This window comes from Dyadobacter arcticus (assembly GCF_011762185.1).
Lineage (GTDB): Bacteria > Bacteroidota > Bacteroidia > Cytophagales > Spirosomataceae > Dyadobacter > Dyadobacter arcticus.
In genome coordinates, this window is record NZ_JAASQJ010000004.1 from 1 (window position 1) to 57,671 (window position 57,671).

A 57,671-nucleotide genomic window follows, 5' to 3' on the forward strand; every position below is an offset into this window, starting at 1 on the left:
AAATCAGGGATGCTTACAGTGTAACCCACCTGATTTCGAAAGTGTATAATAAGACTTGAATAGTACCTTCGCAGGTTGATGCATAACTAGCCTCAAATAACGTCCCATACGTGCTGCTTATACGACCTGCATTTAGGTCGGGAACAATCAACAAGGAAGGAGGGGGCTGTTTCCTAACTCTTCGTTCGAAACGTCCTGCATGTTTATCGCCACCAAGTCCCTTGAGAATTGCTCAGACAGTAGTGTAGAAATTCGAATTGTTCACCTTTGAAACGCTCGTAGGCATTATAATAACTAAAATTGCTTCCTAAACGAACGCTCAGAGCTGTGCGAAATCGATATCGGTTTCCTAAGATGGGAGCCCAGTATGAAACCGTAAAACTCATCGCCGCATACATTCCATCGTACCGGTGTCCCGGCGAGTTAGATTAAAGAGTAATACCTCGGCATTGTCTTTTGGCTAATCAATCAAAATGCGCAAAGTTCGTGTGCCTCCTGCTTGAAACCAATTACTTCGTATAGGGTTCCCGCCGGATGTCTGTAAAGATCAGGGCCAAGAGGCGGCAATACCGTGTAGGGAGCTGAAGTCATTGAAATTGGTGTTACAAGTTGCGGCTGGAAGCGCAGAACGTCATGCCCCCTGAGATGGCGTCTTTTTTCGATCAAAGTCCCATTATTTTGCAAGTCGTCTGCACCTCCCAGGAATAACGGATTTACGTGATGTACATGAAATCTCGCCGGGTCAAAATCAGGATCTCTAAATCGGCGCCATTCCAGTTGCATTCTTGCCTGCCTTGCTTCCTGATCGTCCCTATCCGCCGAAGTCCTGACGAAGTTTAGTGAACTTGGTGGCCCGAGTTGCACTGCCCAACAGATTGGATATGCGCGAAGATTTCTGCGCTGTCTGCCCATTCGCTCCAAAGCAGTCTCGACATCCGTTTCGACGGCAAGTCTTTCAACTCCGCGCAAAGATGGCATCGCGGCAATCCTTCTTCTGACTGCCCTGGAAAAAACCCGCCGACGCTCTATTTGACCAGGATCCATTTCTTCGGGAATGTGATACGGAAGGTAGACCGGTGAGAGACCGTACGGACCAAAAGGGGAATTCGACATTGACGGAAGGTAGGAATCCCGAATCGCCTCGATCTGCCTTTCCGATGTTGCCACACCAACCTGGTATTCGATCATATCCAGAATGTGGAAATAATGAGGAGTGAATACAGCACTCCACCCTTCGCCGATCATGCTCTGCTGACGGCCGGTTGTTAAAAAGCCAGGAGAAGATCCCCCTCTCGTCAAGGTGGCAACCGGCCTTTCTGCCTCAAAGACAGCCTGATCTCTATTTCCTCTGATCCGCGCCCTGGCAAACATAGCGTCAAGACTATCATCCATCGCATCTGGTACGTAAACAGGTGCTGAATAACTGGACGATGGGCTGGTCGCTGCGGTGCCCGTACTCGCTCTGTACCCACCGCCACCCTGGATTACCCTTAATGGCGGTCTTGCCGGGGCCGGTGGACGAATCACGGGTGCCGGCCGGTAAGCCAATGCAGCTTGTCGCTGCACATTATAAAATTTCCCTTCACCTTGCTGCAACGTATGTGTCAACTCGTGAGCCAGTAAATGTTTCCCTGCATTACTTTCGGGATTATATTTTCCCCGGTTAAAAAAAACATCATTTCCAACGGTAAACGCCTGGGCATTTAGTTCCTGGGAAAGTTGTATTGCAGTAGAGTCTGTATGAATTTTGACACTTGAGAAATCGCTCCCAAACCTGCTTTCCATAAAACTTCTGGTACGCTCGTTCATCGGGCTGCCACCGCCGCGGACAGACGCGATCTGACCGGACACAAAACTGCTGGCGTCCCCCGCCCCTTGTGCCCCGGTTGTCTGGATAATAGGCGTGATGTTGAAAGGTTTCCTTTGCAAATGCTCCTCTTCATGGGCACAAGTTGCACATTTCCGTTGGATACGTGCATCGCTGCCACCTGACGTGGGATCATGCGTCGCCGACATACTCATTACATGGTCCGCAACACGATCGGCCTGCTGCTCAAAATGGTCATTAGAATCACCTATGGTCAGCTTGGGTTGGATAAGAAAACTCCGACTGGTATCTGCGGAATGCAGTGCAGCAGGCCCGGCTCCCTGTGACCTTGCTGATATTGTAATTTTTTCTGACATACCCGTTTTTTATCTTACAGCTCTTCTGACTTCTACAATATTTCCCGTTGCAAAATCCATTATCGTTGTGATGTTCACGAGCCGGCCGCTTGGATATCTGTACGTGGTTGTCACTTCCCTCAGCGTCGAGCCTCGAACGGGGGTCATAGGCGTTTCACTTACCAATGTGGCCCCCAATAATCGTTCCTGAGCTGCATAACCGGCCCGGTGTGCTACTGGAAATGCCTCACCGAATATTTGTCGACGATACTGCTCTGTCAGCTCATGAATCAATTGCACAGCTGAATTGTCGCCCATCTGGCTGTGACTTGACGTATTTCCAAACATGTCAACATCATCCAGGTCGACCCGAGCCAAATCGTAATTTCCCACAATCACATGCTGGTCACCTGCCCGCCTGGAAGTACGACCTCTCATAAAATCAACTGTGACCGTTCTTCTGTCCGAAATAATAGTCCTAAGAGTGCTTAACAACTCTGTCGCGTCCCGGGTTGGAGGACCCTGTATGTCTGTGGCGGCAATGGAGATCTCACCGGTTGCGGATGCAGCGATCCTGAATTGGACCCCAAGAATTTGATTGACTATGCTCACAAAATCACCACTACTTCCGGTGGCAATCAATTTTCTCTTGATTTTTCCTCCCCCCTGCTGTACTGTGTGCGTCAGCTCATGCGCCAGCAAATGTTTCCCTGAATCGGAATCCGGATTGTATTTTCCCTGATTGAAGAATACGTCATTTCCAACGGTGAAAGCCTGGGCGTTCAGGTTTTGGGAGAGTTGTATGGCGTTGGAATCGGTGTGGATCCTGACGCCCGAGAAATTGTTTCCGAACCTGCTTTCCATAAAGCTCCGCGTGCCTTCGTTCATCGGGCTGCCGCCGCCCCTTGCAGAGTCGATCTGGCCGGACACCGCGTCGCTGGCAAACCCGCCGCCGTCGGCCACGCTTTTCTGGATGATCGGCGTAATATCTAACGGTTTTCTCTGTACCTGTTCTTCTTCGTTGGCACAAGCCGCGCATTTTCTCTGAACAACGACGTCCGCACCCGCAGACGTGTGGGTATGCGTTGCCGACATGCTTATTACCCGGTCTGCAACCTGGTCCGCCTGCTGCTCGAAATGGTCGTTTGGGCTGCCCATGGTCAGTTTGGGCTGGATGATGAAGGCCCGGCTGACCTCTCCGGAATGTAATGCAGCTGGCTCAGCTCCGTTTGGTTTTGCTGCGGTGGTTTTTTCTGACATATCATTTGATGTTTCAGTTATCCCTGTATTTCATGGCTTTTGCTACAATGTTCTGCCTTCTTTCAAATATTCTTTCCGGATCCCCTTCATTAAATCATCCGAAGAAATGACCGTCGATTCTCTTTGCAGCGCCATCAGCGAGGCAAATTGCACGACGTTGAGAATGGAACCTCCGGCAAGTTCGTACTGCCGGGATATCTGGTCAAGGCTGATCGATTCGTCCAGGGTGACCGATGGGCTGAACGTGCTTTTCCAGAGTTTTAGCCGTTCCCCCGGCTCCGGTTTCGGGAAATGGATGATTGACTGTATCCTTCTTGTAAATGCTTCGTCGATGTTGTGACGCATATTGGTCGCCAGAATGGCCAGGCTTGGGTAATCTTCCAGCCTTTGCAACAGGTATGCGATCTCCTGGTTGGCATATTTGTCGTGCGAATCGCTGATGTTTGTCCTTTTTCCAAACAGCGCGTCGGCTTCATCGAAAAACAGTATCCAGTTTTTGTTCTCTGCCCTTTTAAACACTTTTTCCAGGTTTTTTTCGGTTTCTCCGATGTATTTGGAAATGACCATCGAAAGGTCGATCCGATAAACATCCAGGTTAAACGTTTTGCCGAGCAGCGTCGCTGTTAAGGTCTTGCCGGTTCCCGGCGGGCCGTAGAACAATGCCTTATAGCCTGGTTTCAGCTTGTTTTCCATACCCCAGTCATACAGCAGCGTCCTACCGTGCTGCAGCCATATTCTTATCTCGTTCAACTGAACCGAGGTGATCTCGTCGAGTACCAGATCATTCCAGGTCATTTTTGTCATGAGCCGCTTAGCAGGAAATTCCATGCTGAACTGCGGCGTACGGTGCTTCCCGGTCGTGAAGAGGTCGATAAATTCTTCGGTCATAACCAACCCGCTGCTGTTGGAAGGCTCGTTGCCGGACTGGCTGTTGACATACAGAATGTTATGGGCAAAAAAGAAATGCGTCGGCTCGAACGTCTGCATCATCCTGATCCGCTTGTCCAGATCGTTGCCTACGGTAATAAACAATGCCGTTTCAATCGTCGGGAGAAAGCCGCCATGTTGATTTCCCTTAATGCCTCCAAACTCGGTGAAGCCCCTTTTCAGGTTATGATTGGTCATAAAAAAGGCATCCAGTAATTGCGGCTGAATGTGCGGCAGGAGGGTCAGGACCATAATGAGCCTTTCTTCCGGCGTCATTTTATAATGCTGAACAAACTCTGCGTAAATGGACTTGTTTTCGGAAAGGTCCGGCGGGGTTGCAGATACTTTTGAGACTTCGGCCTTATTCTGGCTGGGTACCTGGTTGCCGCTGAATATCCTTTCAAGAAATCCCCTCTCTTTTTCCCGCTCGCCCTCCGCAGGTACCGGTTTCTGGATGTAGTTGGAAAGCCTGATATTGACGACCTTCGCAAACCATTCCACTTCGTCCCGCAAGCATTGGGCGTTTGCGAGCACAATGTCCGTTGCCGCAGTTTGCCCGTTTGTATTTTCTACCATTCTGTTTCGATCGGTTTTGATATCCATGAAAAATTGATGAAGGCAAACCCCCAGCTGATCTTGCCCAAAAGCACGTCAAAGGCCTTTCTCTCCACGCGCAGTTTCCACTGGCTGCCTTCGTCGTACAGAATCCCGTTGCGGATGAGGAACGTGGTCCTGAAACCTTCCACCGAGGTGTTGCTCAACGGCTTCCAATGAGCCTGTACCGATCGGATCAGATCGTCGGCTTCGGCCAGGTCCGCGTCCGTCAGAACGGTATCGCGCGGCACAGGCTCTTGCAGCGAGATTCCGCATAGCAGCTTTCCGAAAGTGAGTTCGTGCTCCGCGGCACCTGTTTCGCCGGTAGCGATATAATGCAGCAAATGGACTGCCTGGTACCTGGCCTCGCGATTTTGAAATGCATTGTTTGCAAGTAATCCTGTATTGGTAAAAAACTGCGGCAGAAATGGCGCCAGCAGGATCAGCCCCGCAAATGGGGTCAGCAGCTTCTGATATGCTTCTTCGTTATTTTTTTGTTCCAATGCATTTTCTGGCCAGTCTTTTTCAGGAGAGTTTTCAAATACATTTTCGTCCGCAAGCTTCATTTTTTCGATCACCTCCAATCCCAGGATTTCCTCATATTTTCTGAGCATCTTTGGCAACTGCACGGTCGTCATTTCCGCCAAAACAATGCCTGAATGACTAGCCTTTTCCATTAGCATGATGAGTAGCAAACTGGTACGCTGATTTTCCGTCCATTGTTCGTGGGAAAATTGCTTTTCCAGTTCCCTCACCGTCTTTTTTGTTTCCTCCAAATGAATATCCGAAAGGAAAAGAGATACCAAAGCATTAGTAAGAAGCTGTTGATCCACCTGTAAAAGCAGTCTTCTCAGCGACAACCTGCTAGACGAAAGTTCGGCCAGGTAATGCCGGAGCTCTCTGGGATTGTTTTTAAAGATACGTTCGAAAACCAGGTTAATGTCTTCTGCATCATGCGCCGCCCACCACGGATACTGCCCAGTTTGCAGGAAATACCGGAGCAATGTGATGTCCGAAATCCCGGGATTTAACCCATCGTGGTTTGAATCAGGCCTGAATGCCTGTTTCTGCATTTGCTCGTCGAGTTTCCGGGTCAGCTTTTCGCGGAACTGCGCTTCGAAATCACCGATAAACAGCTTGCCGAGGTCGATTTCAAGGTGGTCGATCCATATTTGCTGTGGGCCGTCTCCCAGCAGGTTGCAGGCTCGTTCGATCTCCGGCAAGATCCATTCCTGCCAGTAGCTGCTCAGCTGGTGCCGGACATGAAAGCTCTGTTCCTGGTTTTCCACTTCCAGGTCAAGCCTAAGCTGGTTCACGATATGTTGACGGCCTTTTTCCAATGCCTGATTTAAGGTTATTATTTCACTGCCGGCGGCGTTTTGTCGCCGGATGTTCCGCAATCGTCATCGCAATGCCCACATTCAGTAATCGTATTCAGTACCGCGACCAGCTCGTTCACAGGCTTGTATTCCGGGAATGGATTGGTCGTGAATTCTTCCAACCAGGCGATGTATTTGGTCTCAAATCGCTGCATCTGACTGATACCTACCCATTTGATCCGCGCTTCAATGTGCGCCGGAACTTCAGTCTGAATGGTTTTTTCGACAAAGTACCGGTAGTCGCTGTTTCGGAACCTTTTTGCCCAGCAAGGCAGCAGGATCGTCACCCGGAACGAGTAGGGGTCTTCATTGTGGTCGCAGGCATTCTCCTCACAATACAGGTCGAGCTGGTAGGAAAAGTACTTCACCAGTGCGTCACGCTCCTTTTCCGCCTCCGCGAGTGTTTCGTAAAAACGCGTCTGCGCCAGTAATTCGCCCTCTTCATTCAAGATCTCGTAACTGAACTTGCTGTTCTCGCGGCCGCTGGGATCCGGCTTGTTCGACTCGGTGTGGGTAACCAGCCTGTAATAGTCAGGCTCCGAACCGTACTCCCGAAGATCGCCCAGTCGTTCGTTCAGACGTTCATAGCGTCGGAAAGTCAGCAGCGATATGGTTTCCTTCCCGGTTTTATCAAAAAACACCTTTTGAAAAAGAATGCTTATGTCGATATCCAGATTGGCTTTTTCACCTTTTTTGACAATTTCCAATACCCAGGGTTCATCATTGTAGCATTTCTCTGCGGGTATGCGGCTTACCTTCACCCGGTATACAGGCACGTCCACCTCGTCTTCCACGCCTTTGTTGAGATCGCAGAAATCCAGACAGATTTTCAGCAGTTCCACCCGTTCTGCGGGGACGTCGTCGTTCGTTTTTGGATCCGTGAAATCAGCATAAGGCAGCACAGTATCGAGTTTTGGCCGGAGTAAAATGTGCTCGACGAGGTGCATTCCCTCATTATCATTGATTTTGCTGACGATTTCGATGATCTCGTCGATCAACTCGTTACGACTGTTCCTAGTCGGAAATTCAGATCCGGAAGCAATTTCATATCCTCCCTTGTCGATGAGGTCAAATGAAAATACGCCGATCTGTTCTTTTTGTTTGCTGCGCTGAATGCCTTTGATCCGGTCGTGGAGCAGGTAGTTTTTCCGCGACTCGGCCTGTTCGAGGATCAGGTTCATAAATTCGTCCACGCAGCATTCGCCGTCCTTTACCTCGTTGGATGTGAGTAATGTGGTGCCCTTGTCGTTTTGAAGATAAAGGACCACAATGCCTTCGCCCTTGGGCGTCAGTTTGGGTACCATTTCACCTTTTGCATTTTTGACCTTCACCACTTCCTTGAAAAGGTTGCCTGGTGCGAGGATATGCCGGTTGGTATTTTTAAACCCAAGTAACCTCCCGATCCGGCGCTCTGCGCCGGAAATGTTATCGGAATCCCAGATATGCTCGGCATCCAGGTAGTTGAATCCTTTGCCCCGCTGGCTGCTTACACGCTGGTAGTCCTGCAGAAAGCGGATTTTGTCCCCGGTGATTTTTTCTTCTGTCTCATTTTTCCAGACATAGCGCGTAAGTTCTTCATATTCTGAAAAGTCTTCATCAAAGCGGGCCAGCAAATGGTTCAGGAACTTGTTTCTTCTTTTGTAAAACAATCCCTCCGGTTCGATCAGATGTTTCACGATTTTCGAAAATTCGCTGAACACGTGTTCGTCCGTCTCGCCGGGTACCGGGTCATAATCCAGGATCAGGTCGCGGAAATTGTTGATCTCTTCCAGTGAATGCGAATAGTAAGTCTGTTCCACTGTTTCGTCAAATGAAAACAGGTCGTTCAGATGGTTCAGCTGGCTGTGGTAACCTGACAGGATCTGTTCAAAAAACTGCAGATAGCCTTTGAGCTGATACGTCTGGATTGTGCGCTTGTCTTTCGGGTTTTTAGGTAAAACCTCCTGTTCGCCGGTTCCATAAACCATTGGCAGCGAATACTGTACGGGATAGTAATCCTCGATCTCCATATTTTCCCCGACCATAATGGGAAAGTCGTTCTGGTAGCCGTTGAGCTTGTAGGCCTGGTCCTGCGCTTTGAGGTCTTCGAAACGCTTCGCCGGCCGGTCGATCCGGCGATCGGTTAGCTTGCCGGTGTTATAATTCGTTACCGAACTTTTCTTTAAAAGAATGAAGCTGGAATTCCGCAGGTCAAACCGCGCGACTTTTCGTTCCTCCCGGAGCTTTTTGAGCCAGCGGTCAAAATAAATGCTGATATCCTTATTGAAATCATCGGCAGCCTCTTTTGGAATGTAAAAATTGGTAACGGCCTCTACGCCGTCGATATCGGAAATGGCATTGATCAGGTCCGACAACCGGAGGTCGCGGAAAAGGTCGGTGTTTTCTAGCTCTTCGGTGTCGATGAACCCGTTTCGCAACGCCGGGCCTTCGAAAATTTCTTCCACGGTATAGCCTTTGGCCATCATTTGTTCGATAGTGTAGAAATTCAGCCGTGGCGCAAAGTATCTGTAAATGGTGAATGCCATCTGTGCCAGTACTTCGTCGGGCTCGACGTTCTCTTTCAGGACAATGAGTCCGCTTGCTGTAAAATCATCATAATCGACCGAGGTAATCGACAGGAAATCTTCGCACAGATTGCGCCGGCGATTTAACTTTTCGATCACGCGCTCGCGCACTTCCTCCCGTTTTCCGGCTTCGATAATGTCTTCCTCGTACTCGACGATCACATTGAACAACCCTTCCAGTTCCAGGATCTTGCTGGTGTCCTTGCCCAATGCAAGGTAGCCAAGTACAACTCCTATTTCTGTTTTGACAAAATCGATCAGATCGCCTATACTCTTTTTGAAGTCAGCGATATCAGCCTTTTTTGTAAGCTTCAAAAGGACAGGATAGTAAGCATCGATATGGTCAATGATCGCCAGTTTCAAACTATTCCCTGAGCCGGCGGCGCGGTTGGTCAGGATAATGTCTTTCCATTTGGCATTGAGTGCGTCGAGTTTACCGTTGTATGTTGCTAACTGCGCAGGTGTCAATTCCGATTTTTTTATAACCTGATCGGCGATCTTTTTAATGCGCGCGACAATTTCCTCGCGGAGTTTTTTTAATGTCTTTTCGAAGGTGGCGCCCTGTTTTTCTTTTGTCCGATTTTCTTTGATACCGGAAGAATCGGGATCAATGGTGAGGAGTCCGAAGCAGGATTCTCCCTCGCAATTTTTTTTGGCCTGTACCCAGTCGTACTCAACGTAGATCGGCACTTCGTAATCCTTGCTAGGCTCGATCCAGGCATTTCTCACGCCATCGATGTCAATGATCACCTTTCGCCAGTCGCTGATCGTGACCGGGTTACAATGCAAAATCTGCCGGGCGGTATAGAAAATCCTGCTCCACATGTCACTGCTCAACTCAGAGGGCGTGAGCAGGTCTTTCATATCAAAAGATGTTCGGTAGGCGAGGTCTGTGATGGCATAACTTACCGCTTCCAGAATGGTAATGCCGGGATCGGAGGTGTTGTATTCTGTCCAGGTTTCGCCTGCCAGCTTTTGAATGTGTTCTATACCTTCTTGTTTCAGAAAACCGAAGTCTTCCGCGGTCAACAGGGGATTAGATTTAAGGAGCGTAATTTCGTCAGTCATGGCTCTGAAATGAATGATCGGGTGATCAGATTTGGTTTGCTGGTTCATTTTTCTTCTGGCAGGGTTTGAGCGGGGCATCGTCTTCTTCCAGCAGGATAATGTGCTGCGGTGCCGAGACCAGGATCGAGCGGGCTTCCGATGGTTCTGCCATCGTGGTAAGGGTGAAATCCGGGAATGCCTTCATGGTACCAAGCAGGTCGGAAATGCCCAGCTCCTTCACCTTTTCGATAAACCATTTGATCACCGCCAGCATCAGTTCCTGTTCCTGCTTCGAATAGTTGTTCCAGTACAGGACCAGCCTCTCGGCGATTTCGACCACATTTTCGCTCTGGTCGCGGATAAAATCCCATACTTCGTCGGCCACGTCGGTTTTCAGCACCGGCTGCTGTTCGTGCAGCAGGTATTCCCGCAGTATTTTTTCAATGCCTTCCAGGAATGTGTGGCTGCAGCAGTTGCATTTGGTCACATACATCATAAAATCGCTGACGTAATCGACATAGCACCGCTCCTCGATGAAATTGATCACCGCCGAGGCATATACTTTTCCTGTAAAAGGCACGTCAAGTTCCTCGCTGAATACCCAGGGTGTCAGAAACTGTATGACCTCGTCGTTCAGCTTTTTGAGATAATATCCCTTATCCACTCCCGGCCGGAATTTGACGCGGAATGCGAGCAATATCTCTTCGTAAACCGGGTTCCGGGCGTGGACCTTCACAAAGGGCGAAGTTCTTTTGAGCAGAAACTTCTCAATGTCGAGCATAAGCCGCCGGCTGGTTCGCGGCTGAAGAATATTCACTGAATTCCGGTTACGCATGTTGGCAATGGGGATCACAGTAACGTGTCCCGGCGCCACCTGTGTGCCGCAGCAGACTAGTAAGTCGGCTATTTTCTGGGACTGCTCACGGTTTTTCCGCGCAAGCCCGATCATCGCTTTTGCGATGACCGAATTGTTATTTCCGTCGGTTGCTGCCGGTACATTTTGGTCGGCAAAATCAAATGCATTGTCCGTCAGGACGATGTCGCGGCAGTTGCAGTTCGGATCTTTATGGGTAATGCATTTGACTTTGAAAATATCCGGAAAATATTCCAGGACGAGCTTTTCGTAATCATGTGCGGTAATGGCGCGGTCCTTATGCCGCAGCCGTTCGCTGGCGCGCATCCAGAATTCTTTTCCAATTTCTTTCGGTACCGCTCCGTAGCTTTCAAAGGGCTGCTCCACCTTTTTCACGGCGGCCGGTTTGTCAACAAGCTTTGCGACGGAACCGGCAGGAAGTGGTTTTGCGAAATGGGAGGCCGCATTGTCCTGATCTTTGAAAGTGGCCTTTACGGCCTGCGCTACGATGTTGATAATATACGGAAACCGGTGGCTGTCGGCATCTACACTGATGCAAAGCCAATGCAGGCCCGTGGTGAGCAGCGTATTGTTACTGGTAGCGTCTTCCGGGATGTCGAGCAGGATGATCCCGGTTGTTTGCAGGCCATAGGTATTGTCGGAAATGACGTGGCTGGCAGGTAGCGGCAGCCAGTAATTGTTTGACAAGTATGACCAGTGGATAGGAGGGACGTCCTTGTCATCGTCCATTCCCGAGCCTTCGGCAATCTGAAAAAGCAGGGAAAGGTTCTGGGGAGGATTCAAATTCCCGATCCCGATGTAGAGGTTTCCCTCCTGCATGATATACCCCGAATATTGATTTTGCTGTAACAACGAAAGATTCTGGCTGGTGGCTTTTCCTGCACGACCCAATGCAACGGCACGTGCTCCCGATATGGCCATAACATTTGGCAGGGCGTTCCGCAAATTGTTCGTATTAAACTCATTAAAGCGGACCGTCCCTCCTGCACCCAGCATACTCCCCAAATCAATGCTCGCAGGTTCCAGGTCCTTTTTCAGCACATCTGTATTCAGTCCGAGCGGCCGAAGCCCGAACTTGAATCCGGGCAAAATCTGGTTGCCCGCATACACGATCGGACGATCTGCGCCGGAACCGACCTGGTAGGCCATTTGCATATTGCCCAGGTGATGATTGACGGCGTAGTTCTGCGTAACGTCCGTTTCAGCAGCGCCAAATGGATATACATGGAAAAACTGGTCGAACTCCGGATTGATCTGTTTCGTGTCCGTGGTGTAGTCCACGGATATGCTGTTCAATTTTGAACTCTGCGCTATTTTTTGCGCCAGTTCGAAGTTACCACCAACCAGGTCCGGTTTTGAAAGCCTGATGGAAAGACCATCCTGCTGGACAACCACTTCCGGATTCGCACCACTTCGACCCAGGCCCTTCCCATCCTGCCAATGCGTTTCCAGGGAATCTATTTTAGGCGAAGTGTACCGTTTGGCAGCGATTTCGTTGCTTCTTACTTCAAGTATGGAACCATGGTTTGGTAATAAGGTAAATGGGTAAAAAGGCTTGTCCGCAGGCTGTACGCCCTGCTCATTTTCAGTGACTACGCCGGTATGTCCTTTCACCACTATATTCAGCTGAAAATCCTCGGGCTTTCTGAATGCCAGTGAATCAAACAGCGCGGTATCAATTTCCTCTGCATCCTGATCGAACGTGATTTCCAATACCGGCTCGGTAGTTGCGTAATGCACGTGAGTATGGATTTCGGGATCATAGGGGATTAATCCGGGTGCCTCTTTGGGCAGGAAAATGTGAAATATCCCTTTATCAAAAAAGAAGCCGTTCCAGTCAAACGTACTGACGTGTCCGCCGTTGGTCGCAATCCAGTTGTTTCTCAGTCCTTCTGGCAGGCGTTCTATTTTCCTCCATTTTTTCTCAAATGTGCCATTGATGAAAAAAGCTTTTTCGGTGAGCGAACTCCCCGTGAGTCCGGCAACCTTCATTGTCAGTTCTCTTTGTCCGCTGCCCAGCCTGAGCTGAGGAGATGCCATGGCAAATCCTGTTTTTGCATAGTTTGAGCCTTGCAAGCTCTGAATGGAGCCACAGCTGGTAAGCCTGCGAACTGCGTCGGCCCCGAATGGATGCCATTTTGGTACTTCTTCCTTAAATGGTTTCCCAAAACCGTCGGCCGAGTTCGCGACCGGTCTGGAATAAAGACGGCTCCGTTGAATGGTCGTTAATGTGCCATCAGCCCCGGTAATGCTTCTGGTTTTTGTCTCAATAAAAACGGTACTGATCTCTTTTACGTGTGCTTTGTTCAATACCAGTTCCCGATCGGTTTCGTATACCAGCTCCACGCCGGTATCGTCCTTTCCGGCCGAAAGCTCCGTGCCTTTGGAGAGTGCAAAAGCGTCGGTGCCTTTGGCCAATTCGAAAATGAGGTTCACGTGATCGGGCTGGGCGGGCTTTTCGGTCAGGTGCAGAATATCCCGGTAATAGTAGTTCAGGTGTTTTTCTGTCAAACCGTTCAGCTGGTCCTGAGCCAGTTTGAATAGCTGCAAAAACGCAATAAACAACGCCATATGAGGCTGGTGGCGCGGGTATTTTTCCAATGAAAATGCCAGGTAATCTTCCACATTGCCGGCGATCTGCGTTATCACGCCAAAGCAGGCATTAAAAATGGTGTCGATTTCCAGTGAGGCATGAAAAAGCTGGTCAGCCAGTTTCGTGCCTTTGTATAAGGTCGTGTTGATCAGAATGTCGTTGTCCAGTCCCCAAAGGCTGTCGTCAACCGGTTCAAATTCAATGTCGAGGTCGTTGCCATTGTTGACGAGCATGGCCGATTTGCTCAGCACATACACACTCATGATCTGTTTGCTCAATGTCGAATGGATGGCCAGTTCAATGTCTTTCCGCAAGGGAAAATCCAGGCTGCTGCGGGAAGCCCATTTGTCCAATGCGGTACAGATACCGATGATCGGCTTGAACAATGCTTTGAAAATCCTGATGCCCGGGCTTTGCTCAAACTGGTCCCTGGTTTCTAGATAGTCTTTCTGTACCTGCGCGAGATCAAACTGCGCTACGGACGCGGCAAGGACGGTGAGGTCATTTCTGAAAAATGAACGCCAGCTTCCTTCGTCCGGGCACTGGTCATCGGGCAGTTTGTAAAACCGGATATGGCTTGCGTAATTTTTTGCAAAATTCAGCAGGTCGGTAAAGCTGCGGTCATCGATCCTGGCATATTCCGGGGCAAGGGCTTTCAGAAAGCGGGTCAATTGACCCGAACCCTCCCTGGGGATATCAGTCTGGCATTGACAGTTTTTCATAATTCAAGATTCGTTGCTTCTTTGATGTAGAATGGGTACACATAATTGTAGCGGGTATTGGTGGTCACAATGCGGAACACCACCGAGATTTGAAGAACACCGTCAAATACAGAGAATTCCGAAGAAACAGAGTCCACGATAATGCGCGGCTCATGCAGTACCAGCGCATCGGTCACGATCTTTTCGATCATGGCCTGGTTGGGCGTATTCATCACCTCAAACACATAAGGCTGCAGACTGCAACCGAATGTCGGCTGCATGACGCGCTCGCCGAAACGGGTCGAAATAATGATGTAGATACTGCCCTGGATATCGATAATGGCGTCGTTGGTCTCGTCAAGACCAAGAATATCGGCTTCTCCCGAGAGCATTTGAACACCTCCGATGCTGCATTGAAATCTGGGCGGGAAACCCCAGCCGGTACCGAGAAATGATTTATCGCTGGTTGTCATGGCATTCATGGTTTTTTATAATAGTCAAATGCGGGTTCATCCGCCAATAATCACAGTCAGGAAACCCGAAAATAGTTGTCCGCCGTGCTCAGTAGGATCGCCTACCCGTGCCGCCGGCATTCCGTTGATGTTGACTTTGGCGGAGCCTTTCTTTACGGAATTCTTCATAGCTGGTTCCAAAGGGCAGACAAGGGCATCCCCTTCTCGCAAAGCCGGGCTCTTGCCAATGTTCACGTCCGGGCTTCCTGGTGAAAGGACTTTTCCGGGACCGTGCGGAACAGGTGGCGAGCTGCCCGTAATGGGTCTGGGACAAACGTGTGTATCGACAAATCGGGCTGCTGCTGGCATCATCAGTTCAGGTTAATGGGTGTGCCTTCTACAGTTACTGTCTTTTTTGAGGTAATCGAAATACCGGAAGTGTCCATTTTAATGGAATTTCCAAACTCGTCTTTTATCTCGATCATCTTCTGATCCATGGTGAAAGTTTTTTCCTTGCTGGAATCGCGGCTTCCGACGGGCACGCTGATGACCGTCTTTTTGGTTTTATCATCAAAGATCACCTTCATCCCTTCCCGGCTGACAATGCCTTTTTTCGGATTATTTTCTTCCGGCTCAATGGGTGGCGTCATTTCCTGGCTGTGCAACATTCCCAGGATCACGGCGTCGCGCGGGTCATCATTTACAAAGCCCAGGATTACCTCGTCGCCCTTTTCCGGCCTGAAAAAGAACCCGCGGTTTTTGCCTGCGTCGACGGTCGCTACCCTTGCCCAGATCCCGTCTTCTTTCACCGAGATCGTCGGCAACTGCACCTGTACGCGGAACCCTTTTTCGGGGTCATCGATTATGGCCTGTACCACGCCGATCTGCAGCCCGTTTATTCCCGGAAGCAAGCCGGATGCCGCTTTGTCGACCACATCTTCTTTTTTGTAAAACCATTCCTCTGCCCAGCCGAACTGGATATCGGTCAGGAAACCGCCATTGAACTGATGAAGAATGCCGGTGATCAGCACTTCTCCGTTAAAGCGGTCACCTACGCCTTTCAGCTCGATTTTCTGTCCGGGTTTGAGCAGCGGCCTTCCTTCCACCCGGAGCCTTCCGCAGGCTTTTGCCAGGTGTTTTCGCATGGCAAATGCATTGGTCCAGCCTTTAATATCTTCGCTCACATTACCCGAATGCGTGAGGTGCAATTCGGCACCCAATATTTTCCCCAAGTCATCGGATGAAAGGTTACCCGTTTCGGAAAGTGAGAATTTCCCCGTCGCCGTTTCGGAAAGCTCGTGGGCATTATACAGCCAGGAAGCTGCCTTAACCGTGTCAGGCTGACGGCGCAAATCCAGTTCACCCTCAAATTCGATGATATTGTTCTGCCCGCCATAGGTAAATGTGACCCCTGAATCGTCGGACATTGTCGGCGTTTTAATGACCATTTTGCCATCGTCGGTGAGGACAAACATCCCGTTCGCTTCGGCCCGGGTCAGGATAAAATCCCAGTCGGTAGCGTAATACTGGACGATCTGCTTATGCTCTGCAACGGTAGGCTCCACGTCTTTTTTCAGCGTACTGCCGATGATCTCCTCAAACACCGCGCTGTCTTTCAGTTTTACTCCGGTGAAAGCTTTATTTTTCCGGCTCACAGCAAGCTTAATCGCCTCATCCTTGGCCTCAATTTCCAGAAATGATCCATTCCTGATTCTCACGGCGTGGCGGATGATGATGCCTTTGAAGATAGTGGTCGGATTTTCATCATAACCGAGCTGTATCTCAATTTTTTTACCCGGCTTGAAAAGGTCCGAGTTGCTCCTGGGAAAATCCCTTTCGGCCACGCTGCCGTCGTCGATAATGATCTTGGCCGTCGCAATTTTGTTGTAAACCTTCGAAACCGAAAAACGCATAATGGCGATTTCGTTGGACAAAGGGGTATCGTCGATCAGGATCTTTTTAGAAACCCTGTCAGTGGGATTGGATCCCGAACCCAATAATGCTGCTGGAAAGCTCATTGTTTTGCAATCGGTGGAAGTGTTAACAGGGTACCTGCTTTCAATTTTCGAAAGTTTTTCAGCCGGTTGACTTTCGCTACCTGGATGTAGTAACGCTGGTCGTTATACGTGTTAAAAACAATAATGGACAAAATCTCTCCCTCCACCACTTTGTGAACGTGGGTAAGGTCCGGGGAGGAGAGCATTCCCAGGATCTGGCTGAGCTTGTCGTTCGTGAATTCCTCAAAAGTCGCCTTGATCTTCGCTCGCAACGGAATGCCAGTCTGGTCGAAGAGCGTGTACTGGATGTCGGAGGTTTTCATCTGGCATTTGCAAATGAAAGTACCCCACTGAACGATCAGGTAATTGGGCTTGTGGATCAGGCCGTTCATGAGCGTTGTTGCTTCACGGAATAATGCAATCTGAACGATCAGGGGTATTTTGGGCGCATTGGTACCCGTACCATCGAGCGTGAATTCCAGCGAAAAGGTCCTGGCCCGGCTCTTGATGAACTTAGCGCCCTCTCCCTGCACCCCGTTGGTACAAGGCTGGTCGTACTCCACCGTCTCGCTGATCGAAAAGCTTTCCGGATTAAACATCGTAATGAACGGTAACCCGACCGGAATAACACTGTCCCTCATCACGGGAAGGATCTTCAGATTAAGAAGCATCTTTTTCCCAAATTCTGCTGCTGTCATTATCGTTCCTCGCTGTTACGGATGATCTCGAGTACTCTTTCAACAATTTCTTCGGCGGAAGCCCCGCCGCCGCCTGCTCCCGCATTCGCGTTTTCAGGGGCGCAATTGCGCGGCTCCTCGCAGACTGTCGCTTTCACGACAACCTCATTGATATGGACTGCCATGGTTATATTCTTTTAAAATTCTGATACGCAAATTCCAGTGTTTCTACGACTACTTCGTTGGCATTTGCCTTGAAGTCAGACACTTGCCATTTAATTGGAAAAGCATTGTTCACCTGCCAGGAGGTCATCGGGTTACCTGTTTCGTCCATGAGCTGGATCGTAATGGTACACGGTGAAAAGCTGTAATTGAACAAGTTAAAATAGCTGTCGAGCGCATTGTCGAACCAGGCGATCAGGGCAGAGCTTTTGAGCATACCGCGTTTCAGGATCAGGTTGGGATATTTCGCCCGCTTAGGAAATTTGTAACTGAACTGCGGCACAGCCCCGTCATGAACTTCTTCCAGCTCGATTTCCACGGTAAGGCCATTGACCTCCTGAAACCGGGTATCATCTTCTGTAACACCATCAATGCCCTGAAATTCCACTTTGAAATAAAACCCGACAGGTGGATAGTACGCTCCCATAATAACTAACCATTTGTGATCGTGAGGCCTTCGTGCGCGATTTCGATGGATTCGACGGCGATCTCATTTCCGGTTGCTTTCAAGCCGGGACCCTCCACCTTTACCGGAAAAGCCTGCTTCACGTTCCATACCATCGTAGGATTGTCGGTTTCATCGAGCAGGCTGATGATCAGATCTTTACGGCCTATGGTATTGAGCTTGACGGTATTCAGCCAATTGTAAAAGGCGTTGTCTCCCTTGATAATGCCCCTTTTCAGGGTAATGTTGTTTGCTTTCTGCAATCCCGGCATTTTCATGGAAGATTGCTGAGGTGTCAGTCCGTCGCGGTATTCAATGACTTGAATTTCCTGGGTAAGACCACTGACTTCGGAAAACGCTACGCCCAAAGTTGGGTCTGAGGCATTCACTTCTTCTACCTTGAAGCGAAATACGGGAAGTGGATATGGCATTGTGTTGAAAATTTTTGGTTAAAAAAATCGGTTTGGTATTACTTCTCAGGAAGTCTGCATCAGGTGCGAGAAACGCAGGATGATAAATTCTGCCGGACGGGCCACCGCCATTCCGATCTCGACGATCATCCGGCCTTCGAGGATATCGACGGCGTTCATCGTTTTGCCCAGGCCTACCCGCACAAAGTATGCTTCTTCCGGCTTAGCGCCGGCCAGCGCGCCCTGCTGCCATTTCTGGTACAGATAGTTGTCGCACATGCCTTTCACCTTCACCCAGGTTGATGCAGTATTAGGCTCAAATACAGCCCATTGAATCGATTTTTTGATGGATTCTTCCACAACCATGAAAAAGCGGCGCACATTGATATACCTCCATTCGTTGTCGTTTCCATTCAATGTACGCGCACCCCACACGACCGTCCCGAAACCGGGAAAAGTGCGGATCACGTTGATGGATTTCCCTGTGGTAGCGTCGATATTCAGGTTTTCCTGCTCGCGATTGGATATGTCCACCACCGGTTTGACTACATTCCGAAGTCCCTCATTGGCTGGCGCTTTCCACACTCCCTTAGTGTTGTCAACTCGTGCATATACCCCGGCGATCGCACCGGAAGGCGGCAAAACCACGTGAGCCGATTTCAAAGCATCCTTGATCTTCCCATACAAAGCGGCCCCTTTTCCAATGCTGGCCACTGTTTTATCTTTGTAATCCGGGGCGGGTGTTCCCGTAGTCGCTTTTTTGTGGCTGGTTACCTTCACCGTCTCCAGATCGAATCCGTAGCCGTAGGTTGTTTCCAGAGTAGGATAGTATGCAGCGGCATAGCGGTTTACCTCAACCGAGCCAACAGCTGCATTACGGATAATAAGGACATCGGCACCAATTGTCCCGCTCGGATTTGCCGGTGTTTCGGGAGTGACAACCTGCGGATCTATGAGTGCAAAGCGATCTTTCAGATTGGAAGCCTGATCGGTCATTTCTTTCACAATCGACCCGTATCCGGCCACATTCACAGTACCCATTTCAGGCACGCAAAGAATGGTAGGTTCGTCATAGCCGGCAATGAGTCTCAAACCCAGCACCAGTTCGTCCGCATCAATTCCCTCGTCAGAATGCACATTTACCGGGACAATGTAGCATGCCCCGCCGCCATTGTCAAAATAGTGCTTTACGGCATAGTGAAGGTTGTATTTTTTCAGTTTGGCCGGTACTGTTGCTACGGTTACTTCATAGTCCACCGTCGTGCCGGTGACAGTACCGTCGTCGGTTTTTTCACTGATGGCGATCGTAACACTGTCAGCTGCTTCCTGCGGCGCAATGCCCTGACCCTCGGGATTTTTGGCGGCGTAGTAATGCAGGAATTCAGACCAGTCTGCAATTTTCTGGGCTTTCATGATCAGGTCACCGTCAGCATATCTTTTTGCTATTTCAGTGTAACCGATGAATGCGGGGATAGCAGAATCAACTTCTGCAACGGAGGGCGGTATGGTTGATATTTCATCAATGTACACACCCGGTGTGGCTAGTTTTGTTATCATGATTGACGATCAAATGTTTATGGTTACTTCTGAATAAAACTTGCTATTTTCTTCTCTCAGGACACTAAGGTCTGGAATGGACAGGTTGCTGATCTTCTCTGGCGTTGTCGACATGTCTTTGAGGCTGATCTTAGCGAGTACTGGCGGGCTGCCCCGCATGAGGGGGTCTTCCCTTGACTCAATTTCCGACACCGACGTGAATATGGCGAGTTTTGGAGTAGGGGTAACCCCTGAAAATACAGTGCTGGAGTCAGAGATTTCCACGAACGGTGATGTCAATACGTTGCGCTCCATTCGAATCGTGTAACGCCAGAATGTTTTCCTCGCCGTTAGCTTCAACATGTATTTGGGACGGGCAGGACTGAGCGAAAAATCGGTTTCCAGGATCTGGTAGTTCGGTTGTGCGTCTTTAAAAAAGGCTTCGAATACCGCAAATACGTCCGTCCTGTTGCCACCATAAAAGAAGGTATCTTTCACAGAACCTGATACTTCCAACTGATACCTGCCCTCGGGCAGCGAAGAGAGGTCAAATGACAGTAAGGTTTTTCCATTAGTCCTGGTGGCGGATTTAGGAACGACCAGATCGGCTCCATTAACTGCAATAACCTTTACCGCGTCCGCACTTACGACACCCGGCATTTCGTATGCATACGCCGAAGTCCGCAGGCGTATCAGATCATCGGTCAGATTTACAGCGGGTTGTGTACTGAGACGTAAATCGTCCCTGGCATCGGTATTGGTGGGCAAATTGTTGAAATAATAAATCTGTCCCATCGATAGCTCCCTAAATGCAACCTCGGAAAAGCTAAGCACTCCCTTGTTTTTTAATGACAAAATAAAGGTGAGCCTGGTATCCGATTTTGGCTTCCGGACAACTGAAAGAATGCTCGGTGCTGTTTCTGTTGTTTCCGAAAAAAGTTTAAAACCGTTTGGCACACGACGGAAAACCATTCCAAACTGCCGGATGAGTGCCTCGGTTGTTTTTGTACAAAGAATATCGAAATCCTCCTGTACCGCCGGATTTGGCGACGTCAGGTTTTGTCCGTTTCTGTAAAAGCTGTTGCGCACCGCAAAGCTGAACAGTTCAGTATACACAGATCTGATCATGTTCAATAGCATTGAGAATTTTTACCTGGCATTCAGTTCAACCGATCTCTGAGACCGATTTCCACGATTGGTTCTACCACTTCTCCCTGGGTTTCGAAGAAAGTGAGCATCCTGACTTTATAAAGAATATAGGGAAGGTGTTTTGTGCCCAATGCAGCCCACATATTGTTCTGCTGTTCGAGTGTAAGGGTATGTATTTGAAAATCAAGCCTTTCGATGAGCCTCCATGGCCGGGTGGACGGTTCGGAAACGCTTGCATTCATACCGGGATACCGGTCTTTAGTAAAAATTGGATTTGCCTGGAAAAAGCTCACCACATTTGAAATATCGTGCAGGCTTTGTAAGTAATCCACGGCGGTAGCGGCGAAAAGCAACTGTAAATTCATCGTCACCGGCGCTCGGAGCTTCATCAGTTGATCGTCGTCCATTCTCACAAAAGTGGGTCTAATACCTTCCAGCCGCTCTTCTTCCAGATTAACTAACGTCAGTTGGATATGCTTTTCCGTATCCACCGTCGAATTCCCGGATGGCGAATAAAACCCGGAGATCCTAAGAAATGAACTCACGGATGGATAAATCAGCGGCTCCTTATTGAAACAATAGGTCGATAGCTCGCTCTTCACGAATTCGAAAACAGTCCGTATCATAAACATCTATTAATGTGGTGATTGCTGCAATAAAGCTGGCTTTCATTAAATTTAATCTCGGAACACTTTGCTAAACTCAGAGCCTCTCGCAAACTTGGCGAAATTTTCGGATCACGTAAATGAAAAATACAAAGTGGGTTAAATCAATAATAAGTCCGAATGAAGCGTCATTCAGGATAGCCCGAAATTTATGGACATTAAAGAAGCGGGTAGGCTGTATTTTATATCGAACGTGTATGATATATCAATATTACTATTTTTTCACTTTCCGTCCATATAAAAAAGTTTGTTATTATTAAACGGTTATAGCAAGCAAAGCTATTATAAGATTTAAAGTCTTTTAAAGATCTTAGTTCAATTGGCCAAAACAAAAACCAGTTGATGCAACAGCAACTAACGTATGAGCGATTTCAACAATGGGATGTTATGAGAGTCTCCACATCATGAATCACTTCCTGATTGTCAGCAACTAACCTTTTTGAATGAACAAATCGCAGCATTAGTTGGAGCCGATTTTGCGGCAGGAATACTTGGGACGATATGAGACATTGCTTAGGCACATGCGCGACTTCATCAAATGGAAATACAAGGAGATCAGCTACCATACGACGATGAATTACAAATTCAGTGGAAATGATGAAAGCAATTTTGACAGGAAAGCGGGCCAGGAATACCCCAAGCCCGCTTTCCACATTAATTTAGCTATTGCTAATCTCTTTAATCAGCTGAACCCAAAATCATTGCACGTTCCTGATAATTCATATTTCGGATCTCAAATCGGTTTAATATCCTGGGTTTTGCACTAAAAACCCTTCTTCGCTGGAAGCCCCGTCGACTGCTCGTTGAGGAATCGGGAACAATCTTTTGTTAACATCCTTATCGGTTTTCCCCGTCCAATTACCCTCGTATTTGCCAAACCGTATTTGATAATTTCGTCTAAATGCTTCCCAGTAGAGCTCGAATCCCGATTCGCGAAATAGTATATCAAGATCAATATTTTTCAAGGCATCCGGGGTCTGATCAGGTCGGGCATTTCTAGAAGTTCTTAAGGTATTTACATCGGCCAAAGCCCCGGCATTGTCACCATTTCTTAACTTGGCCTCGGCACGCATCAAATAAATCTCTCCTAGGCGGATCAAAACCAGATCAACACTACTGTAGCTACAGCAATTGGGAGCGGTGTGACTGAACTGATACTTTGAAAATCGGTAACCTGTATTATGTAAACTCCCCGGGGCGCTAAAATCAACATTCAGTGTATGGTTAACATAGGTTAGGTTTGCACCACTAGTTCTTCTATTGATAACGGGATATATCCTTACCTTACCATCGCCGCAAGTCAAAATATTACCTCCTCCGTCCTTTCTTGGGCCCCATATAACACCACGAAGTATTCCCCTGTCCATTTCAAACTTTGTGGCCTCCACACAGTAATAATGCTCAGAATCATTGAGTGGAGTTACCCCAGTTAAGTCTTTAAGTTTATCAGGGACAATTGTATTTTTCTTAAAGAAACGGGCATCGGCATCGGCAGGATCAACATTGCCGTAGGCATTTACCCAAGTCTGATAAAAGTCAGGTGTAGCTGCTACCGCGTCCGTTCCACGTGTATTTGGAAATTCAGGTCTCGGAATTTGATCACCGGATATGGGCCAATACGCCCACCGCTGGTGGTCGGTTTCAAGTACCCCTCTTTGGTCAAGTGCGAATATAAGTTCAGGATTGACGTGATTATCATCACTGAACAAATCAAAATATTCAGCCGACAATGAATAAGGTCCAGAAATGATGGCGCTGGTATATTGTATCACCTTATCCATATCCTCTTTATTAAATTTGGGCGTACCATAAGGATCGCGATAAACCGCAGCATTCAAATACAAGCGGGCCAACAATGCCCTTACGGCATTTTGATTTATCCTACCCGGGTCCTTGTCTTTTTTAATTACATCAACAACCGACAAAAGCTCGCTCTCGATATAACCAATTGCTTCTTGTCCCCGAAGAATTTCAGATCTTTCACCGGAGAGCTCTTTTTTGAAAACGACACCCCAATTATCAAGTGCCAGCATATTAAGGTATGCCTTCATGGCGACCATTTCGAAATAACCATCTTGCGCACTTACATTACCATTTTCACTTTCTGATTTTAGTCTTTCCGCAGCGATTACCGCTCTTGATAAAGTTAAGGTAATATTCGTCCAGGTATCCCCAACTAAGCTGTTACTAGGGGTCATAAGATGCTGGTGAACCGCTATAAACTTGCCACCATCATACCAGTCCGTTCCTCCCCGATAGGGAAGGATGCCTTCATCAGAAGCAACTTCTTGCAGTCCAAAATTGCCGGTATGCAGCCACACACCTTGCCGGAGAAGACCATATACCGGTGCTACTGACCCACTTACAATTTCCGCTTGGCCGGTACCTGTCAGAGACTCATCGAGAATCTCTTCATCTAATGTGGTACAACCGAAAAATGCCAATAAAAGAACCACTATTGTCAGGCTTGTATTAAATCTTATATTTTTCATTTTGATTTGGTTATGGACGTGATCTTAAATGATGTGTTTGTTTTCTTTTAAAATGTTACATTAAGACCGAGCACAAATGTTCTTGCCCTTGGATACGTAAATCGGTCAATGCCAAAAGTTTGGATTCCACCAGAAGCCGATCCCGTATTAACTTCCGGGTCAAAACCTGAGTAATCGGTTATTACAAAGAGGTTTTGACCAGTTAATGTAAGACTGGCTCGTTGGAAGACATCCGCCAATCTGCTCCCAGTTAAATTCAGGTTATAGGCCAGTGTAGCGTTATTCAATCTTAAAAAAGAACCATTCTCCAAATAACGTGTCGACACAATATTGGCATTGGTCAACGCCTCATTTGGGTATTGGATGGCAAAATCCGTAGTGTTATTGGACTTGGCCAATTGCGACCTATTGAACAGGGTCATGGTTGTATGGTTGAAAATTTTATTTCCTGCTACACCATTGAAATTCAAACCCAAGTCAAATGTTTTGTACTTCAAGTTTAAATTATATCCATAGATTAATTTCGGAATCGCACTGCCCACTACAAGACGGTCATTGTCCAGTATTTGACCATCTCCATTGGTGTCCCTGAATGCGTTCTGGCCGTTATCCGCATTAATTCCGTCGAACTGATACATATAGAATGCCCCTAACGACTCATTGTTGATATAACCATTAATGGTCGCGCCCGATTGGCCAGAACCTTGGGCTGCACCTGTTGCCAAGACCGCATAAGGGGAATTTTGCACGTTATTTTGAATATAGGTCAGGTTACCACCAATATTATAAGAGAAGTCACGTTTTTGGTCGCTACCGTAGTTCAGCGTAAGTTCGATGCCATTGTTCTGAATAACCATACCCGGGATATTGTTCCAGTATGTAGAGGTAGGCTGAACAGGGTCTGACGGAACAACTTCCAAAAGTATATTGGAAGATTCCTTATTGAAGTAATCCAATGTACCGGTCATTCTGGAACCAAAGAATGCGAAATCAATTCCTAAATCTATTTGGGTGGATACCTCCCATTGTAAATTCGGGTTTGCTAATCGCGTATATATAATCCCGTACGGATAGCCTTGCAATGAAGTAGCGTCGGTATCAATAGGATATGTACTGACACTTCCGGCGCCTGTTTGTAATCGCTGCTCTAAATAACTGGCTTTTGTGATTTTGGAGGGAATCTCCTGGTTACCTGTTCGGCCCCAACTTGCTCGTAATTTTAAGTTATTGAAAAACGAATTGTCCATAAAATTTTCGTTGCTAATGTTCCATCCCAATGCAAAAGAAGGAAAATAGCCGTACTTGTTATTCTCTCCGAACTTGGAGGACCCATCGGCACGAAACGTACCAGTGAACATGTACTTATTACCATATACGTAGTTCACTCTGCCGAAGAAAGATTGCAGCTCGTTTTTAAGGGCGTCCGAACTTACCGCAGTAGGAAATGCTGTTGTACTGGTATGGTCTTGATAAATAGGCTCAATATTATTATTTGCAAAACCGCGGTATGTAGTTGTTCTGGTTTCATCCAAAAACTTTTGGAAAGAATGTCCTGCCAATACAGTAACATTATGAACATCCTTGTTCCAATTATAGGTAAGCGTATTTTCAACAAGTTGATTGGTATTTGAATTGATGGCAGCATCCAATACCCCATTAGAAATATCAGACTCATTGATAACTGCCGGATAGGGTTTGTACTGCTCATTCCTATTCGTGGCGGAATAATCAACACCGAAATTTAACTTATAAGTAAGGCCGTCAAATATCTCTATAGATGGTGAGAAATTCGCCAAAATCCGGTTATTAATGGCTTTGTCACTAAATAAATCATATCTGGCAAGTGGATTTAAGGCATTTGTGTTCAATAGGGTAGGTTTACCGTCTGTGTATGGAGCAACCGTTGGGTTCAAACTCAGCATATCACTGATGGTTGAAGTAATGCTTGGGCGTAAATTTTCGGTGTGGGAGGCCGTAAGATTGTAATCAATATTTAATCTGCCATTGAATGCCCTTTGATTCATATTCAATTTTCCCGAATAACGTTTTAGCCTGCTATTCTTCAAAATTCCTTCTTGATCCTGATAACCGACTGATGTGAAGTAGGAAAAATTCCCACTGCTGGCACCGCTCATCGACAAATTAAGATTATTTGATACACCCCTTTGGGTCAATTCATCTTGCCAATTCGTGTTTGCATTAAAGTCTTGCAAGGTTCCGCCGGTGGCCACCACTTGGCTGCGAAAAGCGTCGGCATCAAAAACATCTATTGTATTGGCTATGGACGACACAGCGGTGGATGCTGCAAAATTAATTTGCGGTTTTCCTTTTCCTTTCTTAGTGGTAATTACTACCACACCATTTGCTGCCCTCGAACCATATACCGCTGTTGCACTGGCATCTTTTAGCACATCGATACTTTCAATATCGTTAGGGTTAATAAAGTTTAGGGGATTGGTGGGAACACCCGTAGAGGAATTGTCTAACAAAAATCCATCGACCACATAAAGCGGCTGTGTTCCCGACCGCAAACTACCGATACCCCTGATAATTATATCTTGTGCTGCCCCAGGTTCGCCACTATTTGCTGCAATGGACACACCGGCCAATTTACCCTGCAACAGTTCACCTGGGTTCGTTACCACGCCCCTATTAAAACTTTCACTATTAATAGATGAAATGGCGCCAGTAACGTCTGACCTTTTTTGGGTACCGTAACCAACTACAACAACCTCATTCAATTGTGAAAGATTGGGGTTTAATTGGACTACTATTGATGATTGCCCGTTCACTGAAACTTCCTTTGAAGAATATCCCACGAAAGAAATTTCAAGCATGGCATCGGAATCGGCATCAATAACAAATTTTCCATCAGTATCCGTTGTTGTGCCTCTTGTCGAGCCTTTAACAATAACCGTAGCACCAGGTAACGGTGCTCCCTTGTCATCCGTGACCTTACCCGAGATTGGCTGGGCGGCGGATACAACATCCGATAGCGGATCAGCTATTGTGACAATCACCTCCTTATTCATATTGTTAGAAAACGCATGGGACGGTACATCGCAAAATCCAGCCCAGGATATCAAACATGCGGAAGCACAGATGATTTTGGATAATCGTAATTTTGAATTCATAAAATTTTAGTATTGTTGAGACAGAAATTTTTTAGTCACTTTATTAATTTATCTAGCTCTAAAAGTAGTCCGACCGTACTAGAGTAAGGTTAAAAATGCGTTAAGATTGTATTAACAATAATTGCAAAAAGCTCCTAAGTTCTGGTAGCTAATGCGTCAGGAATAGGCTCGCGGGTTGTTTCACTGAAACTTGAAAGGGACGCTCCGATAATCATGTACCCAAACCCTGTCTGCGACCTGATCAACCTGAATTTTAAATGTGATTTACCAAACATTACTTTCACTGACCTCCGGGGCAGGGATATTCCGCTGCAAACAAGCGAGCCTTCTACCGGCCGGCTTGTGATCCTGGCAAGTCACCGTGATCTTAGTTCCGGAATTCAATGGGGAAAAAGTCAGTTCTTCTTGCTTTATGAAAGAAATGCGCACAGGTTATTAAACAATTCACCTATGAGAAAATTTCACATTTCCTTCGCCCTCCTATTGTTTGCCTGCCTTGCCTCAGCGCAAAATGTAAAACCTTGTAAGCCATGCGAGGAGTTGAAAAACCTTCAACTGCCGGATGTTACGATTTTGGTTGCTGAGGCCAATGCAGGGGATACGATCCGCAATCCAAACGCACCGTGGATCCCAACTGTTGTCATACAAAAGCCTTTCTGTCGCATACTAGGCAGGATCAGCAAGGAAATCAATTTTGAGATCTTGTTACCGAACGAAAGTAATACACGTTTCCTGATGTCAGGAGGAGGCGGTTTTGTTGGAAGCATCCAAAACGAATTCCGGGGTAAGATCGATGAGGGATTTGTAACTGCAGGCACTGACACAGGTCACGAAGGAGGTAGCGACGCAAAATGGGCGTACAACAACATGGAGCGACAGCTCAATTTCGGGCGGCTTGCCATACATCGTACCGCCGTGGTATCGAAAGCCATTATGCAAAATTTTTATTGTGCAGCACCTTCCAAATCGTATTTTGTGGGTTGTTCGCGTGGGGGCGGACAGGCGATGATGGAGGCCCAATATTATCCTGAGGATTTTGATGGGATTGTAGCCGGGGCACCTGCATTTGGATGGCCGGCAACAGCTGCGAAATTTTTGCAGCACAGCCAATACAATTATCCAGACTCAAACGAGCTGAGGCCGGTTATCTCAAAAGATAATCTCAAACTTTTACAAAAGGAAGTTCTTAAACAATGCGACCAATTGGACGGATCGGCTGATGGGATTCTGAACAACCCCGGTAAATGCAAGTTCGATTTTTCAAAATTACCGGTATGCGCTAACGAAAAGCCTGGAAGCGCATGTTTTACAAAAAGACAGCTTGCGGCAATCAAGTTGATTTACAGTCCTTTGATTGTAAATGGCAAACAGATTTACCCAGGTTTCCCCTTTGGCGGAGAAGCCGAAGAAGCTTCCTGGGACCCCTGGATAACCGGGTCAAGCTCCTTCTCGCAAAAACAACCCAGCCTGCATCATATGTTTTCTACAAACATTTTCAAGTATCTTATCTTCAACGATTCAACCTTTGATTATTCAAAGTATAACTTCAAGAATTTTACCGCGGAAACTGCCTATGCTTCATCCTATCTGGATGCCACCAGTACTGATTACAGCGAGTTCAGAAAGCGAAATGGTAAGATTATCTTTTTCCATGGATGGAATGATGCGGCACTCTCGGCAAACGCAACCATTGGGCATTACAATGAGATATTAAAAAGCGACAAAGACGCGCAATCTTATTCAAGGCTGTTCCTTCTTCCAGGAGTTTTGCACTGTGGAGGCGGCCCGGGTTGTGATAATGTGGACTGGGTCAGCGTGATCATTGATTGGGTAGAAAAATCAAAGGCGCCCGACGAGATCGTTGCGTCGAAAGATGTTGGGGGCAAGATTACCACCAAGAATATTTTGGCTTATCCGAAAGAGTAGGGTTGCTGGCAAAGGCGACACATTTAAGCCAAGCAAAAGAAATTAACCAGGAACTTTTAACGCCCTATAATCTTTCTAATTCTAAGCTTACTCTGAAAGAAGAATTATGAAGAAGATAGGATTTTTATCGTTCGGGCATTGGGCAAACCACCCAGCATATAACGCCCGGACAGCGAGTGACACATTGCTTCAATCCATTGACCTGGCGGTTGCCGCCGAAGAAATCGGTTTGGACGGCGCTTACTTTCGTGTACATCATTTTGCAACGCAGCTGGCATCGCCATTTCCTTTGCTTTCAGCTGTTGGTGCCAAAACAAGCAAAATAGAGATTGGGACGGGCGTGATTGACATGCGTTATGAAAACCCACTCTATATGGTGGAAGACGCCGGCGCCGCGGACCTGATTTCGGAAGGACGATTGCAATTGGGAATCAGCAGAGGATCGCCGGAACAGGTGATCGACGGCTGGCGTTATTTTGGATACGAACCCGCTGCCGGAGAAACCGAGGCAGAAATGGGACGCCGTAAAGCATTGGAATTCCTCGAAAGGCTGAAAGGTAAGGGATTTGCACAGCCCAATCCGTACCCAATGTTTCCAAACCCGCCGGGCTTGCTCCGTCTGGAACCATACTCCGAAGGATTGCGGGAACGCATCTGGTGGGGAGCCGCTTCCAATGCTACGGCTGTGTGGGCGGCGGAAAACGGGATGTACCTCCAAAGTTCCACCCTGAAATACGATGAAGGCGGCAAGCCTTTTCACGTGCAGCAGGCGGAGCAGATCAGGCTATATAAAGAGGCGTGGAAGAAAGCGGGGCACAAACGGGAACCAAGGGTTTCAGTAAGCCGGTCTATTTTCGCACTGATGAACGATCAGGACCGCATGTACTTTGGGCAGGAAGGCAGAGACCGCGACAAAATCGGAATGATCGAACAGGGCAAAAATGCGATTTTCGGCAGAAGCTACGCTGCTGAACCAGATCAACTTATTAAGGAGCTGGCGCAGGACGAGGCTATCCAGGAAGCAGATACGGTTCTTTTGACGATTCCAAATACGTTAGGGGTTGATTATAATGTGCATGTGTTGGCCTCGATTTTGGAGCATGTGGCGCCTGGGTTGGGGTGGCGTTGAGATTTGGGTGTTTGGCGACTTGCAGTAGTTTCCTATATATCAATTGTTTCTATCTAGATTACGAAGGCGCCTCAAAAGGGCGTCTTTTTTTGCTTTATTCGGAAAGGTCACAGAATATCTGCCCATATGTTTTTAAGGTCGCGGATGGAAGTCACTCTTCCAGCCTTCACGTCCTCAATGCCTTCTTTAATGGCATTTAACACTTGAGGGTCCGAAAAAAAGACATCAGTTTCAGTACTTTCATCAATTGGCGTGAGTAAAACTGATTTCTTATTCTTCCCCCGGTGAATAATCACCCGTTCCTTCTCGGCCAGATCCAGATAATCCTTTTGCTTCCCCCGAAATTCCCTTGCTGATATAATTCTCATCGGTGTACGAATTTGTGTACACGAAGATAGGAAGATTTTGTATTAGCGCGAAAATTAGCATGAAGGACAACTGAAAGCTCAGCATTATGGTGATACCAGGTAATTTGTGCAAGTGCCGCTTGCACAATTGACCGGTCAGGATATGCTTTGACTAAGGTTTGCTCCGCCTGTCAATTATTGGTCTGTTGGAATTGAAACAGTGAGATCCCCATATTCAATGACTGGTAAAAGCATCTTGTTTAAAATGGTAGTCGAAAGCCGCTCGAATAAAATTCCCCTTACATTTCCAATTGAAACCCTAGCGATGACTTCTATGATCTCTTCCGGGATTTTAACGGAATCGTCTGGATACGAAATCAATACCGCTGTCAATCCGGGAACATTATAGAAATTATTGCTTTTGAATGTTACTAATTCCAAGCCGCTCTCTGCTTCGATCAAGCGGACAGATACTTCGCATAAAATCACTTCTTGTTGGAGCTCCGACCCGGTAACCAAATTGTTGATACTAATATCGAAGGTTACGGTTTTTCCCACCATTTCCGGAAGTTGATCATGAACCTTGTAGTCATTCACCGTAATCGACTCGATTTGTATAGTCATGGATGTCAATTTTATCTAAACACTAGATTCCGTTCAGCCTTAATTTTGCCATTTTGAGCTGGTTTTGGTGGCAGATAGTAAATGGAGAACTCATTCTCAAGCAAAGAAAACTCCCCGGTAAACCTAGCCGGAGTAGATCGAGTTTTGCTTTTTGGGTCTTCAGTAAATTTTATAGATCCTGATAAAACAGCTGATTCGAGCGGATCGGAGAGAAACAAGTCAGCTTCCGGCAAGTATTCTTCGGGAATCGCTTCAATAGCTAATTCATTACCGATAAGCAGACCATCCTTGCTCTCGCTAATTTGCAAAAAAATGACATTTTCAGGTTTAGTGTATACTAAGCGAACATCTATCTGTCCCGTGACTAACAAAGATAAACGAGACTTCGAAATTGGCGTTCCGATATACATATTAGTCCCGTCTTCGAACATCTCGACCAGTAGACAAAGATAGATTTCCTGATTCTCTCCACTTGCAGTTAAAAGATGCGCCTGATCGTAGAAGAGCAATATTTCAATAGTTTTTAACTTCATTATGATACCAATTTACAGTTATTGGAATATTCGAATTCAGTTGTCGACCACCAAGTGAAATGGTTTAAATCCTTCGTTGTTTGCAGAACAACTCCATCTTTTTCGTTAAGAACCAATTCCCCGATGGTTGAGTTTCGAGATTTGAATATTGGCATTTTAAGAATTTGCCTTGCTTTATCAAGTGTTTGCCATAACGACAGGCCCTTTGCTTCGCAAAGCTTTGTATAATTCTTTTCTGGATATAAACGCTTATGCGAGTAGAAGTCCCTTTCGCTAACAGGATTACTGCAAATTCTGTAAAATTTAAGACCGCGTGGTTTAATGGCTTCAGCCGGAGGACAATTTTCTGATAATTGTTCAGACCAAGCCATTATTACTAATTTTTGTAAAATAATTCATAACTAATCCTTCTTTTGGCATGTGGCAAAATAGATTCTAAGCAACTAATTTGAAAGGAGACAAGTGTTTGAATTTTTGGATGAGTATCACATTCCCTAACAACGCCTTTATTTCGACATGGATTACAATAGCTTAAATCACAAATCTCCCCTTTACCACACTATCAAAAAAATTGTATTTTATTAGCATTGAGCCTATCTCCCCACAACCAACCGCTCTAACCTCCCCATCATCTCGTCCTTCTCCTTCAACATCCGCTCATAAAGCGCAATCTTCTCCTCATGTAGCTGAATAATCTTTTCAACCGGATGTAGGTTAAAGGTGCCGAAGTTGAAGGAGTTTTCGACCTTGTCAAATGTATTGGCAATAATATTCACAGCCTTCTCTTCATCAAAATTCCGAATCGCATCAGCTGGAATTTTAAGAATAGCCGCAACTTGTTCCAAAATGTCGGAATCAATCTTTTCTTTTTGTTCTAATAGAGAAATTTTCTGCTGGTTCCAATCTTCGCCAAGCTCGAACGCCAATGCATCTTGTTTAATACTCAACATTTCCCGAAAACGCTTCAAATTGCGCCCTTCATGGATCTTTGGGTTGGAGGTAGTATGTGTCATGCGGGAAAGGGGTTTGGTTAAAAAAGCAATTTATGTAAATCCGGCGGGAAGTGCCTGGATATTTTACGGGCGGCCCGCGTAGGGCATAGCCAGGTATGTTACCGGGGCGTGTGTCCAGTTTTCATGGCGACACTGCACCCCGGGCGGCACGATTATTATGCAGATCGGCGCATATAATGTTCATCAACAAACCAGGAAAAAATGGAAGAGGATCAAAAGGCAAATGTGCTTGAAATTGAAAGGCAGTTTGATGTGGACGTAGAAACACTCTTCAAGGCTTGGACGGAAGCAGAACAGCTCAAACAATGGTGGCATCCAATGGGTGAGTCGCTGACGGATGTGAAAAATGATCTCAAGGAAGGAGGCGAAGTCGCTTATTTCGTAGGCGAGGCGGGATTAGAAATTACCGGTACGTACAGCGAAGTGTCACTGAATGAAAAACTGGTTTATTCGTGGGTTTGGAACATGAGCGACGAGGGCTCCGAAAACGGTTATTCGCTGAATGTCAGCTTTTCCGCCGAGGGTGATGGCAGTAAACTGCGTGTGATCCAGGATGGATTTTCGAAACCAGAGATGCTGAAAACGCATCAGGATGGGTGGGATAAAGGTCTGGACGATCTTGAATCGTATCTGTCCGGCAGTATCAAACGCGCCGATGCAGGTGAAACGCAAAACCAAACGTCCGAATCTGAGCAACCTCACAATGATAACCTGAAAAGTGCCGAAGGTATGTCCGACCGGTCGGGTGGTTATAATGAGGCGCCGGAACAGGTTAAGGTTGGTGGAGGGTGAGTGAAGGGCGGTCTGTGTAGGAAAGTGGGAAGAAAGGGAGGAAAGGGATGAGGGAGGAAGGAGGAAGGGGCAATTGGCTTGATGCTGATTGCCCCTTCGTTTTTTAAGATTGGCAACGACTGCCTACTTCACAAGTGTCGCTTCCAATTCTACCGATAGCGTTTCGAAAAGCGTTTTTACTTCGACGACGGTCGAGACTTGTTTGATTTCGTTTTTGGCGATCCACTCGGTGAATATGTCGAAGCACGAGAAAAACTCCGGGTGGTTGGTCGTGTATACATTCAGGCGGGCGATGTTTTTGAGTTCGAATCCGGCCTGGCTCACGACCTGTTCCAGATTATGTATGGCCAGGAGCAGCTGGGTGCGCATATCTGCGTCGCTTGATGTTCCGTCGGGATGCACGGCGGCTTGGCCTGCGCAGTATAATGTGCTTTCGATTTGCTTCACTTCCACGCCCTGATTGTAGGAACGTTCGTCCTGCCATTGCCACGGGTTAATGATTCTTTTTTCCATTTTTAAGTTTGATTGATTTACTGTGCAAATCTAGCGATCAATTGGAAAACCACCCCGTGACCTACCTCACGACTTTCATGTGCGGCAGGTCACACTACAAGTCCAGCCTGCTAAGCGTCTCGCGGGAAACACCCAAATAGGCAGCCAGTTGCGTCTTGGGCAAGCGTTGCAACAGCGAAGGGTGCTGGCCGACAAACTGCTTGTAGCGCTCCTGTGCGCTGGATGTCATCAGGGAAAGAATGCGGCGCTGGCCTGCCAGAAAGCCGGCGGTAACTTTTTCCAGAAAGAAATGCTCGATTTTGGGCAGACCGGTGCGTAATGCATTGAAATCGTCCAATGTCAAACACAGCGCCTCGGTATCTTCGAGGCATTCCATGGAAAGCGTGGCCTTTGTGCGGGAATAGTAGGCTTCAAAGTCATTGTCCCACCAGTCTTCCATGGCGAAGGCAAGGATTGATTGTTTTTCAGTTTCCTCATCGGTATACACCAGCTTGGTCAGCCCCGATAGCAGGAAATAATTGTAGGGTACCAGCTCGCCCCGCTGCACCATAAACTGATGTTTTTTGAACTTTTTAAAAACGAAATGCTTCTCGATAAATGCGAACTCATCGTCCGTTAAAGGCATGAGCTTCTCAATATGTTGCCGCAATTTCGAGTACATAAAATGATAAGCCAATTGGGAGGCCTAAATATTAGGGAATTCGGTCTTTATTCAAATCAGACGGCCTGAATTTTCAGAAATATTCGTTGATGGCAAGTTCCGTCACGAATTCGTCACGCCTTAGCCAGCGAGCGAACATCGGCTGCTACAATACTCAGGTCATCATTGAACTGGTGACCGCCGACGGAAATTTCACGAAAAGTCGCCCATTCAAGTTGCTGCCTATACATGGCTAGCTGGGCGATTGGAACTTCCTCATCGTCGTGACAGTGGTAAAAGAACAATGGTATATTCTTGTCAAGTTTTTCTGCAAAATCCTGGCGTAATTTGAAAGGTTTCACCCAATCTTCGCTTCCCTCCCAGAAAGGCGTTGCTACCAGGAAAACGGCTTTAATCCTTCGCTCAAAGCTGAATTCGGAAAGGCACGCTAACAACATGGAAGCGCCGAGTGAGTGGGCCACTAATATTACACCGTCTTTGCTTTCTGATATTGCTTGATTGATTTGCTGCCGCCTTCCCAGGTCCGGCGATCCGTCATCAGGTAAAAAAGGATAGTGGAAGACATACGACGGCTTCAAATAGCCTTCCAGCGACTCGACCAGTTTTTTGTCGGCCTCATAGTCTTCCATTGATCCCCCGCCGTGAAAGAATATCACTTGATTTGCCATCATTTCATTTTAGCATACGTTGAACTCATAAATTAAATAATTCTTTTTAACCGGTTTTCAAGTCATGCTAGAAAAGACCTGAAAAAGTTTATTGCTTATTTTTTCCCAACTGTTTGCGCGTATTCCTTTCTGTATTTCATAGGCGACTATCAGGTTCTTCTTTTCTGAACCAATGGGGCAGGTTTTTACCCAACAAAAACACATCTCCTGCGCTATACTCTCCGATGTGATCACCAACAAACGCTTAGCCGCTCCCGACCGCTTCTATCAGCAGCTCATATTCCTCGTGCTAGTGCCAGGGTGTTTCGAAGAAAGGCGTCGTGTAGGATCGTGCCACAAATGAGGTGCTATTGTCTAAAGGTAATTTTTGAACAAGAGGTTCATCTGTTATGTTTTACAATTCCGGCACATACTTATGCCAGATGTTCAAAATAACATATAAAATTGCCATAATAGCGATGGAATCAACATTTAATTTCCCGGTACTTTGTCTTGTTAATATTTCAAGAAGATTTTAGCTATTATTGAGCATTCGAACATTTTATATATGGAAACAAGACTTAGTATCACGGATAAAACTGATTTTGAAAACGATGGGTTTTTGATCAAGCGGAATTTTTTTAGTCAGGAGGAGATTGAGTTGCTTTATGGCCTGGCGACTGATGAAAGTGTAACAAGCCACGCATTCGATTTGAAAGATACAGCCGGTAACCGGACCAAACTGACGCTTTGGTTTACACCTGGCGACGATTCTTTCGGGCTTATGTCGCGATCGGAGCGGATGGTGAAGGCTGTGGAGCTACTGCTCGGAAATGAAGGCGAAGTTTGCCATTTTCATTCAAAGGTTATGCAAAAGGAGCCTAAAAAAGGAGGGGCGTGGGAGTGGCACCAGGATTATGGTTATTGGTACAAAAATGGGTTTCTATACCCGGAAGCGATGATTTCAGTGATGGTAGCCCTAAGCGATGCTAACGTAGAAAACGGGTGTCTGCAAGTTTTGAAAGGAACACACAAAATGCAGCGTTTTGAGCATTCATTTGTAGGCGAGCAGCAAGGAGCAGATCCGGATTTCGTCGCAGAAGCCGAAAAAAACAGTGAACTGGTTTATGTGGAGCTAAAAGCGGGAGATACTCTTTTCTTTCATAGCAACATTCTCCATCGTTCGGATGCCAACCTGTCGGACAAACCCCGGTGGTCGGTTATTTCGGCGTACAATTTATCATTCAACAAACCGTTCAGGGAAAAAAACACGTCGTGCATTGAACCTGTGAAGATGGTTGCGGACAGCCAATTACTGGAAAGCGGGAAACAGGTCGTGACACAAGCGGATTTTTTGAGCAAGGATGCTGAAATCACATTACAGGATTTAAATCGCTCTTAATTGGGATTTTGATGCGCATTGAACTTGAATATCTTCCTGTTCTGCCTGAAAATAAATCGGTTGGTATTGGTTGCGTAGGTGCGGGCTTTATCATGGCCGACTGCCAGCTGGTAGCCTACCGGAATGCGGGGTTCAATCCCGTGGCCATCACCTCGCGAACATGGGCGAACAGCCAGAAAGTAGCGCAGCGGCACCAAATTGGAAAGGTATATGCGACTTATAGTCAAATGTTCGCCGATCCGGAAGTGGAGGTAGCAGACATTGCCGTGCCGCCTGACGGCCAGCTCGCGGTGGTGAAAGAGGCTGTCAAACACAAAAACATCAGGGGGATATTAGCCCAGAAGCCGCTGGGGATGAATTACCAGGAGGCTTTGGAAATTGTCCGGATTTGTGAAGATGCGGGTGTGGTATTGGGTGTAAACCAGAACATGCGCTACGACCAGTCGGTAAGGGCTTGCAAAGACCTGTTAAACAAAGGATTACTAGGAAAACCGGTATTTGGCTCCATCGACATGCGGGCCATCCCGCACTGGACGGGCTGGCAGGCGGACATGGGCTGGCTTACCCTACGGGTGATGAGCATTCATCATCTGGATACCTTCCGGTACTGGTTTGGCGACCCCAAAAGCGTTTATTGCAGTGTCGCCCAGGATCCGAGGACGATTTCAAAATTTGCCCATGACGACGGTATTGCACTGTACATTCTCGAATATGAAAATGGCATGCGGGCTTCGGCCTGGGACGATGTGTGGACGGGTCCTGCCCGCGAAGGTGCTGAGGAAGACATTTACATCAAATACCGTGTGGAAGGCCTTGACGGATTGGCCAAGGGAAGTATTGGCTGGCCGAATTATCCTGCGCATAGCCCAAGCACACTGGATTTCACCTGCAAAAGTATGGCAGGATGCCAACGTCCGCGCTGGGAGGAAGTATGGTTTCCGGATGCCTTTGCCGGGCCGATGGCCCAATTGCTGGTTGCATTGGAACAAAATAACGAGCCTGAGATCAGTGGGAGGGATAATTTGAAAACAATGGCCCTGGTAGATGCCTGCTACCTTTCAGCCAGAGAACACCGGGCCGTTGAAATTGCAGAAATATATTCTTGAAAATGATCTTATGATTCAGGTTGGAATTTTTACCGGTTATTTCCCTTACGATCTGGCCCAAACGGCTGCCCGGATCCGGGAGCTTAATTTCAATACCGTGCAGCTGGACGTATCGTTCAAGGACATGGATTTGTCGACGAATGCTTTTGATGCTGCAAAGGCCAGGAAAATCAGGGATACTTTCAGAAGCAGCAACTTACCCATCTGTTGTATTTCGGGTTATACCAATCTGGTACATCCGGTACCAGCAAAACGCAAGGCAAACCTGGACCATCTCAGGCAGATTATACGCTATGCGAATGAACTCGGATCTCCCTATGTGATCAGTGAAACAGGGACATATCATGCAGAAAGTGATTGGGTTTCGGATCCAAGAAATAAAACCCAGGAAGGTTATACGGAATGCCGGGACGTGATTGGTGAGATTGTTGCCTTTGCCCGCCAGCACGGCGTAACATTCTGTGTAGAAACTTATGTGAACAATGTCATCGGGTCGGTGGAAGAAACCCTGCGGTTGTTTGCCGATATCAACCATCCGAATCTGGGACTGTTGATGGATCCTACTAATTACTTCGAAGAGCACAACATTGGGGCGATGGACCTGACATTAAACCGGATTTTCGACGCATTATCAGACAGAATCAAGATTGCGCACGCCAAAGACGTCAAGCTGGCCGAAACTTCGGTGGGCGTGTCAATGGCTGATATCGATGGCGACGAGGCGCATGCACTCCGCGGCGTGGGAATGATCGAGTTGCCTGCACCGGGATTGGGTTCGCTGAACTACGACTTGTATCTCCAACGACTTGCCCGGCAACATCCCAACATCCCAATCATCATTGAGCACCTGGAAGAGGCAGATGTGCCGCGAGCCAAACAATTTATGGATGGCAGATTGCTTGCCAATGGCCTCTAAGTCAGAGCAAACCAAATATAAACCCGTCAGAGAACTTATTTCAATATGACAAAACGTAACTACCGTTCGCTGGCTGGTTTCTGTTCCGCGGCTGTTTTAGTGGCATTACTCATTGGTTTTGCGCCAAGGACACCTCAGCCTTCTCATGTAGAAGACGAATGGAACCACTACGGTCATGACGCTTCCAATAATAAATTTTCTCCCCTCTCGATCATCAACACCACGAACGTCGGCCAGTTAAAGGAGGTTTGGAGTTACCAGGACAGCAAAGACGGGTCCAGCATTTTGTTCAATCCCTTAATCGTAAAGGGCAAAATGTTTGCCTTTATGCCAAGCGATAAGCTGGTGGCCCTTAATCCTGAAACGGGAAAACTCATTTGGGAATTTTCTCCCGACAGTACCGATGTGAGTACCTGGACCAGAGGGGTAACTTTTCACCCGGGAAAAAGTGGCAGACAAGATGCGCTGCTTTTTGTGTTCGGGTCAACGCTTTATTCGATCAATGCCTCCACGGGAAAGTTAATCCAAGAATTCGGGGAGCAGGGCAAGGTTGATTTTTATACTGGGCTATCCGTTGAGCCGGCCATGAAAAAGCGGGTGCATGTTACCGCCAATGCGCCGGGGGTTATTTATGGGGATTTATTCATTGTGGGCTGCAAGGTTCCCGACGAGCTTCCATCTACATCAGGCGATGTGAGGGCTTTTAATGTCAATACCGGGAAGATGGAATGGGTTTTCCATACCATCCCACGGGAAGGCGAATTCGGGTACACGACCTGGCCCAAGCATGCACGCCAGAAAAATGGGGGCGCTAATTGCTGGGGCGGCATGGCCCTGGACGAAAAACTCGGCATCGTTTATGTCCCTACTGCCTCGCCGTCCTTCGATTTTTACGGGGCTGACCGTGAAGGTGAAAACCTATTTGCCAATTGTTTACTGGCACTGGATGCCAAAACGGGCAAAAGAATATGGCATTTTCAAACCACGCACCATGATCTATGGGACCGCGATAACGGATCGCCGCCTAACCTGGTGCAAGTAAAACATGACGGCAAGCTGATCGACGGCGTAGCATTGGCGACCAAAATGGGCTACGTTTTCCTTTTCGACCGGAAAACGGGTAAACCGTTATTTCCAATCGAAGAAGTGCCGGTACCGACCAAAAGTGATATGCCGGGCGAAAAACCTTGGCCCACCCAGCCAATCCCAACCAAGCCCGGCCCATTTTCCCGTCAGGGTTTTAAGCCGGAATATTTCAGTACCATCACTCCTGAGGTTACCCAATTTATCAAAGACCAAATCGCAGAAAACAAATATAATACCGGCATTTACGAACCCCCTGGCCTGAATGGCTCACTCATTGTCCCCGCTGCGCATGGCGGTTCTAACTGGGGAGGCGCATCATTTAACCCCAATTCCGGGGTTATGTTTGTCAATGCGGTGGATATGCCCTGGTTTCTGCAACTGAAAGACATTAAGTCCCTGAAAAAAGACAATGATGAAAGCGGCGAAAATCTTTTCAAGATGTATTGCAGCAGCTGCCACGGTGCAGATCAGAAGGGTACTAATTTCGGGCCGGATATTACTTTGAAAGTGAAAAACTATGTTAGAAAGGATCTTGAAAATTTTATCAAGAAAGGTGCAGAGCCAATGCCTTCCTTTCAGCATTTACCCCAGCAGCAGATCGACGCCATCACGGCTTATCTGAAAGGGATTAATGCGCCCGCCATTGCCAAAACACCAGTTGAAAGTGAAGAATCGGGGACGAAAGAGCCTTACGGGTTCTCAGGATACGAATTTTTCAAAGATCCGAATGGAGTTCCTGCAATCAAACCGCCGTTTGGCACTTTAAATGCTATCGATCTTAATTCCGGCGAAATTCTGTGGCAGGTTCCGCTTGGCGTGGATAAAAAGCTGGCTGCCATGGGCATTAAGAATTCCGGACTGTTCAACCGCGGCGGCGGGATCGCTACCGGCGGCGGGCTTATTTTTATCGGCGCCACGGTAGACCAGATGTTCCGCGCCTTCGACCAGAAAACCGGAAAATTGCTTTGGGAAAAAGAACTGCCGGGAAACGCTACTGCTGTCCCGTCCACGTTTTCGATTGGGCAAAAACAGTATGTCACGATCGCGGTCAGTCCTAATCCGGGCAAAGGCTATCATGGAGGTTATATTACTTTTAGTCTGGAATAAGTAAAATATACGATAGCTGTTATACGCTGGTTGTATCGCTTCGATCCAAGCTCATTGTCAGCCAATCACTCTTTTATCTTTTGCAACAAACTTTGCAAACGCCATCAGAGCACCTGCCACCATGATATTTCTGAAAATATTTACCATTTCAAGCTCTTTTTCTCTGTCCAGATTTGCAGACATTAAACCGGCGTCCAATTCGTGGCCCATTGACCTGGGCATGTGGACCAGAACTGCCATTAAGATAACGTAAAGGGCCATCAGTACATAGCTCAACTTGTCGTACTTGCCGATTACCGCGCTGATTATGAAGGCACTGATGCATACCAAGGTAAAATAATTCCAGAAAAGCGGGAAGGGAATATAGTCGGGAACGAATGATGCCCCCACTTCTGGTTTGCCTAAATGCAAGCCCACATACAGCAAAAACGACAGCGGGAAAATGTATCTCCCCAGGTTCAGAATTTTATCCATCTGGTAGGAGATTTAATTTGTTGGAAATGGAATCAAGGGACGGATTTCCACCGAGCTGTTTGGGTATTGAAGGATCGGACAAGTCTTGGACCACTCCTGCACCTCATGAAAACTATCCGCTTTACAGATTAAAAAACCGGAAACCAACACGCTGTTTGCTTCTTTGTAGGGATTGTTTGTATCGCCGGCCGAACTTACGATCGTTCCGTTGTACTCCATGGGAGCGGTGTGCACCAATTTGCCCTGCATGGCGATACTGCCAATCCAGGCTTGCCATTTGGGCATGTCTTCGGCCATTTCCTGTGAAGTCGACAGATAGGCATTTTCAGCACTTGCATTTCTGAATAATAAGAGATACTCTTTCATTGTCTGAAGATTTGATTGTTGTTAATGAATCAAATTTCTGCAATTAAGATCGTATCGATGATGACAAAAGTCTATGTTTTATAAGCCGCTGAAGCCAGGCGTTAGGCCGATTGCGTTTCCGTTCCTATACGAATGCGTGGTTCAGAAATGCTACCAGCGGTTGGACGGTTTCCAAACTGGAAGTAATGTCAGCCAATGATTTCTCGGAAACCAATGCCTGGTCCGAAAGATTGGTAACAGCGTAATAACCTTTCATTTTCAAATACTCAATCGCTGGACTGTTTTCTTCAAATCCTTTTGGGGCGCGGCTCAGCGTTTCCGGTGATTGTATCCCATTCGCATACGTTTTCAGAAACGGCCCGGCTGATACCAATTTTTGCCATTCGGTAAAGTTATATTCAATTTCTTGCCTGAATTTTTGCAAATCCTCCGGCATTGGCATGTACGCCCCGCCGCCGACAAACGATGCACCGGGTTCCAGTTGAAAGTAATAACCTGCGTGGTTCCCTTTTTTACCACCAGCATTGACGATCAAAAAGAAATTGGTCTTGTACGGGGATTTGTCTTTCGAAAAACGGATATCCCGGTTGATCCGGCTCATACAGTTTTTAGCGACCAGGTTTGCAACAGCAATGTCCTGGTCAAAAGCGGAGATACCATCAATCAGTTTCTGTGAAAAATCCAGAAAATTGGCCCTGGCGAGCTCATAGGCCTTCCGGTTGTCGTCGAACCATTCTTTAACGTTGTTTTTTTTCAGGTCTTCCAGAAATTTCAGGGTTGCTGCTTGTATCATACGTGTTTGTCAATTAAACGGGCTAAGTCTTAGAGATGCTGGTGAGACAAAAGTCCTTATGCTCCCTAATCTCATAAGCATTATCTCCGCTTGCTTTACTGTCCCGGCTAGTTGAGATTTCCGCCGACGGGCAAGCGGCTTGGCACATTTGCGGGAACCGATTTGTCGAAAGAATGGTCGGTGAGCGCACGCAGGAATTCCACCAGATCACTGCTTTGGGTAACCCTGGGTTTAAGCAGCGAGTCGAGCTGGTTGACTTTTACATTCGAATTAAGCGCAGCTCCGCCATCACGCACCAAGTCGTAAAAATTAAGTACCTCCTCCAAAGTCTGTTGTTTTCCGCTGTGCATATATGGTGCGGTGAGGGAAACGTTACGCAAGGTCGGTGTACGGAATGCATAATTGTCATCCTGCCCTTTATCCGAAAAGCCTAGTTTTTCATTGTCGACCACACCGAGCACGTGCGTTTTGTAATCGCTGAACATGGGCCCATTATGGCAAGCATTGCATCCATTTTGGAGGAAAAGGACCATACCCCGTTTTTGGGCGTCACTCATCGCCGATTTTTCCCCTCGCTGATATCGGTCGAATGGACTGTTGTTTGCCAAAAGAGTTCGTTCATATGCTGCAAGGGCCTTACCCAGGTTTACCGCAGTGACGGCCAGCTCTGTCTTAAATGCCTCCTTAAAAGATTTGTTGTAGGTTGGGATTGCCCGAAGCCTGGCAATGACACTATCTATGGCATTGGTCTGTGTAAACGCATCGCCGCGCATTTCCTCGAAAGTGCTGATCGGCATCAGCGACTGATTTTCCAGCGACTTTGTCCTTAAATCATAAAACATCGGCGCATTCGCCGGATCGTAGTTACTTCCCTCGTCAATGCCGTTGAATGCCACATTCAGAAGGGATGGTGAATTCCTTTTGGTTAACGGGATTTTACCGGATGTTGTAAAGTGTCTGGTTAGCCCCTGCCCTTGTGCTCCAACGCCCAGAGGAAGTTCCAGCCCATCCGAATATCCGAAATTCGGGTGATGGCAGGTTGCACAAGCAACATCTTTATTCCCTGAAAGGACGGGATCGTAGAACAGGAGCTTGCCCAAGGCGATTTTTGCGGCAGTTTGGGGATTATCTGCGGGGGCGTCTGTCATTAGAGGAAGTGCCCCAAAGCTTTGCTGAGGTGCTACGACCAGTTCTGCAGGCTGGCAGCTGTAAACGGATAAGACGTAAATGGCTGTTATAATAATAGAGCAGGTGGTTTGGAAAGTCTTCATGATATAATGATTAGAATGCATACCCGAATGAAAGCGCAAGGTTGTTTCGAAGCAAAACAGCACCGTTTTCTGGTTTAAACAGCGCCCTGTAGTCGATTCCAATGCGGTAATCGGCGCCGACCCGGAAGCCGAAACCCAGCGAAGCGGAAGGCATGATGCCGGTTAACCGGTCTTCAACGGTCTTGTCCGAATAGCGAATGACAAGTTTTTCTGTCCAATACTGCGCACCAAGACCCAATGACGCAAAAAAGGCTCTTTTTGACTGGTAACGAAAACCAGTCGCTACCATCATCAGGTCCGCGGTCATTGCACCGCTTTTTCTTCTGAAGAAATGACCATATCCAAGCTGGGCGAAGAGGGTATTTCTCGACTTAGTCAGCTCCTTGCTGATTTCACCGCGCATACCTGCGCCTTGTGCATAAAGGTTTGATTTTGGCAGCTGAGGATTGACGAGCCCATCGGCGTAAAGCGCGTAATTGAACGGTTTTTGGGCAGTTACTTGTGTTACCGCAAATGCTGCAACCACGATGATAAAAATGGTTTTCATGAGATTGTCTGTTACATGGCACAAGAAATCTGCTCAGACTAGTTCGCAGTCATGTGCCAATATTAAACGATTGGGTTGCTATTCGTCCAGCCAGGTTTTGAATGCAGGGGCTTTTTCGCGGCTGACCAGCACATCCTGAGCCGTTTCCGGACGCAGGTCTACTTTAAGTTTTCCGTTAAAATAGGTATGGATCTTCTGAATCGCCGTGACCCTGGCAATGAATTGCCGGTTGAGCCGAAAGAAACAGAGCGGATCCACCATCGATTCTAATTCTTCCAGGGAATAATCGATCAGAAATTGCCTTCCGTCGTTTCCAACCAGGCACGCCAGTTCATTTGCAGTGTAAAAGTAGGCAACCTGCTCCTGGTGAATCGGAATGAGCTGTTCTCCATTTTTGACCAAAAACCTTGTTTTATGCGTTCTGCGACGTATTTCGAGGCTTTCCAGCAATGAATCGATTTTCTTGGCATACACCTCCGGCGCGAAGTCCTGTTTAAAGTTCTTGTATTTTTGAATGGCTTCTTCGAGCTCCGGTAATTTGATCGGTTTCAGCAGATAATCAATGCTCTTGACGCGGAATGCCTTGATTGCATATTCGTCGTAGGAAGTCGTGAAGATGATCGGGCTGTGTGCGGGGAATGATTCAAAAATCTGAAAACTTAATCCGTCGGAAAGCTGGATGTCGGAAAATATCAGATCTACCTTCTCACCCGATCTGAACCAGCGCTTCGCGGCCTCCACACTTTCCAGCACACCGGTAATCTCTATACGCAGATCGAGTTTTTTGATTAGTTTTTCCAATCGTTCGGCCGCCGGGTATTCGTCTTCGATGATCAGGGCTTTCATGGGTACAAGGAATGTGTTTCAAAATCGGGACAAATCGAGATGCTAAATCAGCTGATTGATCAGAGGTATTTTCACGGTAAAAAGTGCCCCATCCTCGATCACTTGCACACGTCGTTCCGTCAGCAGACTGTACCTGTTAATGATATTCTGCAGCCCGACACGCGTTGACTTCTCAAAGATTGTCTTTTCCTGGATATTGTTTTTTACCACCAAATACTGATCACCTTCCTGATGAATGCTGATTTTCAAAGGGTTTTCTTTTGAAACCACATTGTGTTTGATCGCATTCTCGATCAGCATCTGAAGACTTAGCGGCGTGACGTGCTGCCGGTATGTTTCCGGGGCAATATGTTTCTCGACCAGCAAATTATCCCTGAACCTGATTTTATTGAGATACACGTATGCATCCAAAAAAGCGATTTCTTCTTCGACCAATACCGTATTTTTATTTCGACTTACCAACACGTAACGGTACACGTCCGAGAGGCGTTCGAGATACTTCTGGGCATCTGTGTTCGTGTCGTCAATTAATGCGGCAAGCGTGTTCATACTATTGAAAAGAAAATGCGGATCGAGCTGGTTTTTAAGGACTTCCAGCTGGGACTGCACGCCTTCGCGCATCAGGGACTCTGTTTTCCGGACATTCGCTTTCCACGCTTCAAAAAAGTAAATCGCCTCGTAAACCAGGTAGACAAGCACCGTTGGGATCACGCTGATCCGAAAGCCCATCAGGTTGCCTTGTTTGTGCAGGATGCCTTTGCACAACACTTCGTCCAGAATGAAGGTCGCCGCCAATGTATAAATAAGGGCCATTACCGACTCCAAAAGTAGTCTTTTGGTCGTTTCGCTATATTTGGGGAACAACCGGCGCATGCTTACAATGATGTACCGGTTGCCTTCCCAAAGCGCCAGTGTCGTAAAAAACGAGATGACCACGGCAGCAAAATAAGTGTTGTTCATTTCTCCAAAATCTTCAAAATGAACAATCATTGGTATGGCGAACGAAAAGAACGGAATGCCTACGAGCCGCAGTTTCAGGTCATTCAGTTGATACTTTGATTCAGTCATCGTTTCCAAAAGCAATATTGTAAATGGTTCAAAAAGAAAATTTCAAGCCTCACATGCGGTATTACTTAACGTTACAAACCTAAAATTCGTAAATAATTGGTTGCAAAGGCTGGCGTCCCAAAATTAAATACATGGAACGCAGCCTAAGAAACGGAATGTCTCAGAATGTGAAGCGCACCATTGGGACAGGGAAAAATCCTTGCTGGTATTCCGTAGCAATGCTGTTGGTCCTCGCATTATAAGTTTGCTGAAATATGTTTTTGTTCGCACTCACATTCTGCAAGTCAACGGCGACTTCGAGGGTACTCCGGCGCATTTCTTTCCGGTAAGCGAGGCGGAGATCTGTGCGGAAATAGGCACCTTGTTTTTGTGAATAGGCTTGATTTTCATCATAAACTGCCTCGCCACGTCGGCGGGATGCGTCCAGGTTAAGTGGGGAGGTATATTTTCCGCCCACAAACGATGTTTTAATACTGGCACTCAGCACGCTGCTCCGATTACGCCCCACCTTAACTTCCTTGCCGGCCAGCACATTGACAACATACCGGCTGTTGAAAGCCGTATTCCGTTCTACACCGTCGCTGCCTTTGTATTTGGAATCGAAAAGGGAAGTAGTCACCAAAAAATAGTATCCCTGGCTGAAATATTTCTCCAATGTCAGTTCAATTCCAATGTTCCTGCCCGTTCCCTCATTGACAAGGCTGTCCTCATCATCGTTAGCGAAGGTGCTTCCTGAGTTCAATGTTGAAAACGAGGAAATTCTTCTTTCAACCGGCACATCATACAGGGATTGGTAATAAGGCTCGATTTTCAACAAAAGGTTTTCAGCAAGCCGGTTTTCGTACCCCAAGGAAAAATGGTGGCTTCGGGTAAAGTCGAGGTCTTTATTGGTATAAGCAAGGCCGCTCTCGGTTTTTGTTTGCACAAAATACGTGTAAATGTTTTGTGCCTGACTGTTCAAACCGTATCCCAAACTAACCGATTGCCCGTTTCCGAAGGAGTACTGCAACCCGAATCGCGGTTCGATAGCAAAATTGTCGTTGAGGCTGAAATGCTGCGCGTGAAGACCCAGGGTCATCTGTAAGTTTTTTGTCATTCTGTATTTCCACTGCCCGTAAGCCTGTGTCAGAACGGTATTTTCTCCTTTTACATCGACCCGCACAGTATCAAACCGCCCGCCTCCGAAGATATCCCGGTTATACAAGTCGAAACTGAGCAGATCTGACGTGACGCCTCCGTAAAGACTGTGCTTGGCGTTGACTTTGTGCCGCACATTCAGGACAGCGGATGTTTTCCTGGTCTTAAACCTGGCCTGGCCACTAGCAAATGCTTCACGGGTGACCACACTGATTGAGTCTCCGCTGAAATCCTGATCGGTATTGCTGGTCCCGAGTGTCAGCTTGGCAAATGTTTTTGGGGAAAGATTGTATTCGTAGCTAAGTCCGAGAATATTGGTCTTGTATTTCACCCGGGTATTTTCATTTTCGTTTCCATATAGGTTGGTATCTGTAGTATCCACGTCGTTACCCAGGAATTCGACGTCGCTCTGCCCCAAAATACCAAACACAGAAAGTTTGCCTTTTTTTCCTGTTGGGACAGATACTTTGAAATTCAAATCCTGGTAATTGGGGACCGCACTTCCTGTTCCAAAATTGATACCCAGCGCCTGAAAAAGGCCCAGCGTCGAATACCGATAATTAATCAGGTAGGAGGCTTTTGAGTTTTTGGAGAGCGGTCCTTCCGCGCCTGCTTCAAAACCATTGAAGCCTACCTGGCCAAGAAATTCGTGTTTCTGGTTGTTACCGTCACGCATCCGGAGATCAAACACCCCGGAAAGGGCATTGCCATACTGCGATGGAAAAGCGCTCGTAATAAAGTCCGATTTGTCCAGCGTATTGTTATTGAGCAAACTTACCGGCCCACCCGTGCTGCCCAGGGAGCCAAAATGGTTCGGGTTGGGAATGTTAAGCCCTTCCAGTTGCCATAGCATCCCGGCAGGGGAGTTACCGCGAACCACAATGTCGTTACGTGAATCATTGCCTGACACGACGCCCGCAAAATTCGCGGCCATCCGCGAAGGGTCACCCAATGCTCCTGCGTATCGCTTGGTGTCGTCGATGTTGAAAGACCGGCCTCCCACGAGTGCAAGCTCATTATTAGTTTTGCTTTTATCGCTCTTTCTGTCTGCGGTGACAACGACCTCGTCTAGCGAACTGACCATTTCTGTCAGCATTACGCTGACAATCACTTCTTTGCCCGCGGTGACGATCACGTTGGACAGGCGGTTTTCCTCATACCCTACGGAAGAAATCCGGAACGATTGCCTTCCGGTGGGTACGCCTGTGATCTGGAATTCTCCGTTTACATCCGTGATAGCACCCTGCGGGTTTTTTCCCTCCTCCTGAATAAGCAAAACAGACGCACCGATGACCGGCGACTGAGTAACCTCATCGCGGATGATACCGCGGACTGTTTGCGAAACTTGTTGGGCCGTCAAAGGCCTCATTGCCAAAAGCGAAATAATGAGTAGTAGGTAGTTCTTCATAGCCTGTTCGTTTATTTATTGACAAAACAAATTTGACGATAAGGCATCGTTACTACAATCCAAAAAACGGGTAACCGTAAAATCGGGGGGGCGAAGTGACGATTATGGAGGTGTAACCGAAAAAGGGAATCCATGTACAAGACTCCACCGTAATTGGGATTTGCTAATTCAGCAACCCAGCGCTCCATTGCAGTGCATAGGCGGTTTTGTAGTATTTTGTTTTGAGTTCAATCAGTTTTTGTCTGGCTTCCAACGCTTTATTTTCCCGGCTATTGATCAGGAAGAGTGAGCTTTCTCCATTGGAAAACCTTATTTCCTCCGCTTTTACCAGTTGCTGATAATTGGCGTAATTTAGGCTTTGCAGGTCAATTTGTTCTTTGAGGATATTGAACTCGTTATAATATTTCCTGACTTTAATTTCCAAATCAAGCTGCTTTTTCATTTGTCCCAGGCGTGTCTCCTGAATTTTGAGCTGAGCCTTTTTATATTCTCCACGTCCAGCCGAAAGCCGCAAAGGTATTTCGAACTTGAAACCATACTGGTAGTTATTATCGAAGATTGCGTATTCTCCGGCGCTGGCCAATGCATTGTACCCCTTGCTCATATGGTTGTAACGGAAGTCGGCTTTGGGTAAAAGCTCCTGGAATTTGAGTTTTTTCTCAATATCCAGTGCACGAAGTTTAAAATCGTAGGTCCTTAGTTCGGGATGCGATTGTGAGGCAGCAGAAAGCAGGCTAGCCAGGTCCAGGTCGAAGTCTTTGATATTTTGCGTATTATCCCAGTCGGCCGGAGGGATAACCGTGTCGGGCAAAGTATAGGGTTCACCGGTATCACTCCATAGAAATGCAGAAAGCTGCAATCCTGCATTGCGGAATTCCAGCAGGTATTGATTTTGTTGGTACTGAAAGCTTTGAAGTTGGGCCAATGTTTCAATGGTATCAATAGCAGCACGCTCGCCATTCAGCAGAGACTTGCGGACAAAATCCTGCCTTTGCGTATTGACTGCCACGTTCGCCTGCACGACCAGATACTGATTATAGTAGCTTACCCACTGCCAGTATGCATCCATAGCATCCATGAGCAAGTCATTCAGGACCAGTCTTTGCTCGGTGTCGGCCAGCGACCTGAAAATCCGGGCCTGTTTTAGGAATGCACGCCGCTTATCCATCAGCAAGTCCCGGGCAAGCGGAACGCTCACACCGAGAAAAGCCGATTGCCCTTTCGTCATCGTCGGGTCGAGCCGCTCTCCTGTGTAATTGTCCACTCCGCTGTGCACCTCGATCCCATACCAGGTTGGAATGGTGATTTCGGGCGATGTCCTATTATAATAGTTAGTGCCGTCAAAGCGTTTGCGGGAGACATAAGCGCCAAGAACGGGGTCGAACCCGCCGCGGGCGATCAGCAGGTCGGCCTGCGCTTTGTCAATGTGGATACCAGCCTGCTTTGCGACCGGATGGAACTTCCGGACGAGCTCCATCACCTGCGCCGCGTTCAGTGTTTTGGTAGAATCCTGTGCCGTGGCCGCATTTAAAACCGCTAATCCGACCAGGAAACTCAATGTTATTGCCAAGCTTTTCATAAACAGGCCTAGTTTATTTTTCTTTACCCGGATCTTTCGGCCCTGGTTCTTTCAAAGTGTAGTAATCGGGGGGGAACCCGTTAATGTTCCGCCAGAGCTCATACCATACCGGCACATCTTTCAGCAGCGCGATGGCCTGCGCTCCTGTTCCCAGTTTCAGTTGCTGCGGCCAGGGCCGGTCAGCGGCGTCTTCGGCCACAAGCACCCGGAACATCCCGTTCGCGCTAATCGTATGCTCGAATGCGACCACCTTTCCCCCGAAAGTCCCATAGCTGTTCTCGGGCCAGCCACTGAAGATGATGGCTGGGAAACCGTCGAACATAAACCTGACTTTTTGCCCGATGCTGATCAGCGGAAGGTCTACCGGGCGCACGTACATTTCAACTGCATAATTGACCCTTGTCGGAACGATCACCGTAATCCGTTCCCCATCTTTGAGTATCTCGCCGATCCCGGCTTTGTTGGCCTGGACGATCTGACCGTCCTGCGGTGCCAGGATTACATACATGCCGTTCCGGATGGTGTAATTGGCTACCTGGTTTTCCAGCTTCGCCATTTCCCCTTGTCCGGAAGCGATATTGCTCAGGCTTTGCAGCCGGTCGCCTTCCGCCTTGCTGATCTTTTCGGCATACTCCTGCTGCACACCGTTTTGTTCGATCTCCACAATGATCATCTCCTGCTTAGTCTGGGCAATTTTATTTTCAGCTGCTATTTTTTTAGCCAGGGCATTCTGAAAAGTGGTATTGCGCTGCTGAAGCTGGGTTTGAGAAACAAGCCCCTGTTCGAACATCTTCTGCTGGCGCTCGTATTGATCCTTGGTCAGGTTAAATTCATTGGTGACGGCTTCCAGCTCTGCCTGCTCGCCGGTCAGCTTGTTATTGAGCTGGCCCAGCTTGTTTTCGAGTTGCTTGATTTTGAAGGTTTTGGCTGCCTGCAATGCTTCCATTTGTGAAACCGATGTGGCCGCCTTTCCCTTATAGAAATTGATCGAACCTTTTTTTGCTTCTACCTGCTGCTGGGTACGGCTGACGAGATTGGGGTCCAGATAATCCTCTTTGATCTCCGATATCTGCATGATCGTGTCACCTTTTTTTACAAAGTCGCCCTCCTTCACAGCCCATTTGACAATTTTGCCCGGAATCGGGGAATTGATATTTTGGGACCGCTGCTCTTGGTAAAGCGAAGTGATGTCGCCCCGGGCTTTGATGTTTTGCGTCCATGGTAAAAAGAGCGTCAGTCCAAGTAGGGCAATAATACCGTAAAACCAATACCTGACCTTACTCTCCTGATCGCGCAGGTAAATGGCATCGAAGGATTTGAGCGGGATTTTATAATTGACCTGATCCATTTTCGATGTTTCGGGTTATGGTTGCTGTTGCATTACTGAGCATAATATGGTATTCGCACCGTTGCAAAAATTCAGGGTCGTTGCTTGCAACGACGACCGTAGCCTGGTTTGGCTTACTTAACAGGTATTCCATCATTTTCTGCTTTTCAAGTCCTGTCATGCCTTCCCACGGATCTTCCAGCAACAAAAGGACTGGATTGTCCAATAATGCCCTGAGCAGGGATATGCGCTTAATATACTGACTAGGCAGGTTTTTGCCGTTGGGATCGACCTGGGTCTCGAATCCCTCAGGCAATAAATCCAGAAAACCGGCAAGCCCTGTCTTTTCGGCCAGACTGATAATTTCCTCTGAGTTGATGTGGTTTCGGCCTACAATGATGTTCTCCCAGACCGAGCCAATGAATATATCTTTCTGATTGAGGTACATACCGGTTTTCTTTCGGAGCGATGGCAGCCTGAAATTGCTCAGAGGGACTTTATTGAACAGCAAAGAGCCCGAGTATTGTTGAAAGTGCCCGCCCAGAATTTTCAAAAACGTAGATTTGCCTGACATGTCGGCGGTAGAAACACCCACCAGGCTCCCCGCGGGAATGTGGATATTCACATTGCTGAATATGCTTTTGTCGTATTGAAATGAAAAGGAAAAATCAATCAGGTCGATGCCGACGCCTTTGTAGACGGAATCCAAGGTAACATTTCCTTCCTTTTCGGAAAGATTTTCGGTTACAGTCGCCAGTTTTTCCAGGCCAGTTGCCACATCATATACACTGTCCAGATTGATGATCAATTTCTCCACTGCGTCAATGACAGTAAGTACAACGATTTCAGCCGCAATGAATTCACCGACATTGAGTTGCTGGCGGAGCAGAAGATAAGAGCCTCCTGCCAGCATCGCCAAAGTGATAGCTACTTTTGTGAAGACCAGGGTTTTATACTGAAAAAGCAATACCGAGAAGTGATCCGTGCGCGATTGCAGGTACCTGCTCACATTCGTATCTGTTCTCGTGAGATTTAAATGGGCGTCATAGCCAAGCTTAAATGGATTGATAACCCTTGCCATTTCTTCAAGCCAGCTCACGGTTTTGTATTTGTTAACGCTCTCTTGTAAGCTGGTTTTTAGTCCATTAGCGCCAGTTAGTCGGAAAATCAATGATAACACAAAGATCAGGGTCAGTCCGAACACAATGAAAAAAGGGTGATAGAGAGCTAGCAAAACCAGACCGAAAATGATCTGTATACTGGCCACTGGAACGTCCAGCAGCAGCTTGGACAATCCCTTTTGCACATTAAGCACATCGAAAAAACGGTTTACCTTTTCAGGAAGGTAAAAACCATCCGTTTTCATCAGGTCGAAGCGCGGGATCTTGTCCGCGAACTCAAAAGCATAACGCGTAAATATCTTCTGCTGGATTTTTTCTATGATCTTCATCTGATTGATCTGCATCAGACCGACGGCGGCGACTCCGATCACCACCAGAATGATCAGTACATAAATAGATGTTACCATTGATGCCCCCAACACAAACCCAATAATGGCTTGAATACCAAGGGGAAGGCTTAGATTAACAAGGCCGCTCAGCATCGCATAAAAGTAAATTGCTCCAACGTCGGACCGGTCCAATAAGATCAGGTTCCATAATCTTTTAAAGGGATTTACCTTTTCCATAGAGGGATTGTTTTCTAATCACAAATATAATAGTACTCTAATAAATAATAGTAATACTATTATAAAAGAAAGTAAATATTTTTTTATTGATATAATAACTATTGATGATTGATATTTTACTATTTTCGTTTAGTTATAGACGCCACATGGATTTTCAGGTCAGTTTTCATTTAAACGATAAGGTCTTTTTAAAAGACCCGGAAAGCAGCGAGCTCGGCAAGCAGCTCATCAAGAGTGCGATAGACCTGATCTATGAGTTGGGTTTTGAACATTTTACTTTTAAAAAGCTGGCTGCCGAAGTCAATACAACGGAGGCTACTGTATACCGTTATTTCGAGAACAAACATCGTTTATTGTTGTATATTCTCAACTGGTACTGGCGCTACATGGAGTTCCTGGTCATGTTCAAGCTGCAGAATGTCACGGATAGAAAGCTGAAATTGCAGACCATTATTGAGCTGCTGACACAAGAACTTCCAGAAAGTAGCGGTACAATGGATTACAATAAGAGATATCTGAATCAGATCATCATTACAGAAAGCAGTAAAGTGTATCTTGTAAAGGAAGTAAAGGAGATCAATAAATCAGAGGTTTTTAAGCCATATAAAGATCTGTGCGCGAAAATCGCTGAGGTAGTCAGCGAATACAATCCTGATTATAAGTATCCGAGATCATTAAGCAGTACACTGATTGAAGCGTCGCATCATCAGCAGTTTTTTAGCAATTATCTACCTAAGTTGACCGATGTGAACGGGTCGGAAGAGAAAAACTTTACTGCCGGGTTTTTAACGGATTTACTTTTTAAAGCACTCGGAAAATAGATGGTTTGTTTCTGTAATGTAATGATTAACCAGGTTGGCTTCCGTTTCCCAGCAAACATATTTTTCCCTTTTTTATTGATCTTTCTTGCTTTCCAGCATAGTTTCAGCCAGCAAAAGACAATATGGAAAATAGGAGAGGCTGATAATTCACCGTCAGGAATGGCGCTGGCGCCTGACCAGTTTAAACGTTTTCTGGAAAAGGATTTTGGCTATGAGGATAATTTTTTTCTGATAGGCCTATCAGATGCTCAGAAAGACTGGCCTTATGTGCTACCCGGACCAGTGAATGGATGGGGTGGTACGGGTAATACTTCGGGAATCAGGTCCCACTTTCTGACTGTTTTATTTGACATTAAAGACAAACCGGCTTCCGGCAAATGGGAGTTAGTGGTAGATATTTTGGAGACAGATTCTATTTCCGCGCCATTTTTCAAAGTCGTTATCAATAGTAAATCGTGGGAGTTTAAGCTTGCGAAAGGATCTGGTTTTAAAGACCCTGGTAGATTCTCAGCTAATCCCAAAGAGCAGCTTATCAAAATTGATATCCCGTCGGAGCTGATCAAAACAGGTACCAATGAAATTGTAATGACGACCCTGCAAGGCGGATGGCTCGCATTTGACCAGCTCAAACTGGAAGGCCCTGCCCCGGCTCAGCTGTCAATGCCCGGCAAAGTGTTGCTCCGGAATGTTAAAGCTGCTGAATATGAGTTGAATGTGGACGGAAAGCAGGTGCAACCTTTATTGATCGATGTAACGCAGCTGAAAGGCGAGCCGGTGATTGAGGTTAAGCTGGATGGAAAATTGATTTTGAACCAAAAAGTAGAACAGCAACGCTACATGCTCGAGGCGCCTATGCCTGCGGTTACCCAACCCAGGTCAGGAACATATCAGGTTTTCGCAGACAAACAACTTATCAGCTCCGGAAAGATCGAGCGAGGTAAAAAGAAGTTTCGAACGCCAGCGGGTTATGTGAATACGATGCTGGGTGCCGGGCATTCGAGATGGATGATTGCGCCCGGCCCGTGGATGCCTTTTGGAATGGTTAAGTTGAGTCCTGACAATCAAAACGGTGGATGGCAGGCGGGATATGATCCTACTTTTGAGTCTATTGGTACATTCAGCCATATTCATGAATGGACGATGACTGGGTTGGGTGTTTTCCCCACTGCCGGACCACTGCAAGTCAAAATGGGTGATCAGAATAATCCGGATGAAGGCTACCGGTCGCGAATCGACAAAAGCAAGGAGGAAGCGCCATTGGGTTATTATAAAGTAAATTTAACCGACAATAACATCACTGCCGAGCTCACCGCTACAACTCGTGCGTCATTCCAGAAATATACTTATCATGAAAGTGCGGTCGGACGCGTGATGGTTGACCTTCAGATTCCAACCGAATATGGGTATAAAATCAAAAACGTCAAGGTCGACAAAGTGAGCGCACAACGCATTGAAGGGTATTGCGATCAGCTTTCAAACGACGTCTGGTCCGGCGGGATCGATCAGCAATATAAGGTGCATTTTGTCATCGAATTTGACCAACCTATTAAAAATCATGGAGTTTGGCTAAATAATGAAGTAAAACAACAAACCAACCTTTCGGCTGACAGTGCCAGAAATGCTGGCCTGTATTTTGAATTTGATACAAAGGAAAACAAGGTTGTCCAGGTAAGGTCGGGGATTTCGTACGTGAGCGTCGAAAATGCCTTGCTCAATTTGAAAACAGAAATTTCAGATCCATTTGGCTGGAATTTTGAGCTGGTTAGGGGCAACCAGGAGAAGGTTTGGAATGAACTGCTTGGGCGCGTATCCATATCCAGCAATGACAAACGGGAAAAGGAGCGTTTTTATACCAATATGTACCGCTCACTCGCAAGCAGGAATACATTCAGCGATGTGGATGGGAGCTGGCGGGATGCCGATGAGGTGGTGAATAAATTTCAAAATAAAGATGACGTGGCATTGGGTTGCGACGCTTTCTGGAATACGTTCTGGAATCTGAACCAGTTTTGGAACCTTGTCACGCCCGAATGGTCCAACAGGTGGGTAAAATCTCAATTGGCCATGTATGACCGCGGAGGCTGGCTGGCAAAAGGCCCGGCAGGTATGGAGTACATTCCGGTGATGGTGGCCGAACACGAAGTGCCGCTGATTGTTGGCGCTTACCAAATGGGGATACGCGGCTATGATGTGAACAAAGCTTACGAGGCCGTCCGAAAGATGCAAACGACTCCTGCTGAATCGATTGGAGGTGGAAGGGCAGGCAATGAGGATTTGACAACATATCTGAAACATAGGTATGTACCTTACGATGAGGGCAGGTTTTCGAATTCACTGGAATATAGTTTTGACGACTATTCAGTTTCCCAATTTGCAAAAGCATTGAATAAAAAGGAAGACCATCAAAAGTTTGGCAAAAGAGGAAACTGGTGGAAAAATGTAATTGATCCCAAAACCGGTTTTGCGCGGATGAAGGATGCAAAAGGTAACTGGCTTGCAGATTTTGACCCTTTTAAATCTGGTGCAAATCATCATTATGTTGAAGGAAATGCCTGGCAGCTGACATTTTTTGTCCCGCAGGATGTGCCTGGATTAGCCAGTGCGATGGGCGAAGCTGAGTTTGTGAAAAGGCTGGATTGGGGCTTCCATGAAAGCGTAAAATGGCGTTACAATGGCCCAAATGACCAATATTGGGATTACCCTGTAGTTCAGGGAAACCAGCAGTCGATGCACTTTGCATTTCTGTTCAATTGGGTCAGAAAGCCGTGGCTGACACAAAAATGGAGCCGCTCCATATTGGATCGGTATTACGGGTACGAAGTTTCGAACGCCTATCTGGGGGACGAGGATCAGGGGCAAATGAGCGCATGGTTTGTGATGAGCGCGCTCGGGATTTTTCAGACGGATGGAGGGACCCGTGTCGATCCTATCTATGAAATCGGAAGCCCTATGTTTGAAAAATCTGTCATCAACTTGGGAGAACAATTTGGGAGAGGTAAAACCTTTATTATTGAGGCGAAAAATACTTCCCGAAAAAATGTTTACGTGCAAAATGCAGTATTGAATGGCAAGCCGCTCAAAAACTTCTGGTTCAATGCTTCTGATTTATTAAAAGGCGGGTCCCTGGTTTTAGAAATGGGCCCGGTGCCCAATACCAATTGGGGAGGTGGGGTACCTCCGGTTGCGAAATGAGGTAAGCTAGTTGGTGCTCCAATTTTGACGGTTGGAAGCACCAAAAGCCTTATTCAGAGAATATGTAAATTA

At 47.0% G+C, this 57,671-nt stretch carries 48 protein-coding genes (1 of these 48 running past the window's edge); 10 read left to right on the forward strand and 38 right to left on the reverse strand.

Translation table 11 applies throughout. From position 1 onward, the window contains the following. Positions 1-468 precede the first annotated feature (468 nt). The 16 genes from FHS68_RS18895 to FHS68_RS18970 are packed head-to-tail and all read right to left on the reverse strand — an operon-like array spanning position 469 to position 21,616. The gene (locus FHS68_RS18895; RefSeq protein WP_167273443.1) at positions 469-2,184 is read right to left on the reverse strand and encodes an eCIS core domain-containing protein; all 1,716 of its coding nucleotides are present in this window, start codon (positions 2,182-2,184) and stop codon (positions 469-471) included. A 9-nt stretch (positions 2,185-2,193) separates the two neighbouring features. Beyond that, the gene (locus FHS68_RS18900; RefSeq protein WP_167273445.1) at positions 2,194-3,423 is read right to left on the reverse strand and encodes an eCIS core domain-containing protein; all 1,230 of its coding nucleotides are present in this window, start codon (positions 3,421-3,423) and stop codon (positions 2,194-2,196) included. 42 nt (positions 3,424-3,465) lie between these two features. Then, entirely contained in the window at positions 3,466-4,953 is a 1,488-nt protein-coding gene (locus FHS68_RS18905; protein ID WP_208408368.1) for an ATP-binding protein, read from the reverse strand. Then, positions 4,920-6,284: a contractile injection system tape measure protein gene (locus tag FHS68_RS18910; protein WP_167273448.1), complete on the reverse strand. Its 1,365-nt coding sequence runs from the start codon at positions 6,282-6,284 to the stop codon at positions 4,920-4,922. The genes FHS68_RS18905 and FHS68_RS18910 overlap by 34 nt, the downstream gene beginning before the upstream one ends. Before the next feature lie 17 nt (positions 6,285-6,301). Then, on the reverse strand, positions 6,302-10,003 hold the full coding sequence (locus FHS68_RS18915; RefSeq protein WP_167273450.1) for a baseplate wedge protein: 3,702 nt from the start codon (positions 10,001-10,003) through the stop codon (positions 6,302-6,304). After that, complete coding sequence (locus tag FHS68_RS18920; RefSeq protein WP_167273453.1) at positions 9,981-14,123, reverse strand: baseplate J/gp47 family protein; 4,143 nt, start codon at positions 14,121-14,123, stop codon at positions 9,981-9,983. The genes FHS68_RS18915 and FHS68_RS18920 overlap by 23 nt, the downstream gene beginning before the upstream one ends. Further along, the gene (locus FHS68_RS18925) at positions 14,120-14,575 is read right to left on the reverse strand and encodes a gp25 family contractile injection system sheath assembly initiator (RefSeq protein WP_167273456.1); all 456 of its coding nucleotides are present in this window, start codon (positions 14,573-14,575) and stop codon (positions 14,120-14,122) included. The genes FHS68_RS18920 and FHS68_RS18925 overlap by 4 nt, the downstream gene beginning before the upstream one ends. Positions 14,576-14,611: 36 nt before the next feature. Next, positions 14,612-14,926, reverse strand: a complete 315-nt coding sequence (locus FHS68_RS18930; protein WP_310588603.1) for a PAAR domain-containing contractile injection system baseplate protein — start codon at positions 14,924-14,926, stop codon at positions 14,612-14,614. Further along, entirely contained in the window at positions 14,926-16,572 is a 1,647-nt protein-coding gene (gene vgrG / locus FHS68_RS18935; RefSeq protein WP_167273458.1) for a type VI secretion system tip protein VgrG, read from the reverse strand. Before vgrG ends, FHS68_RS18930 begins: the two co-directional genes overlap by 1 nt. After that, positions 16,569-17,249 (reverse strand): CIS tube protein, encoded by a 681-nt coding sequence (locus tag FHS68_RS18940; protein ID WP_167273461.1) that lies wholly within the window; start codon positions 17,247-17,249, stop codon positions 16,569-16,571. Before FHS68_RS18940 ends, vgrG begins: the two co-directional genes overlap by 4 nt. Beyond that, complete coding sequence (locus FHS68_RS18945; RefSeq protein ID WP_167273463.1) at positions 17,249-17,413, reverse strand: DUF5908 family protein; 165 nt, start codon at positions 17,411-17,413, stop codon at positions 17,249-17,251. The genes FHS68_RS18940 and FHS68_RS18945 overlap by 1 nt, the downstream gene beginning before the upstream one ends. A 2-nt stretch (positions 17,414-17,415) precedes the next feature. Continuing rightward, positions 17,416-17,877: a phage tail protein gene (locus FHS68_RS18950; protein ID WP_167273465.1), complete on the reverse strand. Its 462-nt coding sequence runs from the start codon at positions 17,875-17,877 to the stop codon at positions 17,416-17,418. A gap of 5 nt (positions 17,878-17,882) precedes the next feature. Beyond that, on the reverse strand, positions 17,883-18,326 hold the full coding sequence (locus tag FHS68_RS18955) for a phage tail protein (RefSeq protein ID WP_167273467.1): 444 nt from the start codon (positions 18,324-18,326) through the stop codon (positions 17,883-17,885). Positions 18,327-18,371: 45 nt separating this feature from the next. Beyond that, entirely contained in the window at positions 18,372-19,862 is a 1,491-nt protein-coding gene (locus FHS68_RS18960; RefSeq protein ID WP_167273470.1) for a contractile injection system sheath protein, read from the reverse strand. A 9-nt stretch (positions 19,863-19,871) separates the two neighbouring features. Next, the gene (locus FHS68_RS18965; RefSeq protein WP_167273473.1) at positions 19,872-20,969 is read right to left on the reverse strand and encodes a hypothetical protein; all 1,098 of its coding nucleotides are present in this window, start codon (positions 20,967-20,969) and stop codon (positions 19,872-19,874) included. Positions 20,970-21,001: 32 nt separating this feature from the next. Beyond that, complete coding sequence (locus FHS68_RS18970; RefSeq protein ID WP_167273477.1) at positions 21,002-21,616, reverse strand: contractile injection system cap protein; 615 nt, start codon at positions 21,614-21,616, stop codon at positions 21,002-21,004. 503 nt (positions 21,617-22,119) lie between these two features. On the opposite strand from FHS68_RS18970, the gene FHS68_RS18975 reads away from it, so the two are divergent. After that, entirely contained in the window at positions 22,120-22,422 is a 303-nt protein-coding gene (locus FHS68_RS18975; RefSeq protein WP_167273480.1) for a hypothetical protein, read from the forward strand. Here FHS68_RS18975 and FHS68_RS18980 read toward each other — a convergent pair. Then, a complete protein-coding gene (locus FHS68_RS18980) occupies positions 22,399-24,147 on the reverse strand; it encodes a RagB/SusD family nutrient uptake outer membrane protein (RefSeq protein ID WP_167273483.1) in 1,749 nt (582 codons plus the stop codon). The genes FHS68_RS18975 and FHS68_RS18980 overlap by 24 nt on opposite strands. A gap of 47 nt (positions 24,148-24,194) precedes the next feature. After that, entirely contained in the window at positions 24,195-27,281 is a 3,087-nt protein-coding gene (locus FHS68_RS18985) for a SusC/RagA family TonB-linked outer membrane protein (RefSeq protein ID WP_167273485.1), read from the reverse strand. A gap of 213 nt (positions 27,282-27,494) precedes the next feature. Between FHS68_RS18985 and FHS68_RS18990 the strand changes: the two genes are divergently transcribed. Both FHS68_RS18990 and FHS68_RS18995 read left to right on the forward strand, forming a co-directional pair. Further along, on the forward strand, positions 27,495-29,207 hold the full coding sequence (locus tag FHS68_RS18990) for a tannase/feruloyl esterase family alpha/beta hydrolase (protein WP_167273487.1): 1,713 nt from the start codon (positions 27,495-27,497) through the stop codon (positions 29,205-29,207). A 106-nt stretch (positions 29,208-29,313) separates the two neighbouring features. Then, a complete protein-coding gene (locus FHS68_RS18995; protein WP_167273490.1) occupies positions 29,314-30,336 on the forward strand; it encodes an LLM class flavin-dependent oxidoreductase in 1,023 nt (340 codons plus the stop codon). A 107-nt stretch (positions 30,337-30,443) separates the two neighbouring features. On the opposite strand, the gene FHS68_RS19000 is transcribed toward FHS68_RS18995, so the two are convergent. The 5 genes from FHS68_RS19000 to FHS68_RS19020 form a co-directional block, all read right to left on the reverse strand. Next, complete coding sequence (locus FHS68_RS19000; RefSeq protein WP_031529489.1) at positions 30,444-30,704, reverse strand: type II toxin-antitoxin system Phd/YefM family antitoxin; 261 nt, start codon at positions 30,702-30,704, stop codon at positions 30,444-30,446. Positions 30,705-30,878: 174 nt separating this feature from the next. Further along, positions 30,879-31,307: a hypothetical protein gene (locus FHS68_RS19005; protein ID WP_167273493.1), complete on the reverse strand. Its 429-nt coding sequence runs from the start codon at positions 31,305-31,307 to the stop codon at positions 30,879-30,881. 11 nt (positions 31,308-31,318) lie between these two features. Then, positions 31,319-31,840, reverse strand: a complete 522-nt coding sequence (locus FHS68_RS19010) for a DUF6575 domain-containing protein (RefSeq protein ID WP_167273495.1) — start codon at positions 31,838-31,840, stop codon at positions 31,319-31,321. Continuing rightward, positions 31,840-32,211, reverse strand: coding sequence for a hypothetical protein (locus FHS68_RS19015; RefSeq protein ID WP_167273497.1), 372 nt, complete (start codon positions 32,209-32,211; stop codon positions 31,840-31,842). Before FHS68_RS19015 ends, FHS68_RS19010 begins: the two co-directional genes overlap by 1 nt. 222 nt (positions 32,212-32,433) lie before the next feature. Then, positions 32,434-32,853, reverse strand: coding sequence for a helix-turn-helix domain-containing protein (locus FHS68_RS19020; RefSeq protein ID WP_167273499.1), 420 nt, complete (start codon positions 32,851-32,853; stop codon positions 32,434-32,436). Positions 32,854-33,054: 201 nt separating this feature from the next. Between FHS68_RS19020 and FHS68_RS19025 the strand changes: the two genes are divergently transcribed. Next, entirely contained in the window at positions 33,055-33,645 is a 591-nt protein-coding gene (locus FHS68_RS19025; protein ID WP_167273502.1) for an SRPBCC family protein, read from the forward strand. A gap of 123 nt (positions 33,646-33,768) precedes the next feature. Here FHS68_RS19025 and FHS68_RS19030 read toward each other — a convergent pair whose 3' ends face one another. The 3 genes from FHS68_RS19030 to FHS68_RS19040 form a co-directional block, all read right to left on the reverse strand. Next, positions 33,769-34,158, reverse strand: a complete 390-nt coding sequence (locus FHS68_RS19030) for a RidA family protein (protein ID WP_167273504.1) — start codon at positions 34,156-34,158, stop codon at positions 33,769-33,771. Positions 34,159-34,252: 94 nt separating this feature from the next. Next, on the reverse strand, positions 34,253-34,819 hold the full coding sequence (locus FHS68_RS19035; RefSeq protein ID WP_167273507.1) for a Crp/Fnr family transcriptional regulator: 567 nt from the start codon (positions 34,817-34,819) through the stop codon (positions 34,253-34,255). Between the two features lie 113 nt (positions 34,820-34,932). After that, entirely contained in the window at positions 34,933-35,490 is a 558-nt protein-coding gene (locus FHS68_RS19040) for an alpha/beta hydrolase (protein WP_229211975.1), read from the reverse strand. Between the two features lie 544 nt (positions 35,491-36,034). Between FHS68_RS19040 and FHS68_RS19045 the strand changes: the two genes are divergently transcribed. The 4 genes from FHS68_RS19045 to FHS68_RS19060 are packed head-to-tail and all read left to right on the forward strand — an operon-like array spanning position 36,035 to position 41,083. Next, positions 36,035-36,868, forward strand: a complete 834-nt coding sequence (locus FHS68_RS19045; RefSeq protein WP_167273509.1) for a phytanoyl-CoA dioxygenase family protein — start codon at positions 36,035-36,037, stop codon at positions 36,866-36,868. An 11-nt stretch (positions 36,869-36,879) separates the two neighbouring features. Further along, on the forward strand, positions 36,880-37,974 hold the full coding sequence (locus tag FHS68_RS19050) for a Gfo/Idh/MocA family protein (protein ID WP_167273512.1): 1,095 nt from the start codon (positions 36,880-36,882) through the stop codon (positions 37,972-37,974). After that, positions 37,913-38,890, forward strand: a complete 978-nt coding sequence (locus FHS68_RS19055) for a sugar phosphate isomerase/epimerase family protein (RefSeq protein ID WP_229211976.1) — start codon at positions 37,913-37,915, stop codon at positions 38,888-38,890. Before FHS68_RS19050 ends, FHS68_RS19055 begins: the two co-directional genes overlap by 62 nt. Positions 38,891-38,935: 45 nt before the next feature. Next, positions 38,936-41,083, forward strand: a complete 2,148-nt coding sequence (locus FHS68_RS19060; protein WP_167273517.1) for an outer membrane protein assembly factor BamB family protein — start codon at positions 38,936-38,938, stop codon at positions 41,081-41,083. Positions 41,084-41,140: 57 nt separating this feature from the next. Here the strand turns inward: FHS68_RS19060 and FHS68_RS19065 are convergent, their stop codons facing one another. The 11 genes from FHS68_RS19065 to FHS68_RS19115 form a co-directional block, all read right to left on the reverse strand. Then, complete coding sequence (locus FHS68_RS19065) at positions 41,141-41,557, reverse strand: hypothetical protein (protein ID WP_167273520.1); 417 nt, start codon at positions 41,555-41,557, stop codon at positions 41,141-41,143. A 12-nt stretch (positions 41,558-41,569) separates the two neighbouring features. Next, positions 41,570-41,923 carry a YciI family protein gene (locus tag FHS68_RS19070; RefSeq protein ID WP_167273523.1) on the reverse strand — a complete coding sequence of 118 codons (354 nt, stop codon included), beginning with the start codon at positions 41,921-41,923 and terminating at the stop codon, positions 41,570-41,572. 124 nt (positions 41,924-42,047) lie between these two features. Then, positions 42,048-42,716, reverse strand: coding sequence for a DUF2461 domain-containing protein (locus tag FHS68_RS19075; protein WP_167273525.1), 669 nt, complete (start codon positions 42,714-42,716; stop codon positions 42,048-42,050). A 107-nt stretch (positions 42,717-42,823) separates the two neighbouring features. Further along, complete coding sequence (locus FHS68_RS19080) at positions 42,824-43,987, reverse strand: cytochrome-c peroxidase (RefSeq protein ID WP_167273527.1); 1,164 nt, start codon at positions 43,985-43,987, stop codon at positions 42,824-42,826. 10 nt (positions 43,988-43,997) lie between these two features. Continuing rightward, a complete protein-coding gene (locus tag FHS68_RS19085; protein WP_167273529.1) occupies positions 43,998-44,534 on the reverse strand; it encodes a hypothetical protein in 537 nt (178 codons plus the stop codon). 78 nt (positions 44,535-44,612) lie between these two features. Continuing rightward, complete coding sequence (locus tag FHS68_RS19090) at positions 44,613-45,380, reverse strand: LytR/AlgR family response regulator transcription factor (protein WP_167273532.1); 768 nt, start codon at positions 45,378-45,380, stop codon at positions 44,613-44,615. Between the two features lie 42 nt (positions 45,381-45,422). Next, positions 45,423-46,448 (reverse strand): sensor histidine kinase, encoded by a 1,026-nt coding sequence (locus FHS68_RS19095; RefSeq protein ID WP_167273534.1) that lies wholly within the window; start codon positions 46,446-46,448, stop codon positions 45,423-45,425. Between the two features lie 160 nt (positions 46,449-46,608). After that, positions 46,609-48,993, reverse strand: a complete 2,385-nt coding sequence (locus FHS68_RS19100) for a TonB-dependent receptor (RefSeq protein ID WP_167273537.1) — start codon at positions 48,991-48,993, stop codon at positions 46,609-46,611. A gap of 163 nt (positions 48,994-49,156) precedes the next feature. Beyond that, positions 49,157-50,572, reverse strand: a complete 1,416-nt coding sequence (locus tag FHS68_RS19105) for a TolC family protein (protein WP_167273539.1) — start codon at positions 50,570-50,572, stop codon at positions 49,157-49,159. 13 nt (positions 50,573-50,585) lie between these two features. Continuing rightward, positions 50,586-51,920 carry an HlyD family secretion protein gene (locus FHS68_RS19110; protein WP_167273542.1) on the reverse strand — a complete coding sequence of 445 codons (1,335 nt, stop codon included), beginning with the start codon at positions 51,918-51,920 and terminating at the stop codon, positions 50,586-50,588. Further along, positions 51,901-53,586 carry an ATP-binding cassette domain-containing protein gene (locus FHS68_RS19115; protein WP_167273545.1) on the reverse strand — a complete coding sequence of 562 codons (1,686 nt, stop codon included), beginning with the start codon at positions 53,584-53,586 and terminating at the stop codon, positions 51,901-51,903. Before FHS68_RS19115 ends, FHS68_RS19110 begins: the two co-directional genes overlap by 20 nt. Positions 53,587-53,732: 146 nt before the next feature. On the opposite strand from FHS68_RS19115, the gene FHS68_RS19120 reads away from it, so the two are divergent. After that, positions 53,733-54,407, forward strand: a complete 675-nt coding sequence (locus FHS68_RS19120; RefSeq protein WP_167273547.1) for a TetR/AcrR family transcriptional regulator — start codon at positions 53,733-53,735, stop codon at positions 54,405-54,407. A 75-nt stretch (positions 54,408-54,482) separates the two neighbouring features. Further along, entirely contained in the window at positions 54,483-57,599 is a 3,117-nt protein-coding gene (locus FHS68_RS19125; protein ID WP_208408369.1) for a glycoside hydrolase family 92 protein, read from the forward strand. Positions 57,600-57,668: 69 nt separating this feature from the next. Here the strand turns inward: FHS68_RS19125 and FHS68_RS19130 are convergent, their stop codons facing one another. Further along, positions 57,669-57,671, reverse strand: the final stretch of a protein-coding gene (locus FHS68_RS19130) for an NmrA family NAD(P)-binding protein (protein WP_167273553.1). It continues 855 nt past the right edge of the window; 3 of the gene's 858 nt are visible here — the last part of the coding sequence; its start codon lies off the right edge, out of view — the gene reads right to left on this strand; the stop codon is at positions 57,669-57,671.

Excerpts from the sequence above, each read along its gene's own strand:
- FHS68_RS18895 (WP_167273443.1), bottom strand. The coding sequence starts at position 2,184 with ATGTCAGAAAAAATTACAATATCAGCAAGGTCACAGGGAGCCGGGCCT.
- FHS68_RS18900 (WP_167273445.1), bottom strand. The coding sequence starts at position 3,423 with ATGTCAGAAAAAACCACCGCAGCAAAACCAAACGGAGCTGAGCCAGCT.
- FHS68_RS18905 (WP_208408368.1), bottom strand. The coding sequence starts at position 4,953 with ATGGATATCAAAACCGATCGAAACAGAATGGTAGAAAATACAAACGGG.
- FHS68_RS18915 (WP_167273450.1), bottom strand. The coding sequence starts at position 10,003 with ATGAACCAGCAAACCAAATCTGATCACCCGATCATTCATTTCAGAGCC.
- FHS68_RS18920 (WP_167273453.1), bottom strand. The coding sequence starts at position 14,123 with ATGAAAAACTGTCAATGCCAGACTGATATCCCCAGGGAGGGTTCGGGT.
- FHS68_RS18925 (WP_167273456.1), bottom strand. The coding sequence starts at position 14,575 with ATGACAACCAGCGATAAATCATTTCTCGGTACCGGCTGGGGTTTCCCG.
- FHS68_RS18930 (WP_310588603.1), bottom strand. The coding sequence starts at position 14,926 with ATGATGCCAGCAGCAGCCCGATTTGTCGATACACACGTTTGTCCCAGA.
- vgrG (WP_167273458.1), bottom strand. The coding sequence starts at position 16,572 with ATGAGCTTTCCAGCAGCATTATTGGGTTCGGGATCCAATCCCACTGAC.
- FHS68_RS18940 (WP_167273461.1), bottom strand. The coding sequence starts at position 17,249 with ATGACAGCAGCAGAATTTGGGAAAAAGATGCTTCTTAATCTGAAGATC.
- FHS68_RS18945 (WP_167273463.1), bottom strand. The coding sequence starts at position 17,413 with ATGGCAGTCCATATCAATGAGGTTGTCGTGAAAGCGACAGTCTGCGAG.
- FHS68_RS18950 (WP_167273465.1), bottom strand. The coding sequence starts at position 17,877 with ATGGGAGCGTACTATCCACCTGTCGGGTTTTATTTCAAAGTGGAATTT.
- FHS68_RS18955 (WP_167273467.1), bottom strand. The coding sequence starts at position 18,326 with ATGCCATATCCACTTCCCGTATTTCGCTTCAAGGTAGAAGAAGTGAAT.
- FHS68_RS18960 (WP_167273470.1), bottom strand. The coding sequence starts at position 19,862 with ATGATAACAAAACTAGCCACACCGGGTGTGTACATTGATGAAATATCA.
- FHS68_RS18965 (WP_167273473.1), bottom strand. The coding sequence starts at position 20,969 with ATGATCAGATCTGTGTATACTGAACTGTTCAGCTTTGCGGTGCGCAAC.
- FHS68_RS18970 (WP_167273477.1), bottom strand. The coding sequence starts at position 21,616 with ATGATACGGACTGTTTTCGAATTCGTGAAGAGCGAGCTATCGACCTAT.
- FHS68_RS18980 (WP_167273483.1), bottom strand. The coding sequence starts at position 24,147 with ATGAAAAATATAAGATTTAATACAAGCCTGACAATAGTGGTTCTTTTA.
- FHS68_RS18985 (WP_167273485.1), bottom strand. The coding sequence starts at position 27,281 with ATGAATTCAAAATTACGATTATCCAAAATCATCTGTGCTTCCGCATGT.
- FHS68_RS18990 (WP_167273487.1), top strand. The coding sequence starts at position 27,495 with ATGTACCCAAACCCTGTCTGCGACCTGATCAACCTGAATTTTAAATGT.
- FHS68_RS18995 (WP_167273490.1), top strand. The coding sequence starts at position 29,314 with ATGAAGAAGATAGGATTTTTATCGTTCGGGCATTGGGCAAACCACCCA.
- FHS68_RS19000 (WP_031529489.1), bottom strand. The coding sequence starts at position 30,704 with ATGAGAATTATATCAGCAAGGGAATTTCGGGGGAAGCAAAAGGATTAT.
- FHS68_RS19005 (WP_167273493.1), bottom strand. The coding sequence starts at position 31,307 with ATGACTATACAAATCGAGTCGATTACGGTGAATGACTACAAGGTTCAT.
- FHS68_RS19010 (WP_167273495.1), bottom strand. The coding sequence starts at position 31,840 with ATGAAGTTAAAAACTATTGAAATATTGCTCTTCTACGATCAGGCGCAT.
- FHS68_RS19015 (WP_167273497.1), bottom strand. The coding sequence starts at position 32,211 with ATGGCTTGGTCTGAACAATTATCAGAAAATTGTCCTCCGGCTGAAGCC.
- FHS68_RS19020 (WP_167273499.1), bottom strand. The coding sequence starts at position 32,853 with ATGACACATACTACCTCCAACCCAAAGATCCATGAAGGGCGCAATTTG.
- FHS68_RS19025 (WP_167273502.1), top strand. The coding sequence starts at position 33,055 with ATGGAAGAGGATCAAAAGGCAAATGTGCTTGAAATTGAAAGGCAGTTT.
- FHS68_RS19030 (WP_167273504.1), bottom strand. The coding sequence starts at position 34,158 with ATGGAAAAAAGAATCATTAACCCGTGGCAATGGCAGGACGAACGTTCC.
- FHS68_RS19035 (WP_167273507.1), bottom strand. The coding sequence starts at position 34,819 with ATGTACTCGAAATTGCGGCAACATATTGAGAAGCTCATGCCTTTAACG.
- FHS68_RS19040 (WP_229211975.1), bottom strand. The coding sequence starts at position 35,490 with ATGATGGCAAATCAAGTGATATTCTTTCACGGCGGGGGATCAATGGAA.
- FHS68_RS19045 (WP_167273509.1), top strand. The coding sequence starts at position 36,035 with ATGGAAACAAGACTTAGTATCACGGATAAAACTGATTTTGAAAACGAT.
- FHS68_RS19050 (WP_167273512.1), top strand. The coding sequence starts at position 36,880 with ATGCGCATTGAACTTGAATATCTTCCTGTTCTGCCTGAAAATAAATCG.
- FHS68_RS19055 (WP_229211976.1), top strand. The coding sequence starts at position 37,913 with ATGCCTGCTACCTTTCAGCCAGAGAACACCGGGCCGTTGAAATTGCAG.
- FHS68_RS19060 (WP_167273517.1), top strand. The coding sequence starts at position 38,936 with ATGACAAAACGTAACTACCGTTCGCTGGCTGGTTTCTGTTCCGCGGCT.
- FHS68_RS19065 (WP_167273520.1), bottom strand. The coding sequence starts at position 41,557 with ATGGATAAAATTCTGAACCTGGGGAGATACATTTTCCCGCTGTCGTTT.
- FHS68_RS19070 (WP_167273523.1), bottom strand. The coding sequence starts at position 41,923 with ATGAAAGAGTATCTCTTATTATTCAGAAATGCAAGTGCTGAAAATGCC.
- FHS68_RS19075 (WP_167273525.1), bottom strand. The coding sequence starts at position 42,716 with ATGATACAAGCAGCAACCCTGAAATTTCTGGAAGACCTGAAAAAAAAC.
- FHS68_RS19080 (WP_167273527.1), bottom strand. The coding sequence starts at position 43,987 with ATGAAGACTTTCCAAACCACCTGCTCTATTATTATAACAGCCATTTAC.
- FHS68_RS19085 (WP_167273529.1), bottom strand. The coding sequence starts at position 44,534 with ATGAAAACCATTTTTATCATCGTGGTTGCAGCATTTGCGGTAACACAA.
- FHS68_RS19090 (WP_167273532.1), bottom strand. The coding sequence starts at position 45,380 with ATGAAAGCCCTGATCATCGAAGACGAATACCCGGCGGCCGAACGATTG.
- FHS68_RS19095 (WP_167273534.1), bottom strand. The coding sequence starts at position 46,448 with ATGACTGAATCAAAGTATCAACTGAATGACCTGAAACTGCGGCTCGTA.
- FHS68_RS19100 (WP_167273537.1), bottom strand. The coding sequence starts at position 48,993 with ATGAAGAACTACCTACTACTCATTATTTCGCTTTTGGCAATGAGGCCT.
- FHS68_RS19105 (WP_167273539.1), bottom strand. The coding sequence starts at position 50,572 with ATGAAAAGCTTGGCAATAACATTGAGTTTCCTGGTCGGATTAGCGGTT.
- FHS68_RS19110 (WP_167273542.1), bottom strand. The coding sequence starts at position 51,920 with ATGGATCAGGTCAATTATAAAATCCCGCTCAAATCCTTCGATGCCATT.
- FHS68_RS19115 (WP_167273545.1), bottom strand. The coding sequence starts at position 53,586 with ATGGAAAAGGTAAATCCCTTTAAAAGATTATGGAACCTGATCTTATTG.
- FHS68_RS19120 (WP_167273547.1), top strand. The coding sequence starts at position 53,733 with ATGGATTTTCAGGTCAGTTTTCATTTAAACGATAAGGTCTTTTTAAAA.